At 73.6% G+C, this 56,505-nt stretch carries 53 protein-coding genes and 1 rRNA gene (1 of these 54 only partly in view); 19 read left to right on the top strand and 35 right to left on the bottom strand.

Features of this window, described 5'->3' with window-relative positions:
• The 4 genes from BMZ50_RS03045 to BMZ50_RS03030 all read right to left on the bottom strand — a co-directional run.
• A protein-coding gene (locus tag BMZ50_RS03045) for a vitamin B12-dependent ribonucleotide reductase (protein ID WP_091321161.1) crosses the window boundary here: on the bottom strand, positions 1–1,903 show its 5' portion. The gene continues 959 nt to the left of window position 1, outside the view; the window shows 1,903 of its 2,862 coding nt (coding positions 1–1,903); it begins with the start codon at positions 1,901–1,903; its stop codon lies beyond the left edge, outside the window.
• 104 nt (positions 1,904–2,007) lie between these two features.
• Entirely contained in the window at positions 2,008–2,562 is a 555-nt protein-coding gene (nrdR, locus tag BMZ50_RS03040) for a transcriptional regulator NrdR (RefSeq protein ID WP_091321159.1), read from the bottom strand.
• 421 nt (positions 2,563–2,983) lie between these two features.
• Positions 2,984–3,610 carry a hypothetical protein gene (locus tag BMZ50_RS03035; RefSeq protein ID WP_143087061.1) on the bottom strand — a complete coding sequence of 209 codons (627 nt, stop codon included), beginning with the start codon at positions 3,608–3,610 and terminating at the stop codon, positions 2,984–2,986.
• 150 nt (positions 3,611–3,760) lie between these two features.
• A complete protein-coding gene (locus tag BMZ50_RS03030; RefSeq protein ID WP_143087060.1) occupies positions 3,761–4,015 on the bottom strand; it encodes a LysM peptidoglycan-binding domain-containing protein in 255 nt (84 codons plus the stop codon).
• 593 nt (positions 4,016–4,608) lie between these two features.
• Here BMZ50_RS03030 and lexA point away from each other — a divergent pair.
• Positions 4,609–5,415, top strand: coding sequence for a transcriptional repressor LexA (gene lexA / locus BMZ50_RS03025; protein WP_091321151.1), 807 nt, complete (start codon positions 4,609–4,611; stop codon positions 5,413–5,415).
• A 32-nt stretch (positions 5,416–5,447) separates the two neighbouring features.
• On the opposite strand, the gene BMZ50_RS03020 is transcribed toward lexA, so the two are convergent.
• The 3 genes from BMZ50_RS03020 to hflX form a co-directional block, all read right to left on the bottom strand.
• A complete protein-coding gene (locus tag BMZ50_RS03020) occupies positions 5,448–6,497 on the bottom strand; it encodes a hypothetical protein (protein WP_245753316.1) in 1,050 nt (349 codons plus the stop codon).
• On the bottom strand, positions 6,469–7,221 hold the full coding sequence (locus tag BMZ50_RS03015) for a phosphatase PAP2 family protein (RefSeq protein WP_245753314.1): 753 nt from the start codon (positions 7,219–7,221) through the stop codon (positions 6,469–6,471). Before BMZ50_RS03015 ends, BMZ50_RS03020 begins: the two co-directional genes overlap by 29 nt.
• A gap of 62 nt (positions 7,222–7,283) precedes the next feature.
• Positions 7,284–8,747 carry a GTPase HflX gene (hflX, locus tag BMZ50_RS03010; RefSeq protein WP_091321149.1) on the bottom strand — a complete coding sequence of 488 codons (1,464 nt, stop codon included), beginning with the start codon at positions 8,745–8,747 and terminating at the stop codon, positions 7,284–7,286.
• Positions 8,748–8,897: 150 nt separating this feature from the next.
• Between hflX and BMZ50_RS03005 the strand changes: the two genes are divergently transcribed.
• On the top strand, positions 8,898–9,119 hold the full coding sequence (locus BMZ50_RS03005) for a hypothetical protein (protein WP_091321147.1): 222 nt from the start codon (positions 8,898–8,900) through the stop codon (positions 9,117–9,119).
• Between the two features lie 21 nt (positions 9,120–9,140).
• Here the strand turns inward: BMZ50_RS03005 and dapF are convergent, their stop codons facing one another.
• The 3 genes from dapF to BMZ50_RS02990 are packed head-to-tail and all read right to left on the bottom strand — an operon-like array spanning position 9,141 to position 11,649.
• A complete protein-coding gene (gene dapF, locus BMZ50_RS03000) occupies positions 9,141–10,013 on the bottom strand; it encodes a diaminopimelate epimerase (RefSeq protein WP_091321145.1) in 873 nt (290 codons plus the stop codon).
• Positions 10,010–10,933, bottom strand: a complete 924-nt coding sequence (miaA, locus tag BMZ50_RS02995) for a tRNA (adenosine(37)-N6)-dimethylallyltransferase MiaA (protein ID WP_218146070.1) — start codon at positions 10,931–10,933, stop codon at positions 10,010–10,012. Before miaA ends, dapF begins: the two co-directional genes overlap by 4 nt.
• Positions 10,930–11,649: a class III extradiol ring-cleavage dioxygenase family protein gene (locus tag BMZ50_RS02990; protein WP_091321141.1), complete on the bottom strand. Its 720-nt coding sequence runs from the start codon at positions 11,647–11,649 to the stop codon at positions 10,930–10,932. Before BMZ50_RS02990 ends, miaA begins: the two co-directional genes overlap by 4 nt.
• A gap of 40 nt (positions 11,650–11,689) precedes the next feature.
• Between BMZ50_RS02990 and BMZ50_RS02985 the strand changes: the two genes are divergently transcribed.
• Positions 11,690–13,132, top strand: coding sequence for a DUF349 domain-containing protein (locus tag BMZ50_RS02985; protein ID WP_091321873.1), 1,443 nt, complete (start codon positions 11,690–11,692; stop codon positions 13,130–13,132).
• Between the two features lie 61 nt (positions 13,133–13,193).
• Here BMZ50_RS02985 and miaB read toward each other — a convergent pair whose 3' ends face one another.
• Entirely contained in the window at positions 13,194–14,645 is a 1,452-nt protein-coding gene (miaB, locus tag BMZ50_RS02980) for a tRNA (N6-isopentenyl adenosine(37)-C2)-methylthiotransferase MiaB (RefSeq protein WP_091321139.1), read from the bottom strand.
• Positions 14,646–14,735: 90 nt separating this feature from the next.
• Here miaB and BMZ50_RS02975 point away from each other — a divergent pair, with 90 nt between their 5' ends.
• From BMZ50_RS02975 to ctaD, 6 genes are all read left to right on the top strand, one after another.
• Positions 14,736–15,491, top strand: a complete 756-nt coding sequence (locus BMZ50_RS02975; protein ID WP_091321137.1) for an amino acid ABC transporter ATP-binding protein — start codon at positions 14,736–14,738, stop codon at positions 15,489–15,491.
• Positions 15,492–15,513: 22 nt separating this feature from the next.
• Positions 15,514–16,404, top strand: a complete 891-nt coding sequence (locus BMZ50_RS02970) for a glutamate ABC transporter substrate-binding protein (RefSeq protein WP_091321134.1) — start codon at positions 15,514–15,516, stop codon at positions 16,402–16,404.
• A 72-nt stretch (positions 16,405–16,476) separates the two neighbouring features.
• Entirely contained in the window at positions 16,477–17,124 is a 648-nt protein-coding gene (locus BMZ50_RS02965) for an amino acid ABC transporter permease (RefSeq protein WP_091321132.1), read from the top strand.
• Entirely contained in the window at positions 17,121–18,032 is a 912-nt protein-coding gene (locus BMZ50_RS02960) for an amino acid ABC transporter permease (RefSeq protein WP_091321130.1), read from the top strand. The genes BMZ50_RS02965 and BMZ50_RS02960 overlap by 4 nt, the downstream gene beginning before the upstream one ends.
• A 54-nt stretch (positions 18,033–18,086) precedes the next feature.
• Positions 18,087–18,509: a hypothetical protein gene (locus BMZ50_RS02955; protein WP_091321129.1), complete on the top strand. Its 423-nt coding sequence runs from the start codon at positions 18,087–18,089 to the stop codon at positions 18,507–18,509.
• A 160-nt stretch (positions 18,510–18,669) separates the two neighbouring features.
• A complete protein-coding gene (gene ctaD, locus BMZ50_RS02950) occupies positions 18,670–20,424 on the top strand; it encodes an aa3-type cytochrome oxidase subunit I (protein ID WP_091321127.1) in 1,755 nt (584 codons plus the stop codon).
• A gap of 96 nt (positions 20,425–20,520) precedes the next feature.
• Here ctaD and BMZ50_RS02945 read toward each other — a convergent pair whose 3' ends face one another.
• The 3 genes from BMZ50_RS02945 to BMZ50_RS02935 all read right to left on the bottom strand — a co-directional run bounded on the left by BMZ50_RS02945 (position 20,521) and on the right by BMZ50_RS02935 (position 22,589).
• The gene (locus tag BMZ50_RS02945; protein ID WP_245753312.1) at positions 20,521–21,039 is read right to left on the bottom strand and encodes a regulatory protein RecX; all 519 of its coding nucleotides are present in this window, start codon (positions 21,037–21,039) and stop codon (positions 20,521–20,523) included.
• Between the two features lie 146 nt (positions 21,040–21,185).
• A complete protein-coding gene (gene recA, locus BMZ50_RS02940) occupies positions 21,186–22,220 on the bottom strand; it encodes a recombinase RecA (protein WP_091321123.1) in 1,035 nt (344 codons plus the stop codon).
• A 174-nt stretch (positions 22,221–22,394) separates the two neighbouring features.
• Positions 22,395–22,589 (bottom strand): DUF3046 domain-containing protein, encoded by a 195-nt coding sequence (locus tag BMZ50_RS02935; protein WP_091321871.1) that lies wholly within the window; start codon positions 22,587–22,589, stop codon positions 22,395–22,397.
• Positions 22,590–22,677: 88 nt separating this feature from the next.
• Here BMZ50_RS02935 and BMZ50_RS23565 point away from each other — a divergent pair, with 88 nt between their 5' ends.
• Positions 22,678–22,788, top strand: coding sequence for an LPXTG cell wall anchor domain-containing protein (locus BMZ50_RS23565; protein WP_143087059.1), 111 nt, complete (start codon positions 22,678–22,680; stop codon positions 22,786–22,788).
• Here BMZ50_RS23565 and BMZ50_RS02930 read toward each other — a convergent pair.
• Positions 22,773–24,059 carry an MFS transporter gene (locus tag BMZ50_RS02930; protein WP_091321121.1) on the bottom strand — a complete coding sequence of 429 codons (1,287 nt, stop codon included), beginning with the start codon at positions 24,057–24,059 and terminating at the stop codon, positions 22,773–22,775. The genes BMZ50_RS23565 and BMZ50_RS02930 overlap by 16 nt on opposite strands.
• Positions 24,060–24,077: 18 nt before the next feature.
• Positions 24,078–25,223 (bottom strand): acyl-CoA dehydrogenase family protein, encoded by a 1,146-nt coding sequence (locus BMZ50_RS02925; protein ID WP_091321870.1) that lies wholly within the window; start codon positions 25,221–25,223, stop codon positions 24,078–24,080.
• 129 nt (positions 25,224–25,352) lie between these two features.
• On the opposite strand from BMZ50_RS02925, the gene BMZ50_RS02920 reads away from it, so the two are divergent.
• Entirely contained in the window at positions 25,353–29,942 is a 4,590-nt protein-coding gene (locus tag BMZ50_RS02920; RefSeq protein WP_091321868.1) for an ATP-dependent helicase, read from the top strand.
• Positions 29,943–29,969: 27 nt separating this feature from the next.
• Here BMZ50_RS02920 and BMZ50_RS02915 read toward each other — a convergent pair whose 3' ends face one another.
• Positions 29,970–30,551, bottom strand: coding sequence for an antibiotic biosynthesis monooxygenase (locus BMZ50_RS02915; RefSeq protein WP_245753310.1), 582 nt, complete (start codon positions 30,549–30,551; stop codon positions 29,970–29,972).
• A gap of 101 nt (positions 30,552–30,652) precedes the next feature.
• Between BMZ50_RS02915 and BMZ50_RS02910 the strand changes: the two genes are divergently transcribed.
• Positions 30,653–31,507 (top strand): DNA-formamidopyrimidine glycosylase family protein, encoded by an 855-nt coding sequence (locus BMZ50_RS02910; protein WP_091321117.1) that lies wholly within the window; start codon positions 30,653–30,655, stop codon positions 31,505–31,507.
• 82 nt (positions 31,508–31,589) lie between these two features.
• Here the strand turns inward: BMZ50_RS02910 and BMZ50_RS02905 are convergent, their stop codons facing one another.
• A complete protein-coding gene (locus BMZ50_RS02905) occupies positions 31,590–32,426 on the bottom strand; it encodes a PspA/IM30 family protein (protein ID WP_091321116.1) in 837 nt (278 codons plus the stop codon).
• A gap of 167 nt (positions 32,427–32,593) precedes the next feature.
• On the opposite strand from BMZ50_RS02905, the gene BMZ50_RS02900 reads away from it, so the two are divergent.
• A complete protein-coding gene (locus tag BMZ50_RS02900) occupies positions 32,594–33,610 on the top strand; it encodes a carbohydrate kinase family protein (protein ID WP_091321114.1) in 1,017 nt (338 codons plus the stop codon).
• Positions 33,607–34,071, top strand: a complete 465-nt coding sequence (locus BMZ50_RS02895) for a GNAT family N-acetyltransferase (protein WP_091321112.1) — start codon at positions 33,607–33,609, stop codon at positions 34,069–34,071. Before BMZ50_RS02900 ends, BMZ50_RS02895 begins: the two co-directional genes overlap by 4 nt.
• On the opposite strand, the gene BMZ50_RS02890 is transcribed toward BMZ50_RS02895, so the two are convergent.
• The 15 genes from BMZ50_RS02890 to BMZ50_RS02820 form a co-directional block, all read right to left on the bottom strand.
• Entirely contained in the window at positions 34,068–35,717 is a 1,650-nt protein-coding gene (locus BMZ50_RS02890; RefSeq protein ID WP_091321110.1) for a glycoside hydrolase family 13 protein, read from the bottom strand. The genes BMZ50_RS02895 and BMZ50_RS02890 overlap by 4 nt on opposite strands.
• Before the next feature lie 69 nt (positions 35,718–35,786).
• Positions 35,787–37,037: an ABC transporter ATP-binding protein gene (locus BMZ50_RS02885; protein ID WP_091321108.1), complete on the bottom strand. Its 1,251-nt coding sequence runs from the start codon at positions 37,035–37,037 to the stop codon at positions 35,787–35,789.
• A 48-nt stretch (positions 37,038–37,085) separates the two neighbouring features.
• Positions 37,086–37,919 carry a carbohydrate ABC transporter permease gene (locus BMZ50_RS02880; protein WP_091321106.1) on the bottom strand — a complete coding sequence of 278 codons (834 nt, stop codon included), beginning with the start codon at positions 37,917–37,919 and terminating at the stop codon, positions 37,086–37,088.
• A gap of 3 nt (positions 37,920–37,922) precedes the next feature.
• On the bottom strand, positions 37,923–38,882 hold the full coding sequence (locus tag BMZ50_RS02875; RefSeq protein WP_091321104.1) for a carbohydrate ABC transporter permease: 960 nt from the start codon (positions 38,880–38,882) through the stop codon (positions 37,923–37,925).
• On the bottom strand, positions 38,879–40,222 hold the full coding sequence (locus tag BMZ50_RS02870) for an extracellular solute-binding protein (RefSeq protein WP_177212612.1): 1,344 nt from the start codon (positions 40,220–40,222) through the stop codon (positions 38,879–38,881). The genes BMZ50_RS02875 and BMZ50_RS02870 overlap by 4 nt, the downstream gene beginning before the upstream one ends.
• Before the next feature lie 156 nt (positions 40,223–40,378).
• Positions 40,379–41,611 (bottom strand): DUF4032 domain-containing protein, encoded by a 1,233-nt coding sequence (locus BMZ50_RS02865; protein WP_091321102.1) that lies wholly within the window; start codon positions 41,609–41,611, stop codon positions 40,379–40,381.
• Positions 41,612–41,734: 123 nt separating this feature from the next.
• Positions 41,735–42,310, bottom strand: a complete 576-nt coding sequence (locus tag BMZ50_RS02860) for a TetR/AcrR family transcriptional regulator (protein WP_245753309.1) — start codon at positions 42,308–42,310, stop codon at positions 41,735–41,737.
• Positions 42,311–42,381: 71 nt separating this feature from the next.
• Positions 42,382–42,774, bottom strand: a complete 393-nt coding sequence (locus BMZ50_RS02855) for a helix-turn-helix domain-containing protein (protein ID WP_091321098.1) — start codon at positions 42,772–42,774, stop codon at positions 42,382–42,384.
• Positions 42,775–42,976: 202 nt separating this feature from the next.
• Positions 42,977–43,642 (bottom strand): CDP-diacylglycerol--glycerol-3-phosphate 3-phosphatidyltransferase, encoded by a 666-nt coding sequence (gene pgsA, locus BMZ50_RS02850; protein ID WP_091321096.1) that lies wholly within the window; start codon positions 43,640–43,642, stop codon positions 42,977–42,979.
• Between the two features lie 5 nt (positions 43,643–43,647).
• Entirely contained in the window at positions 43,648–45,081 is a 1,434-nt protein-coding gene (gene rimO / locus BMZ50_RS02845) for a 30S ribosomal protein S12 methylthiotransferase RimO (RefSeq protein WP_091321093.1), read from the bottom strand.
• Between the two features lie 53 nt (positions 45,082–45,134).
• Entirely contained in the window at positions 45,135–47,651 is a 2,517-nt protein-coding gene (locus BMZ50_RS02840) for a DNA translocase FtsK (RefSeq protein ID WP_091321091.1), read from the bottom strand.
• Between the two features lie 151 nt (positions 47,652–47,802).
• Entirely contained in the window at positions 47,803–49,518 is a 1,716-nt protein-coding gene (locus BMZ50_RS02835) for a ribonuclease J (RefSeq protein ID WP_091321089.1), read from the bottom strand.
• Positions 49,515–50,411 (bottom strand): 4-hydroxy-tetrahydrodipicolinate synthase, encoded by an 897-nt coding sequence (gene dapA, locus BMZ50_RS02830; RefSeq protein ID WP_091321088.1) that lies wholly within the window; start codon positions 50,409–50,411, stop codon positions 49,515–49,517. Before dapA ends, BMZ50_RS02835 begins: the two co-directional genes overlap by 4 nt.
• 9 nt (positions 50,412–50,420) lie before the next feature.
• Positions 50,421–50,945, bottom strand: a complete 525-nt coding sequence (locus tag BMZ50_RS02825; RefSeq protein ID WP_091321086.1) for a dihydrofolate reductase — start codon at positions 50,943–50,945, stop codon at positions 50,421–50,423.
• The gene (locus BMZ50_RS02820; RefSeq protein ID WP_091321084.1) at positions 50,942–51,760 is read right to left on the bottom strand and encodes a thymidylate synthase; all 819 of its coding nucleotides are present in this window, start codon (positions 51,758–51,760) and stop codon (positions 50,942–50,944) included. The genes BMZ50_RS02825 and BMZ50_RS02820 overlap by 4 nt, the downstream gene beginning before the upstream one ends.
• 75 nt (positions 51,761–51,835) lie before the next feature.
• Between BMZ50_RS02820 and BMZ50_RS02815 the strand changes: the two genes are divergently transcribed.
• Genes BMZ50_RS02815 through BMZ50_RS02805 form a run of 3 tightly spaced genes read left to right on the top strand, consistent with a single transcriptional unit; the run spans position 51,836 to position 53,612 of the window.
• Positions 51,836–52,258 (top strand): YkvA family protein, encoded by a 423-nt coding sequence (locus BMZ50_RS02815; protein WP_091321082.1) that lies wholly within the window; start codon positions 51,836–51,838, stop codon positions 52,256–52,258.
• Between the two features lie 31 nt (positions 52,259–52,289).
• On the top strand, positions 52,290–52,763 hold the full coding sequence (locus BMZ50_RS02810) for a toxin-antitoxin system HicB family antitoxin (protein WP_218146069.1): 474 nt from the start codon (positions 52,290–52,292) through the stop codon (positions 52,761–52,763).
• Positions 52,764–52,784: 21 nt separating this feature from the next.
• Positions 52,785–53,612, top strand: a complete 828-nt coding sequence (locus BMZ50_RS02805) for a DUF4097 family beta strand repeat-containing protein (protein WP_091321080.1) — start codon at positions 52,785–52,787, stop codon at positions 53,610–53,612.
• Positions 53,613–53,625: 13 nt separating this feature from the next.
• On the opposite strand, the gene BMZ50_RS02800 is transcribed toward BMZ50_RS02805, so the two are convergent.
• The gene (locus BMZ50_RS02800; RefSeq protein ID WP_091321077.1) at positions 53,626–54,837 is read right to left on the bottom strand and encodes a winged helix-turn-helix domain-containing protein; all 1,212 of its coding nucleotides are present in this window, start codon (positions 54,835–54,837) and stop codon (positions 53,626–53,628) included.
• A gap of 58 nt (positions 54,838–54,895) precedes the next feature.
• Between BMZ50_RS02800 and BMZ50_RS02795 the strand changes: the two genes are divergently transcribed.
• On the top strand, positions 54,896–55,489 hold the full coding sequence (locus tag BMZ50_RS02795; RefSeq protein WP_091321075.1) for a GNAT family N-acetyltransferase: 594 nt from the start codon (positions 54,896–54,898) through the stop codon (positions 55,487–55,489).
• A complete protein-coding gene (locus BMZ50_RS02790) occupies positions 55,486–56,151 on the top strand; it encodes a DUF2461 domain-containing protein (protein ID WP_091321073.1) in 666 nt (221 codons plus the stop codon). The genes BMZ50_RS02795 and BMZ50_RS02790 overlap by 4 nt, the downstream gene beginning before the upstream one ends.
• Before the next feature lie 183 nt (positions 56,152–56,334).
• On the opposite strand, the gene rrf is transcribed toward BMZ50_RS02790, so the two are convergent.
• Positions 56,335–56,451, bottom strand: a 5S ribosomal RNA gene (gene rrf, locus BMZ50_RS02785).
• Positions 56,452–56,505 lie beyond the last annotated feature (54 nt).

Below are 56,505 nucleotides of genomic sequence, written 5' to 3'. Positions count from 1 at the left end.
AGTCGAAGACCTCGTAGTGCTCCGGGCGCAGGCTCGGGGCGTCGACGACGTGGCCCTGCTCGGCGATGTACTCGACGATCGCCTCGATCTGCTCCTCCTGGTAGCCCAGGCTCTTGAGCGCGCGCGGCACCGTCTGGTTGACGATCTGCATGGAGCCGCCGCCGACCAGCTTCTTGAACTTGACCAGCGAGAAGTCCGGCTCGATGCCGGTCGTGTCGCAGTCCATCATGAAGCCGATGGTGCCGGTGGGGGCCAGCACCGAGGCCTGCGCGTTGCGCCAGCCGTTGCCGGCGCCGATCTCCAGGCACTCCTGCCACTGCTGCGTGGCGGCCCTGAGCACGTCGGCGTCGTCGGCGCCGACCGGGCGGATGGCGTCGTTGGCCGCGGCGTGCTTGCGCATGACCCGGGCGTGGGCGTCGGCGTTGCGGGCGAAGCCGTCGTACGGGCCGACGATGCCGGCCAGCTCGGCCGAGCGGCGGTAGGCGGTGCCGGTCATGAGCGAGGTGATCGCCGCCGCCAGGGTCTGCCCGCCACGCGAGTCGTAGGCGTGGCCGGTGGCCATGAGCAGCGCGCCCAGGTTGGCGTAGCCGATGCCCAGCTGCCGGTAGGCGCGGGTGGTCACACCGATCGGCTCGGTCGGGAAGTCGGCGAAGCAGATCGAGATGTCCATCGCCGTGATGACCAGCTCGACGGCCTTCACGAAGTTCTTCGCGTCGAAGGTGCCGTCCTTCTTGAGGAACTTCATCAGGTTCAGCGATGCCAGGTTGCACGAGCTGTTGTCCAGGCTCATGTACTCCGAGCACGGGTTGGACGCGTTGATGCGGCCGGTCTCGGGGTTGGTGTGCCAGTCGTTGATCGTGTCGTCGTACTGGATGCCCGGGTCGGCACACTCCCAGGCGGCCCGGGTGACCTTGCGGAACAACGTCTTGGCGTCGACGGTCTCGATCACCGAGCCGTCGAGCCGGGCGCGCAGGCCGAACTCCGTGCCGTCCTCCACCGCGCGCATGAACTCGTCGGACACCCGGACCGAGTTGTTGGCGTTCTGGTACTGGACGCTGGTGATGTCCTTGCCGCCGAGGTCCATGTCGTAGCCGGCGTCGCGCAGGGCGCGGATCTTGTCCTCCTCGCGCGCCTTGGTCTCGATGAACTCCTCGATGTCGGGGTGGTCGATGTCGAGGACGACCATCTTGGCCGCGCGCCGGGTGGCTCCACCGGACTTGATGGTGCCGGCCGAGGCGTCGGCCCCGCGCATGAAGCTGACCGGGCCGGAGGCGGTGCCGCCGGAGGACAGCAGCTCCTTCGACGAGCGGATCCGGGAGAGGTTCAGGCCGGCGCCCGAGCCGCCCTTGAAGATCAGCCCCTCCTCCCGGTACCAGTTGAGGATCGAATCCATCTCGTCGTCGACGGCGAGGATGAAGCAGGCGCTGACCTGCTGCGGGGCGCTGGTGCCGACGTTGAACCACACGGGTGAGTTGAAGCTGAAGTACTGGTGCATCAGCATCCAGGTCAGCTCGTGCTCGAAGATCTCCGCGTCGCTCTCGGTGGCGAAGTAGCCGTGTTCGCGGCCGGCCTGGCCGTAGGTGAGCACGACCCGGTCGATCAGCTGGCGCAGGCTGCTCTCCCGCTGCGGGCTGCCGACGGCGCCGCGGAAGTACTTCGTGGTGACGATGTTGGTGGCGTTGATGCTCCACTCGGCGGGGAACTCCACGCCGCGCTGCTCGAAGTTGATCGAGCCGTCCCGCCAGTTGGTCATGACGACGTCACGACGCTCCCAGGTCACCTCGTCGTACGGGTGCACCCCGGCGGTCGTGAAGACGCGCTTGACCTTCAGGCCCTTCCCTCGGCTCGTCGCCTTGGTCGTGCGACGGGCCCGGCCTGCCAAGCGATCTTCGGTCTCGGTCATGACTGGGAGCTCTCCCTTTGTTGTGGGCTGCGGCGGCTGGGGAAGAGAGCCGCACTCTGTTCTAACGGGTGGTGCTGACAGTTCTGAGATGCCGGGCAGCGCCGTCATGGAGCGGAGTTGCCGTCGGGGGCGGCCTGGCCCCGCCCGCCGGTCCGCCGGCGGCCGACCGGCGGGTCCTCCTGCATGCCAGGGAGCGGCGGCGTCCCGGCGGCGATGTGCCGGGCCCGCAGCTCGGTGATCTCCTTCTCGAAGTCCTCGATGGAGGTGAAGGCGCGGTAGACGCTGGCGAAGCGGAGGTAGGCCACCTCGTCCAGTTCCCGCAGCGGCCGCAGGATGGTGAGCCCGACCTCGTGGCTGGGCACCTCGGCCGCGCCGGTGGCGCGGATGGCGTCCTCGACCTGCTGGGCGAGCAGCTGCAGCTGGTCCTCGTCGACCGGCCGCCCCTGGCAGGCCCGGCGGACACCCGCGATCACCTTCGTGCGGTTGAACGGCTCGCTGACGCCGCTGCGCTTGACGACGGCGAGCACCGCCTCCTCCACCGTGGTGAAGCGGCGACCGCAGGCCGGGCAGGACCGCCGGCGGCGGGTGGTCGCACCCTCGTCGGCCTCACGCGAGTCGATCACCCGGCTGTCGGCGTTGTGGCAGAAGGGGCAGCGCACGCCTTCTCCCCTCTTCTCACGGGCCCTTGTCCGGCCCGGCGCCCCACCTCCGGCGCTGCGGTCCCGGAGGACCGCGCAGACCGGATCGGGACGTTCCTGTGGACCCTCCTGGGGACATCCGGTGGACGCTCCGGGGAGAACCTGAGGACGGGCCTGTGGACGGGCTTACAACGGTGCAACTACTAGATATAGGGGGAGCCTAAGGCGCGCTCCACTAGATGTGCAAGCGCGGACACGCGCACAGTCGTCCGTCGCAACACGGCCGTGACCAGGCGCGCTCAACTCCCCCAGCCGTCACAGCGACACGCCGAGGCGGGGTCGCGCAGCCGGGGCGGCGGGGTGTAGTGCGCGCCGCGAACGGTGAGGGCCGACCCGTGCCCCGGCCCGGGCCGGGACCGCTCGCCCCCGGGCGCGTTCCGCCTCAGCGGCTGAGGGCGCCGTCCGGGCGCGGCGCGCGAGGCCGGGGGATGCCGTTCCCCAGCCGCAGCGGCCGGGTGAGGCAGTCGTCGTCCGCGCGGAGCGCGGGAGCCTCCGCCACCACCGCGGCCGGCGCCTCCTCGGCCGCACGGTGCCGCCCGACCATGCTGGGCGCCCGGTGCCGCCCCGGGGAGTCACCGGACCGGACGGCGGGCATCTCGGCGGTGACGTCGGCCGCGCGCCGCCGGCGACGGGCCGCATCCAGGGAGCTCGGCTGCGCGCCACCCGGGGACTCCGCGGCGGACAGCGCCGCCACCGCGCGCCGTTCGCGCGCAGCAGCCTGGCTCAGGGAGACAGGAGGCTCGGCCTGCATGGCACCCCACTCCACCCCAGCCGGCGACTCCGGGGCCACGGTCAGGCGCCGCTGAGGCAGTCGCAGGTCGACCAGATCGGTCCACGCCGTCCGCTCGACCCCGTCGGCGGTCACGCGCACCCAGGCCCGGCAGACGCCGCCACCTTCATGCCGCCACCCGAGCATGGACCCCAGCCGCCACACCCCGTCCACGTACACCTCGACGTCCTGGGGCCGCTGGGTGAAGACGGCCGCTCGGCTGCCCACGCTTTCTGACACGAGAACGACCGTATGTCGCCGAACTTCTACACAGCGTCAGCGACTCAGTACGCAGAGTTGACGAACCTGGCGCCACCGCCTTGGCGGTCTCTGACGCCACGCACCCCGCCCGGGAGGAGTGCGGGACGAGCGCCCCACGGCACGCACAGCTCAGGGCAGCAGGAGCGCCTGCCCGGGGACCACGGCGGCACCCTTGAGCTCGTTGAGCTCCTGGATCGCGTCGACGACAGCGCGGACGTCCTCCTCCTCGCCGGCGATCCGCGCGGCGATCGACCACACGGTGTCGCCCGGCTGCACCACCACGCTGCTCGCGCCGGCGAGGCGCAGGTCACCCCCGGCGCCGGTGACCAGCGGGCCGAGCCAGGAGCCGAGGGTGACGCCGGTCGCCACCACGAGGGTCGCCATCAGGCAGCGCCCCCGGCGGGTGAGCCGGACGCGCGCGGCCGCCGGGCGCGCCGGGCACGAGCAGCCACCGCGCACCGCACGGGCGGCGGGCGCTCCGGACGCCGGCCCCCGACCGGCCGGCCCGAGGGGAGCCCGGCGCCCCGCCGCGCCCGCCGGAGCGGGGGGACGGCGGGTCGCCCGCCCGGACGGCGTCGACCGGGACGGCGCGGGCCCGGCCGGGCGTGGCGCGGTGCCCGCGGGTGCGCCGCGACCCGACGCGAGGGACGGCCGCCACGGCGTCTGCACCGCTGCATCGAAGTCCAGCACAGCCTGTGACACGGTTCCCACGAGGTCTCCTCCCGACGGTCAGCCACCGACCGAACAGATGTTCGATCGAACGGATGTGCGATGTCTACCGCACGACACCGACAGGACGCGACACCACACGCTTCGAACACACGTTTGAAATCCGGGGGCCGGGGCGCTAGCGTCCGGGGCGGGCACCCCGCCCGCCGCGGCCGCACGGCCCGCGGGCACGGCCCCGGGCTCGGCGGCGCAGGCCGGGCACCGGAGCACGAGACGAGCTGTGGTGACACAGCCGGCGAGGAGGAGACGTGGCGGGCACCAGCGGGACGTCGGGCAACGGGGGGCGGGGCGAGGGCCGCGCGTCCCGTCGGGCGGCCTCGGGGCGCGAGCGCGGCACCACCGGAGCCGGGGCGGCCGGCGAGGGCGCGGTCCGCACGTTCCCCGACCGCGGCGAGGCCGGGGACGGGCTCACCCAGCGCCAGCGCCGGGTTCTGGAGGTCATCCGCGACTCCATCGAGCGGCGGGGCTACCCCCCGTCGGTCCGCGAGATCGGTGAGGCCGTGGGTCTCTCGTCGGCCTCCTCCGTGGCCCACCAGCTCACCGTGCTGCAGAAGAAGGGCTGGCTGCGGCGCGATCCCAACCGTCCCCGGGCCCTCGACGTGCGCACCCCCGGCGAGGTCCCCGGGGAGACGGCGGCACCGGCCGCCGTGCCCACCGTCGGCGGGGCCCAGGAGGTCTCGGCTCCCACGTACGTGCCGCTGGTCGGACGGATCGCCGCCGGTGGGCCGGTGCTGGCCGAGCAGGCCGTGGAGGACGTCTTCCCGCTGCCGCGCGAGCTGGTCGGCGAGGGGACGCTGTTCATGCTCAAGGTCGCCGGCGACTCGATGGTCGAGGCGGCGATCTGCGACGGCGACTGGGTCGTCGTCCGCCAGCAGCCGACCGCCGAGAACGGTGAGATCGTCGCGGCCATGCTGGACGGCGAGGCGACGGTGAAGACGTACAAGCGCCGCGACGGGCACGTCTGGCTGATGCCGCAGAACGCGGCGTACGAGCCGATCCCCGGCGACGAGGCGACCATCCTCGGCCGCGTCGTCACCGTCCTCCGCCGGGTCTGACCCGCTCCTCGGGGGACCGGCGCGGGAACCGGTCACCCGCGGCGGCGCAGCTTCCCTCCGAGCCAGACCAGGCCGGCGGCCAGGACGGCGGCCACCACGGCCGCCGTGACGGGCGAGGGGCCGCCGTCGCCGGCGGTGAGCAGGTCCGACAGCGACCCGCCCGGCGTCTCCTCGGCCGCGGCCGGAGCCACGGCCGCGGCCAGCGGGAGCGCGGTCACGTCGCTCGGGACGCCCTCCCCTGCCACGACGAGCCCGCTGCTGTCGGCGGAGAAGCTGATCGCCTCGCCCTGCGGGGCCGGCGGCAGCGCCACCCGCGACGGCTCGCCCGCCAGGGCCCCCGCGACATCGGATCCCGACAGCGGCCACACGTAGGCGTCGGTGTAGGTGCGCAGGGCCACGAAGCGACCGTCGGGTGACACCGCCCCACCGGTGACCATGAGCTGCCCGGCGCGGCCTACCGGCCCACCCGGGGTGCCGGTGAGGGTCAGGTCGACCCCGGCGACCTCGGTGAGGCCCACCGTGCCCGCGTCGACCAGCGCCGTCACCGGTCGGTAGACCTTGCTCGCGCCGAGCACCTCCTTGGAGACCAGATACGGGGTGCCGTCCGGGGCCAGCAGCAGCGCCTCGACGTCACGCGGGCCGTCGGGGTAGCTCAGCCGGTAGAGGCCGGTCGTGCCGTCGGGTCGCAGCGCGAGCAGCGCGACGGTCTCCCGGGTGCCCCCGTTGTCCCCCGTGTCGGCGAGCCAGACGGTGCCGTCCGCGGCGACGGCCAGGTCCTCGGGGTCGTACGGATCGACCGGTGCGGTGTGCACCGTCAGGACCCGACAGGTGGCGTCGAGCACGAAGACGGCCAGCTGATCGCCGCCGTCGTTGATCGCCAGCATCCGATCCCCGACGACGACCAGTCCGGAGAGCTCGGGAAGCCGCTCGTCGACGATCTGGCACTGCGTCACCGGCGCCGTGGGCTCCTCGGCCGATGCCGGCAGGGCGGCGCCGAGGACGAGCGCGGCGGCGAGGCCGGCCCCCGCCGTCAGACGCCGCCCCGCGACGCCGCTACGCGGGCGGTCGGCCTGCTCGGGCACCGAGCCAGCGTGACAGCACGAGGGCGTCCAGCGCGTGAACCACGCCCAGCAGCAGCACTCCGACCGCGGCGCCGACGACCGCGTCGGTCACCCAGTGGAAGTCCAGCGAGACCATGGCCACACCCGTCGCCACCGGTCCGGCGACGCTGAGGACCCAGAAGGCCCGCTGCACCTGGGGAGCGAGCCGGAACTCCACGGCCTGCCAGCGGGCCACCCCCCACATGAGGACCGCGTTGGCCACGTGCCCCGAGGGGTAGGAGGCGCCGTCGCGGTGGAAGAACGAGCCGGGGTAGGCGGGCGCGGTGCGGCCGGCGCCGTACTTGAAGCCGTACACGACGACGGTGAGCAGGGCGAGCGCCACCACCACCCGGACGAGCGGGAGGAGGCTGCGTCGCCGCCACGCCAGCCATCCCACCAGCACGGCCAGCACGATGAGGATGAACCCGCGGCCCCCCAGCTGGGTGACCGCCCACACCGGCCGGTAGGCCGCGGACTCCTTGAGCTCCCAGTCGCTGACGATCTCGGAGACCCGCAGGTCCATCCGTTCCAGGATGCCGCGGCCGAGCAGGTCCACGGTCACGCCGACGGTCACCAGGAGGGCGAGGATCAGCAGCCACCACTGCGGCCGGCCGGTCGTGACCACGCGCTCGTGCAGCGCGCCCCCGGCGCCCGGTTCCGGCCGCAGGCGCGAGCCGGGACGCCCCTGCACCGCGCCGCTGGTCACATACCTCACGGTACCGGGCCGTGACCGCTTCGTGACCTCGCCCGACCGGGGGCCCGCGCCGGTCACGCGACCGGCGCGGCGAACTCCTCCAGCGCGGCGGCCAGCGCGCCGTCCACCCGGGCGGTCAACCGCGTGCCGACGGCCTCGTGCTGCTCGCTGAGCACCTCCCCGTCGCGGTGCATCCGGGCCACCAGGTCGCCCCGGTCGTAGGGCACCAGCACGTCGACCTCGACGTCGGGGTGCGGCAGCCGGGCGGCGACGATCTCGCGGAGCCGCTCGATGCCCTCGCCGGTGCGCGCGGAGACCCACACCGCCCCGGGCAGGGCCCGGCGCAGGGTGAGCACGTCGTCCTCGGTCATCGCGTCGACCTTGTTCACGACGATCAGCTCGGGCACCGCCGCGGCATCGATCTCGCCGAGCACGACGCGGACCGCGTCGATCTGGCCCAGCGGGTCGGGGTCGGAGCCGTCGACGACGTGCAGCAGCAGGTCGGCGGCGGCCACCTCCTCCAGCGTCGAGCGGAAGGCGTCGACCAGCTGGTGCGGCAGGTGCCGCACGAAGCCGACCGTGTCGGTGAGCGTGTACTCGCGGCCGTCGGGCGACTGGGCCCGGCGCACCGTCGGGTCCAGGGTGGCGAACAGCGCGTTCTCCACCAGCACGCCGGCGCCGGTCAGCCGGTTGAGCAGGCTGGACTTGCCGGCGTTGGTGTAGCCGGCGATCGCCACGCTCGGCACGGCGTTGCGCCCGCGGCTGGAGCGCTGGGTCGCCCGGGCGGTCGCCATGCCGGCGATCTCCCGGCGCAACTTGCTGACCCGCGCGCGGATCCGCCGCCGGTCGGTCTCGATCTTCGTCTCACCGGGACCGCGGGTCCCGATGCCGCCACCGCCGGCGACCCGGCCACCGGCCTGGCGGGACAGCGACTCACCCCAGCCGCGCAGCCGCGGCAGCATGTACTGCATCTGGGCGAGCTCGACCTGCGCCTTGCCCTCCCGGCTGGACGCGTGCTGCGCGAAGATGTCGAGGATCAGCGCGGTCCGGTCGACCACCTTGACCTTGAGGATCTTCTCCAGCGCGTTGAGCTGGCCAGGGGTCAGCTCACCGTCGCAGATGACGGTGTCGGCGCCGACCGAGGCGACGATGTCGCGGATCTCGGTGGCCTTGCCCGAGCCGACGTACGTGCCGGCGTCCGGCTTGTCCCGGCGCTGGCTGACCGCTTCCAGGACCTGCGACCCGGCAGTCTCGGCCAGCGCGGCGAGCTCGGCCAGGGAACGGTCGGCGTCGGCCTGCGTGCCCTCGGTCCAGACACCGACGAGCACCACGCGCTCCAGGCGCAGCTGCCGGTACTCGACCTCGGTGACGTCGGCGAGCTCGGTGGAGAGGCCGGCGACCCGGCGCAGCGCCCCTCGCGCCTCGAGCGCGTAGGAACCGGTGGTGTCGTCCGGCTCGTCCCACTGCCCGGCGGGGGCAGGACGGGCGTCGGTGAAGCCCTGGTCGTCGGTGGGCGCGGACTCGGGAGCGGTCGTCATCGACTCCAGCGTGGCACGCCCCGGGATTCGAGTCATCTGAGTTGTCATCACCGGGTACAACACCGCGAGGGCCCCGGGCCATCCCGCACGCGTGACCGTTCCGCCACCGGGTAGGGGGCAGGGAGGCAGGTCGACCGGGAGGAGCACCCGATGAGCGAGACCGGCTCGAGCCCGACGGGGCGCGAGGGGGAGATCGACGACCCGGGCCGGGACCCCGCGGGCCTCGACCCACCGCGCAACCTCCTCGGCGGCCCCGACCAGGACACCGGTCGGGGCGCCCCCCGGGGCAGCGGGAACGTCGGGCCCGCGGACAAGCCCGAGGCGCCGACGGACGAGCCGGAGACCCGGGCGGACACGCCCGACAACCCCTGACCGGGACCAGCCCGGGGAGGGTCAGCTCCCGAGCCACTCCTGGCTGAGCTCGCCGACGCCCACGATCACCGCCGGTCCGCTGAGGACCGTCGTCCCCGGCTCGATCCGCACCGCCAGCCGGCCGCCGGGGACGTCGACGACGACGCGGCCGGTGCTCGCGCCGGCCGCCTCGAGCGCCGTCCAGGCGGCCGCGCAGGCGCCGGTGCCGCAGGACCGGGTCTCCCCCACGCCGCGCTCGGACACCCGCAGCCGGATGTGCGCGCCCGGCTCCACGACGTTCACGAACTCCACGTTGACGCCCTCCGGGAAGAGGCCCGCGTCGACCCCGGGGGCGCCGGTGAGGTCGAGGGTGTCGACGTCGACGTCGGTGAGGCAGGCCAGGTGCGGATTGCCCATCGAGACCGCGCGGCCGGCGAACGAGGCGCCGCCGAGCGCGGCCGCCCCGTGGCCGAACGGCCGGGCCGGACCCATGTCGACCCAGTAGCCGCCATCGGGCGTCACCCCCACCAGGCGGGGCCCGCCGCGGGTGCCGACGAGGACGCCGGCCGCGCAGGCCGAGCGGTCGAGCAGGCCCTCGGTGATCAGCCCGTGCAGGAACAGCCGGATCCCGTTGCCGCACATCTCCGCGTGGGAGCCATCCGCGTTGCGGTGGTCCATGAACCACTCGCAGCGGCCGAGGGACCCGCCGAGCACGGCGGGGGCGTCGGGCACGTGCACGCTGCGGACGACGCGCAGCACGCCGTCCCCACCGAGGCCCGACCGGCGCTCGCACAGCCGGCGCACCATCGCCGCGTCCAGCCGGTCCTCCGGCCACACCGTGCCGTCGGGGTCGGGGAGGACGACGAAGTCGTTCTCCGTGCCGTGCCCGATCAGGACCCGCGCCGTGCCGCTCACCGGCCGATCGTATGCGCGGCGATCACCGCGGCCGCCGCCTCGGCCAGGTCGGGCCGGCCGGCGTCGAGCCAGGTGGCCCCCCGGTCCCGCCGGAACCACGAGCGCTGCCGCCGGACGAACCGGCGGGTGGTGGTGACGGTCCGCTCCCGCGCCTCGTCGGCGGTCAGCGCACCGTCCAGCTGCGCCAGCACCTGGGCGTAGCCCAGGGCCCGGGCCGCGGTCGGCCCCTCGCGGAGGCCGTCGGCGGCCAGCGCCTCGACCTCGGCGACGAAGCCGGCGGCCCACATGCGGTCCACCCGCAGCGCGATCCGCTCGTCCAGCTCCGCCGGGTCCCGGTCCAGACCGACGACCACGGCGGGGTAGTGCGGCCGCGGCTCGGGCAGGCTGGCCCGGAACGGCCCCCCCGTGAGCTCCACGACCTCCAGGGCCCGCACGATCCGCCGTCCGTTGCTGGGCAGCACCGCCGCCGCGGCGGCCGGGTCGACCGCCGCGAGCCGCGCGTGCAGCGCGGCGGGGCCGACCTCGGCGAGCTCGGTCTCCAGCCGTGCCCGCAGGCCCGGGTCGGTGCCGGGGAAATCGAGCTCGTCGAGGACCGCCCGCACGTACAGACCCGAGCCGCCGACGAGCAGCGGCACCACCCCGGCGGCCCGCAGCCGGTCGATCTCGGCGCGGGCCAGGCGGCGGTACTCGGCCACGGAGGCGGCCTCGCGCACGTGCCAGAGGTCGAGCAGGTGGTGCGGCACACCGTCCCGCTCGGCGGCGTCGGGCTTGGCGGTGCCGATGTCCATGCCGCGGTAGAGCTGCATGGAGTCGGCGTTGACCACCTCGCCGCCGAGCCGCCGCGCCAGGGCGACCCCCAGGGCGGTCTTGCCGGTGGCGGTGGGCCCGACGAGGGCCACCACCGGGGGCGGTGCGGTCACCGGGCCAGCCAGTCCGCGACCAGGTAGCCGACCCCGAACGGCGCCTCGTCGGCGCGCAGCCGGGCGGTGATCTCCCGGCCGTCCAGGGCCGCGCCGACCGCCCGCCAGGTGGGCACGCCCGCGGCCAGCAGCCGCTCCCCCTCGACCGGGTCGAGCGCGGCCAGCGCGGCGGCGTCGCCGGCGGCGAGCGCGGCGGCGACCGCGGCGTCGAACGGTCCGGCCGCCTCGTCGAGGTAGCCCGGCGCCTTGACGGTGCGCCGCGCCGAGCCGTCCCCCATCGCCAGGACCCCCACCGCGCCGGACAGGCCGGCCAGTACCGCGCCGAGCTCGTCGGGCGCGACGCCCAGCCGCGCCCCGGCGTGCCCCGCCTCGTCCAGCAGCCAGGCGCCGACGGTCAGCGGCAGCGGGGTGCGCCGGCCGCCGGGCCGCACCGGCCCGGCGAAGGGCACCTCCAGGTCCACCCCGAAGCCCCGCAGGTCCCCCGCGTCGCCGGGACCGAACCGGCCGGAGGCTCCCGCACCCACCACGAGGACCACCTCGGGACCGCTGGCGAGCACGGCGTCGACCGCATCGGCGCAGGCCGCACGCAGTGCGGCGGTGTCGGCCGCGGCCCGACCGGCCACGGCCGGGAGCAGCAGCGGGGGGGACGGGCAGAAGGCCACGGACACGGTGGCGGGCACCGCCGCGACGCCGGAGCCGGCGGGGAGGGAGCTCACCGGCTCAGTCTCCTCGATGCGGCGTGGGACACTGCGGTGCGTGTCGAGCACGGAGAACGTCGGAAGCCCCTCGCAGCAGGCTCCCGCGGCGGACAGCGCAGGTTCCGAGGCGGTCACCCCCGAGGCCGGGACGGCGGCGGCGCCCACGCCGGGCGACGCCGCCCTCGCCGAGCCGACCGGGGGGACGACGGAGGCCGCCGCGCCCGCCAGGGAGACCCCGGAGACGGCGCCGCACGCCGCGAGCGCTCCCGCCGACCACGCCCCGCCGGCCTCCGATCCCGCCCGGTGGGGGCGCGTGGACGAGGAGGGCACGGTCTTCGTCCGCACCGCCGAGGGCGAGCGGGCCGTCGGCTCCTGGCAGGCGGGTGACCCGGCGGCCGGGCTGGCCCACTACGCCCGCCGGTACGACGACCTCGCCACCGAGGTCACGCTGCTGGAGGCGCGCCTGAAGGCGCACACCGGCAACCCGAGCGAGATCAAGGCCAAGGCGCAGGCGCTGGCCGAGTCCATCCCCGGCGCCACCGCCGTCGGCGACCTCGAGGGCCTGGCCGCCCGCGCCCGGGCCATGGTCGGGACCGCCGATTCCGCGGCCGCCGAGTCGCGGGCGGAGAAGGCGGCTGCCCGCGCGGCACAGATCGCCCGCAAGGAGGCGCTGGCGGCCGAGGCCGAGCAGATCGCCGCGGAGTCCACCTCGTGGAAGGCCGCCGGCGACCGGCTCAAGGCGATCGTCGAGGAGTGGAAGACGATCCGCGGCATCGACCGCAAGACCGACGAGGCGCTGTGGTCCCGGTTCGCCGCCGCGCGGGACGCCTTCGGTCGCCGGCGCGGGGCCCACTTCGCCGCCCTGGACGCGCAGCGCAGCGAGGCCCGCGCGGCCAAGCAGGAGCTGATCGCCGAGGCGCAGCAGCTGGCGACCTCCACCGAGTGGGGCCCGACCTCGGCCGCGATGCGCGACCTCATGGACCGCTGGAAGGCGGTGCCGCGCACCGGGCGGGACGGGGACGACGACCTCTGGAAGCAGTTCCGCGCCGCGCAGGACGTCTTCTTCACCGCCCGCGCCGAGTCGGACAAGGTGCGCAACGCCGAGCAGCTGGCCAACCAGCAGGCCAAGGAGGAGATCCTCGCCGAGGCGGAGGCGCTCGACCCGACCACCGACCTGCGCGGGGCGCAGAACGCGCTGCGCAAGCTGCAGGAGCGCTACGACGCGATCGGGCACGTGCCGCGGGGCGCCATGCGCGGGCTCGAGGACCGCATGCAGGCGGTCGAGCAGCGCGTCCGCGGGGCGGTCGACTCCTCCCGGGCACGGGTCGCGCCGGAGAACCCGATGGTCACCTCGATGCGCCAGGCGGTCACCAAGGCCGAGGAGCAGCTGGCCAAGGCCGAGGCGTCGGGAAACGCCGGGCGGATAGAGGAGGCGCGGGCCAACCTGGCGACCCGGCAGGAGTGGCTGGCCGAGGCGGAGAAGGCCGCGAGCCGGCGCTGAAGAAGGGCCCCGTCCTCCTCAACCCCCTCGCACGCTGGGGGGGAGCCTCCGGACGGGGCCCTCAGGCGGGGGCGCCGACGCGCGGCATGCCCAGCAGCACGCCGGGGGTGGTCGGCCGGGTGCCCGCCTCGCTCGCGTCGCCGGCCCGGGTCCGGCGGTGCGACAGCAGCGCGCCGTCGGCGACGAGGAAGTGCGGCTTGGCGTCGGTCACGACCGTCTCCACGACGTCCCCCGGTCGGACGCCGTCCGCCGCGGTGAAGTGCACGAGCCGGCCATCGCGGGCCCGGCCGGACAGCCGGCCGGTGGCGGCGTCCTTGCTCCCCTCCCCCGCGGCGACGAGCAGCTCGACGGTCCGGCCGATCTGCTTCTTGTTCTCGTCCCAGCTGATCTGCTCCTGCAGCGCGATCAGCCGTTCGTACCGCTCCTGGACGACGGCCTTCGGCAGCTGCCCGTCCATCTCCGCCGCCGGCGTCCCCGGCCGCTTGGAGTACTGGAAGGTGAAGGCGCTGGCGAAGCGGGCCCGGCGCACGACCTCGAGGGTCTGCTGGAAGTCTTCCTCGGTCTCACCGGGGAAGCCGACGATGATGTCCGTGGTGATCGCGGCGTCGGGCATCGCGGCCCGCACCCGGTCGATGATCCCGAGGTAGCGCTCCTGCCGGTAGCCGCGGCGCATCCGGCGGAGGACGTCGTCAGACCCCGACTGCAGCGGCATGTGCAGCTGGTGGCAGACCGCCGGCGTCTCGGCCATCGCGGCGATGACGTCGTCGGTGAACTCCCGCGGGTGCGGGCTGGTGAACCGCACCCGCTCCAGGCCCTCGATCCGGCCGGTCGCACGCAGCAGGCCAGCGAAGGCGCCGCGGTCGCGGAACTCGACGCCGTAGGCGTTCACGTTCTGACCCAGCAGGGTCACCTCGAGCACGCCCTGGTCGACCAGCGCCTGCACCTCGGCGAGGATCTCCCCGGGCCGGCGGTCCTTCTCCGTGCCGCGCAGCGACGGGACGATGCAGAACGTGCAGGTGTTGTTGCAGCCGACGCTGATCGACACCCAGCCGGAGTAGGCGGAGTCCCGCTTGGCCGGCAGCGTCGACGGGAAGACCTCCAGGGCTTCGGCGATCTCCACCTGCGCCTCGGCGTTGTGCCGCGCCCGCTCGAGCAGCGCGGGCAGCGAGCCGACGTTGTGCGTCCCGAAGACGACGTCGACCCACGGGGCCCGCTTGACGATCTCGCCGCGGTCCTTCTGCGCCAGGCAGCCACCGACGGCGATCTGCATGCCTGGGTGCGCGTCCTTGACCGGCCGCAGGTGGCCGAGGTTGCCGTAGAGCCGGTTGTCGGCGTTCTCCCGCACCGCGCAGGTGTTGAGCACGACGACGTCGGCGTCCGCGCCCTCCGGTGCGGCAACGTAGCCGGCCTGCTCGAGCAGACCGGAAAGCCGCTCGGAGTCGTGCACGTTCATCTGGCACCCGTACGTGCGCACCCGGTAGGTGCGCGGCGGGGCCTCCACCTGGCTGTCCATGTCACCTGCGAGAGTACGGCGCTCGCTTCGTTATGCCTTCGTGATGGCCGGGCACGCTCGCGGTTGCAGCCCGCCCGTAGGGTCGCCAGGGTGACCAGCCGTTCCAACGGAGACCCTCTCGTCCGCCTGTCCGGCGTCAACAAGTGGTTCGGCGAACTCCACGTCCTGCAGGACATCGACCTGTCCATCGACCGCGGCGAGGTCGTCGTCGTCATCGGCCCGTCCGGGTCGGGCAAGTCGACGCTGTGCCGCGCGATCAACCGGCTCGAGGCGATCGAGCAGGGTGAGATCACCATCGACGGCCAGCGCCTGCCGGAGGAGGGCAAGGAGCTCGCCCGCCTGCGCAGCGACGTCGGCATGGTGTTCCAGAGCTTCAACCTCTTCGCCCACAAGACGATCCTCGAGAACGTCACCCTCGGGCCGATCAAGGTCCGCAGGCAGTCGAAGGCCGACGCGGAGAAGCGGGCCCGCGAGCTGCTGGAGCGGGTCGGGGTCGCCGCCCAGGCCGACAAGTACCCGGCTCAGCTGTCCGGCGGCCAGCAGCAGCGCGTCGCGATCGCCCGGGCCCTGGCCATGGACCCGAAGGTCATGCTCTTCGACGAGCCGACCTCCGCCCTGGACCCGGAGATGATCAACGAGGTCCTCGACGTCATGACGTCGCTGGCCCGCGACGGCATGACGATGGTCGTCGTCACCCACGAGATGGGCTTCGCCCGCCGCGCGGCCAACCGCGTCGTGTTCATGGACGGCGGCCGGATCGTCGAGTCCGCGGACCCCGAGACCTTCTTCACCACCCCGCAGTCAGCCCGGGCCAAGGACTTCCTCTCGAAGATCCTCGAACACTGAGCCCGGCGAGAAAGGAACACACATGCGCATCACCCGGTACGCCGCCACCATGGCGGCCGTCGGCCTCGTGCTCGCCGGTTGCTCCAGCGACGCCGGCGAGCAGGCCGAGGAGGCCGCCGACAACACCGTCGAGGTGCAGGAGAACGTCGACTTCGAGGCGGGCACCACGATGGCCGAGCTGGCCGAGGCCGGCTCGATCACCATCGGGACCAAGTACGACCAGCCCGGGTTCGGCCTCCTCAACCCCGACGGCGTCCCGGAGGGCTTCGACGTCGAGGTCGGCAAGCTCATCGCCGCCGAGCTGGGCATCGCGCCCGAGGACATCACCTGGACCGAGACGGTGTCGGCCAACCGCGAGCCGTTCATCCAGAACGGCCAGGTCGACCTCGTCGTGGCGACCTACACGATCAACGACGCCCGCAAGCAGCTGGTCGACTTCGCCGGCCCGTACTACGTCGCCGGCCAGGACATCATGGTGGCCAAGGGGAACCCGGAGGGCATCACCGGCCCCCAGGACCTCGCCGGCAAGAACGTCTGCTCGGTCGAGGGCTCGACCCCGGCGCAGAACATCCGCGACCAGTACCCCGACGCCCAGCTGACGCTGTTCGACGTCTACTCCAAGTGCGCCGACGCCCTGACCAACGGCCAGGTCGACGCGGTCACCACGGACAACGTGATCCTCACCGGGCTGGTCGCCGGCAACCCCGACGGCTTCGAGCTGGTGGGCAAGCCGTTCACCGAGGAGCCCTACGGCATCGGCCTGGAGCTCGGTGACACCGAGTTCCGCAATTTCATCAACGACGTCCTCGAGGAGTCGTTCGAGAACGGCGACTGGGCCGCCGCCTGGGACCGCACCGCGGGTGCGATCACCGGCGAGGAGGCCCCCGAGCCGCCGCAGGTCGACCGCTACTGATCCCCTCCGGAGCGCCGCCGGGTGAGACCCCCGGCGGCGCTCCGCCTGCCCTGACCCCGAGAAGGAGGCGCGGTGCAGTTCTACGTCGACAACTTCGGGTTGTTCCGCGACGCGTTCCTGACAACCCTGAGCCTGTCCCTGCTGGGCGGGCTGCTGGCGCTGGTGCTGGGAACGCTGCTGGCCGCCTTCCGGGTCAGCCCGATCACGCCGCTGCGCGGTCTGGCGACCTTCTACGTCGAGACGTTCCGCAACACCCCGCTGACGGTGGTGTTCTTCTTCATCATCTTCGGGCTGCCGCAGATCGACTTCGTGATCGGCTTCTTCCCCGGCGCGGTGCTCGCCATCGGCCTGTACACCGCCGCATTCGTCTGCGAGGCGGTCCGCTCGGGCATCAACGCCGTCGCCTCCGGTCAGGCCGAGGCCGCCCGCGCCCTCGGTCTGACCTTCGGCCAGTCGCTGCGCGAGGTCGTACTCCCCCAGGCGTTCCGGACCGTCGTCCCCCCGCTGGGCAACGTCCTGCTCGCGATGGTGAAGAACACCTCGATCGCCGCCGGGTTCGCGGTGAGCGAGCTGAGCTCCCTGCTGCCCCGCCTGGTCAACGCCAACGCCGGTGAGCTGGTGCTGGTGCTCATCGGCGTGGTGGTCGGCTACATGCTGATCACGGTGCCGTCGGCGTTCGCACTCCACCGTGTCGAGCGACGGGTGGCGATCCTGCGATGAGCACTCCGGTCCTGTTCGACCTGCCCGGCCCCAAGGCGCGGGCCCGCATCCGCATCGGCACGATCGTCGGGGCGCTGCTGATCGCCGGCATCGTGGCCTTCGTCCTCATCCGGCTCAACGGCAACGGGCAGCTGGACCCGCAGCGGTGGGCCATCCTCACCGACCCCCGGAGCGGCGTGCCGCAGGCCCTCGGCGAGGCGCTGCTGCGCACGCTGCAGGTCGCCGCGGTCGGCATGGTGCTGGCGACCGCGCTTGGGCTGCTGCTGGCCGTCGGCCGGCTCTCCGACCACGCCTGGGTGCGCGCCCCGGCGAGCACGTTCATCGAGTTCTTCCGGGCCATCCCGCTGCTGGTGGTCATCTTCGCGCTGTACTTCGTGCTGCCGAAGTTCGGGCTCGAGATCAGCGCCTTCGCCGCGCTCACCGGCGGGCTGGTGCTCTACAACTCCGCCGTCCTGGCCGAGATCTTCCGCGCCGGGATCCTCTCGGTGGACCGGGGGCAGCGCGAGGCGGCCCTCGGCCTCGGCATGCGCAAGAGCCAGGTGATGACCCTGGTGCTGCTGCCGCAGGCCGTCCGGCGGATGCTGCCGGTGCTCGTGGCCCAGCTGGTCGTGCTGCTCAAGGACAGCTCGCTGGGCTTCATCATCAGCTACTTCGAGCTCCTCCGGCAGGCGCGCAGCCTGGTCGAGTTCTTCGTGCCGCGGTTCGGCAACGAGTACACGTTCCAGATCTACGTGGCCGCCGGCCTGATCTACATCATGATCAACGTGCTGCTCTCCCAGCTGGCGAAGTACATCGAGCGCCGCACCCGGCGGAACAAGAAGGCGGCGGCCGTGCACGAACTGCCGGGCGTGGAGGACGGACCGACGGGCACGCCCTCGCGCACCGGCCTGAGCACCACCACCACCTGACGATCCCGGCGCCCGACGGTCACGTCGGGCGCCGGGTACGCCGATGGAGAGGGCGTGGACACCGCTCTCCGACCCGCCGTGCCTCCGCTCCCGGCCGTGGTGCGGTTGCCCGATGCTCCGACCGACGCCGCTCAGGAGTTCGTGACCCGGATGCGCGCGGCCGCCCCGGACTTCGCCTCGGCTGCCGGCGCGGAGACCGCCGTCGTGCGCGAGGTGGTCCCGCCGGCCCGGCACCGGCGGTCCCGCTGCCGCGTGGTGCTGCGGTTCCGCGGCGGGGACGAGAGCGACCTGACCTTCCTCGGCCCGGTGAGCCGGCCCTCGGCCGCTCCCGAGCGCGCCTTCGACCTGCAGATCCAGACCTGGCTGGCCAACGGCCTGGGCACGGAGGGCGGCTGGCTGGTGCCGGACGACGAGGCCAGCGACGGCGTCGCCGTGGACGTCACCGCCTGGTCGGCGACCACCCGCTCGGCGGGCTGACCGGCCACCGCACGGCGCCCCGCTCCGGGCGGGTGCGGATCCGGCAGTCGGCAGCGTTCCGCTGCCCGCCCGGAAGGGTCACCATGGTGGTGCCGCTCAGCCAGTGAGCGACGCCGACTCGCGCCGGCTGTCGTCAGCATCCCGGGCCCAGGAGCACGGCATGACCGCACTCGCCCCGCAGCCGATCGTCAGCCGTCCCAGCGATCTGCCGCCGCCGGAGAAGGGGTCGTGGTTCACCGCGCGGCTCCGCACGACCGATCACAAGCAGATCGGGCTGATGTACCTGGTGGCGTCGTTCGCGTTCTTCTTCGCCGGCGGCGTGATGGCGCTGCTGATGCGGGCCGAGCTCGGTCAGCCGGGGCTGCAGTTCCTCTCCCCCGAGCAGTACAACCAGCTGTTCACCATGCACGGCACGGTGATGCTGCTGCTCTTCGCGACGCCGCTGTTCTTCGCCTTCGGCAACCTGGTCATGCCGCTGCAGATCGGCTCCCCGGACGTCGCCTTCCCGCGGCTGAACGCCCTGTCCTTCTGGCTGTTCCTGTTCGGCGGCACGATCGTGATGTCGAGCTTCGTGACCCCCGGCGGGCCGCCGGACTTCGGCTGGACCGCCTACACACCGCTGTCCACCATCCCCCACACACCCGGCGTGGGCGGCAACCTGTGGATCACCGGCCTCATCCTCAGCGGCCTGGGCACGATCCTGGGCGCGGTCAACTTCATGACGACGATCGTGTGCCTGCGGGCGCCGGGCATGACCATGTTCCGGCTGCCGATCTTCACCTGGAACACACTGGTCACCGGCTTCCTGGTGATCATCGCGTTCCCGATCCTCACCGCGGCGCTGTTCGCCCTGCTGATCGAGCGGAATCTGGGTGCGGTCGTCTACTCCCGTGAGATGGCCGGCCCGATGCTGTGGCAGCACCTCTTCTGGTTCTTCGGCCACCCCGAGGTGTACATCATCGCGCTGCCGTTCTTCGGGATCATCACCGAGGTCATCCCCGTGTTCAGCCGCAAGCCGCTGTTCGGCTACAAGGGGATGATCGCCGCGACGCTGGCCATCGGGTTCCTCTCGATCACCGTGTGGGCGCACCACATGTTCGCGACCGGCGCGGTGCTCCTGCCCTTCTTCGCCTTCCTCACCTACCTGATCGCGGTTCCGACCGGGCTGAAGTTCTTCAACTGGATCGGCACCATGTGGCGGGGGCAGCTGAGCTTCGAGACGCCGATGATGTTCGCGATCGGTTTCATGGTGACCTTCCTGCTGGGTGGGCTGACCGGTGTGCTGCTGGCCTCCCCACCGCTGGACTGGCACATCCACGACAGCTACTTCGTCGTGGCCCACTTCCACTACGTGGTCTTCGGCACGGTGGTGTTCGCCGCCTACGCAGGGGTCTACTTCTGGTTCCCGAAGATGTGCGGCCGGATGATGGACGAGCGGCTGGGCAAGCTGCACTTCTGGCTGACCTTCATCGGCTTCCACCTGACGTTCCTGGTGCAGCACTGGCTGGGCGACGAGGGGATGCCGCGGCGGTACGTCAACTACCTGCCCAGCGACGGGTTCACGACCCTGCACGTGATTTCTACGGTCGGCGCGTTCGTGCTCGGGGTCTCGGTGATCCCGTTCTTCTTCAACGCCGTCACGTCCTGGCGGCACGGGAAGCTCGCGCTGCGCGACGACCCGTGGGGCCACGGCAACTCGCTGGAGTGGGCGACCTCGTCCCCGCCGCCGCGCCACAACTTCGTGGAGATCCCCAAGATCCGCTCGGAGCGGCCGGCCTTCGAGGCCCACTACCCGCATCTCGTCGAGCGGCTCGACGCCGAAAAGCACGCCGGAGGGCGCCACGAGCCCTATGCCGACCGGCTCGTCGGCGGGAGCGGTCCGCGTCAGGGGAGCCGCGACCCCGACGTCACCTGACGGGCCTGCCGCCGGCGGTCGGTCGCCGTGACCCTCCCTGGCCCCGCGGCCGGCCGTGCGCCGCTGCGGCCGTGCGGCGCCGTGACACCGCGCGGGTCAGGGCAGCCAGGCGTCCAGCCCGGCGTCGCTGTGCTCGCCGGCCGTCTCGGCGGGGTCCTCGTCGGCGCGGTCGCGGTCGAGGGCCTCGCGGATCACCCAGGAGGCCATCCCGGCGCCGTAGCCCTTACGGGCCAGCATGCCGAGCAGCCGCCGCTCGGCGGTCGTCCGGTCGACCCGGCGGAGGCCGGGCAACCGCCGCTCGACGAGCCGCCGGGCGGCGTCCCACTCGTCCTGGTCGTCGACCAGGGCCACCGCTTCCTCGGCGACCTCGCCGTCGACGCCCTTGGCGCGGAGCTCCGCCTTGAGCGCCCGCCGGGCCAGACCCCTGCCGGCCTGGCGGGAGGTCACCCAGGCCCGGGCGAAGGCGGCGTCGTCGATGAGCCCGACCTCGTCGAACCGGTTGAGGACCCGTTCGGCAGCGTCGTCGGGAACACCGCGTTTCGCGAGCAGGTCGGCCAGCTGCTGCCGCGTCTTGGGGGCTCCGGTGAGTGCCCGCAGGCAAATGGACCGGGCCACCTGCTCCGGGTCGCCGGCATCATCCTCGGGCGCCCCCGGGGCGGCGTCCGGACCGTCCGGGTCAGGGGACGCTCCGGACCGCCGCCCGCGCCGACGGCCAGGAGCGGAGCGCTCCCGGGCGTCGGGCCAGCTGCTCACCGGGTCGCTCAGAAGTCGACCGGGTCAGCCGGCGCGGGAGCGTCGAGCTGCGGACCGATGCCCAGCTTCTCCTTGACCTTCTTCTCGATCTCGTCGGCGAGGTCGGGGTTGTCCCGCAGGAAGGCGCGGACGTTCTCCTTGCCCTGGCCGAGCTGATCGCCCTCGTACGTGTACCAGGCGCCGGACTTGCGGATGAAGCCCTGCTCGACGCCGGCGTCGATGAGACCGCCCTCGCGGCTGAAGCCCAAACCCCAGATCAGGTCGAGCTCGGCCTGCTTGAAGGGCGCGGCGACCTTGTTCTTGACGACCTTGACGCGGACCCGGCTGCCGACCGCATCGGTGCCCTGCTTGAGGGTCTCGATGCGACGGACGTCGAGCCGGACCGACGAGTAGAACTTCAGCGCCCGGCCACCGGTGGTGACCTCCGGGGAGCCGTAGACGACACCCACCTTCTCGCGCAGCTGGTTGATGAAGATCGCGGTGGTGCCGGAGTTGTTCAGCGCACCGGTGATCTTGCGCAGCGCCTGGCTCATCAGGCGGGCCTGCAGACCGACGTGGCTGTCACCCATCTCGCCCTCGATCTCGGCACGGGGCACGAGAGCGGCCACCGAGTCGATGACGATGACGTCCAGCGCGCCGGAGCGGATGAGCATGTCGGCGATCTCCAGCGCCTGCTCACCGGTGTCGGGCTGGCTGACCAGCAGCGCGTCGGTGTCGACGCCGATGGCCCGGGCGTACTCGGGGTCGAGGGCGTGCTCGGCGTCGATGAACGCCGCGATGCCGCCGGCGGCCTGGGCGTTGGCCACAGCGTGCAGGGCGACCGTCGTCTTGCCGGAGGCCTCGGGGCCGTACACCTCGACGACGCGGCCCCGGGGGAGGCCACCGATGCCGAGAGCGATGTCGAGGGCGATGGAGCCGGTCGGGATGACCTTGATCGCCACTTCGGGGCTGTCGCCCAGCCGCATGACCGAGCCCTTGCCGAACTGCTTGTCGATCTGGGCGAGGGCCATGTCGAGGGCCTTGTCGCGGTCGAGCGTTGCCATGGTGCTCACCTTCGGGGAGTCGCGTGGAGCGGGTCGGTGTCGACGCTAGGGCGGGGGTCTGACACTTCCGGGAGAAGCGGGGGACCTGTGGAAGAGCGCCCGACCTGTGGACTGCGCTCCCAATCTATCCCGAACGTGTGTTCGACTGCCAGGGTGACACGCCGCTCGCTCGACTCAGCGGTCCTTGCGCGGGACGTCGTACTCCTCGCAGATGGCCAGCCACACCCGCCGCACCGGCAGGCCGGCCTCGATCGCCTCGACCGCGGTCCGGCCGCCCAGGGCGGCGAAGACGTGGTCCCGGGCCATGCTCTCGGCGCGCATCGAGCCGAAGTGGTCGGTCAACCGGGACCAGAAATCCTGCAGGCGCACGGCCCCGACGCTACGCGGGCGGCCGGTGTGGCCGCGTCCGCGCCACACGGCTCTCGCCTGCGGGGAAGGCCGCTCCTAGGGTGGCGGCATGTTCCCCAGCACGGGCTCGGAGACGTGGGACCTGATCCTCGAGATCGGCATCGCCCTGGCCCTGCTGGTCTCGCTGGTGCTGCTGTACCGCAACTACCGGGGCCGCTGAGCCTCCTCCACCCGCACCACCGCGGCCGTCCGCGCCCAGACGAGGAGCAGCGGCAGGACCAGCGCCGCGGACACGGCCGCCACCAGGCCGTAGCCCCCGACCGCCAGCAGGGGCCCTCCGGCGACCCCGGCCAGCGCCGCACCGAGCCCCATCAGCAGATCGGTCCCGCCCTGGGCGCTGGGTCGCTGCTCCTCGTCGACGGCCTCGGTGACCAGTGTGGAGCCTGCGATGAGGCCGCAGGACCAGCCCAGGCCGAGCAGCAACAGCCCGGCGCCGAGCTGGAGAGCCGCCCCGGGCGGCGCGGTCCCGGCCAGCGCGGCCGCGGTCAGCAGGAGGACGGCGGCCACGACCACCGTCGTCCGGCGGCCGGCCCGGTCGGCGAGCTGCCCGACCAACGGGGAGAACAGGTACATCCCCGCGACGTGCACGCTGATCACCAGGCCGATGACGCGCAGCGTGGCGCCCTCGGAACCACCGGCGTGCCCCATGTGGACCGGTGTCATGACCATGACCCCGACCATGACGGCGTGGGAGACCACCACCGCGGTCAGCCCGAGCCGGCCGGCCGGGTCCGCCCACACGGCCCGCAGCGCTCCCGAGGTCACCCGGCGGGCCCGGGTCGCGGCGCCGGCGCCGCGCAGCCGCCGGGCCAGCAGCAGCGGATCGGGCCGCAGCAGCAGGAGGAAGCCGAGTGCGACGGCCCCGAAGACGACGACCGAGATCGCGAAGCCGCCGCTGAGGCGAGGAAGGCCGAGGACCTCGCCCACGGCCTCCCCCGGTCCGGCCAGGTTCGGCCCGAGCACCGAGCCGACGGTGGTCGCCCACACGACGAGCGCGAGGGAGCGGCCGCGGTGCTCGGGTGCGGCCAGGTCGGCCGCGGCGTAGCGGGCCTGCAGCCCGCAGGCGGTCGCCGCCCCGAAGGCGAAGAGCCCGGCCAGCAGCAGCGGCAGGGACGACAGCGCCGCGGCGACGATGGTCAGCAGCGAGCCCAGGACGGCGACGGCGTAACCGGCGGCCAGCCCCGCCCGCCGGCCCGCCCGGTCGCTGATCCGCGCCAGCGGGACGGCGAGGACCGCCGCGCCGAGCACCCCCGCCGTCTGGCCCAGGCCGGCCGCGGAGTCGGTCCCGGCGACGTCGCGGGCGAGCAGCCCGCCCACGGTGATGCCGACGGTGACCCCGAGCCCGCCGAGGGCCACTCCTCCGCCCAGCACGCCGAGGGTCCGGCGCTGCACGCGCGCCGGGTCGTGCGGGGCCTGGGTCCGCGTCGTCATCCGCCCTCTCCCTGCCGGCTACAGCCCCATCGAGCGGCCGATGATCTCCCGCATGATCTCGTTGGTGCCGCCGTAGATCGGCTGGATGCGGGCGTCCCGCCAGGCCTTGGAGACGAAGTACTCGTCCATGTAGCCGTAGCCGCCGTGCAGCTGCAGGCAGCGGTCGGCGACCTTGTTCTGCAGCTCCGTCGTCCAGTACTTGGCCATGGCCGCGTCGACCGGGGTCAGCTCGCCGCTGTCGAGCAGGCGCATGCACTGGTCGACGAAGGTCCGGGCGACGGTGACCTCGGTCTGCAGCTCGGCGAGCACGAACCGGGTGTTCTGGAAGCTGCTCACCGGCTTGCCGAACGCCGTGCGCCCGGTGACGTACTCGAGGGTGTGCGCCAGGACCGCCTCGGCGGAGGCCACCGCGCCCACGGCAATGGACAGCCGCTCCTGCGGGAGGTTCTCCATCAGGTGGTAGAAGCCGCGGTTCTCCGTGCCGAGCAGGTTCTCCGCGGGCACCCGCACGTCGTCGAAGAAGAGCTCGGCGGTGTCCTGCGCCTTCAGGCCGACCTTCTCGAGGTTCCGCCCGCGGGTGAACCCGCGCATGTCCCGCTCGACCACCAGCAGGCTCAGCCCCTTGGAGCCGGGGGCGTCGGGATCGGTGCGCGCCACCACGATGACCAGGTCGGCGTTGATGCCGTTGGTGATGAAGGTCTTCGAGCCGTTGAGCACCCACGCGTCACCGTCGCGGCGGGCCGTGGTCCGGATGCCCTGCAGGTCGCTGCCGGCCGCCGGCTCCGTCATCGCGATCGCGGTGATGATCTCGCCGCTGCAGAAGCCGGGCAGCCAGCGCTGCTTCTGCTCCTCGGTGCCCAGGTCCCGCAGGTAGGGCCCGGCGACGTCGTTGTGCAGCGCGAAGCCGACGCCGGTGGCGCCGATCCGCATCAGCTCCTCGTCGAGCACCGCCTGGTAGCGGAAGTCGCGGACCCCGCCCCCGCCGTACTGCTCGTCCATGTCGATGCCGAGCAGCCCCTGGGCGCCGGCCGAGGCCCACACGTCCCGCGGGACGATGCCGTCCTTCTCCCACTGCGCGTGGAACGGGACGATGGTCTTCTCCGCCCAGGCACGGACCATCTCGCGGAAGTCGTCGTGCTCGGCCTCGTACAGGGAGCGGCGCATGGCGGTCAGTGTGCCGGACGCCACCGCCGCTCCAGCGGCGACCGCGGCGCCGATCCCCTCGCGAGCGGCTGACCAGGTGCGTTCCTGCATCGCGGCGAACTGTCGTCCCACAGGGTGACACTGGTCCCCGTGTCCGCTCTCGACCGCTTCTCCGAGCCCACCCGGGCGTGGTTCAGCGGTGCCTTCGCCGAGCCCACCGCTGCCCAGGAAGGGGCCTGGCGCGCGATCAGCAGCGGCGGGCACGCGCTCGTGGTCGCCCCCACCGGTTCGGGCAAGACCCTGGCGGCGTTCCTCTGGTCGCTGGACCGGCTGGCCCACACCCCGGCCCCGGAGGACCCCACCAACCGCTGCCGCGTCCTCTACGTCTCCCCGCTCAAGGCGCTCGCCGTCGACGTCGAGCGCAACCTGCGGGCGCCGCTGGCCGGCATCGGCCAGGCCGCCGCACGACTCGGCCTGGCCCGCCCGGAGATCCAGGTGGCGATCCGCTCCGGCGACACCCCGGCCGACGAGCGTCGCGCCTTCACCCGCCGGCCCAGCGACATCCTGATCACCACGCCGGAGTCGCTGTTCCTGCTGCTCACGAGTTCGGCGAGGGAAGCCCTGCGCGGCGTCGAGACGGTGATCCTCGACGAGGTGCACGCGGTGGCCGACACCAAGCGCGGCGCCCACCTGGCGGTCTCCCTCGACCGCCTCGACGAGCTGCTCGAGCGGCCGGCCCAGCGGATCGGGCTGTCGGCGACGGTGCGCCCCATCGAGGAGGTGGCCACCTTCCTCGCGGGCGGCCGCCCGGTGGAGGTCGTGGCGCCCGGCTCGCCGAAGGAGTGGGACCTCTCGGTCGTCGTCCCCGTCGAGGACATGTCCACGCTCGGGGAGCCCACCGGTGAGCTGGCCGGCTCGGCCGCGGGCAACCAGCCCCGCACGTCGATCTGGCCGGCGGTCGAGGAACGGGTGCTCGACCTCGTCGAGGCGCACCGCAGCACCATCGTCTTCGCCAACTCCCGGCGACTCGCCGAGCGCCTGACCAGCCGGCTCAACGAGCTGGCCTTCGAGCGGGCCACCGGGGAGACGATCCCGCCGGGCACCAACGCCGCCGCCCTGATGGCCCAGGCCGGCTCCGGGGGCGGGGTCCCCGAGGGGGTGCAGCCGGTCGCCGCGGCCCACCACGGCTCGGTGTCCCGGGAGCAGCGGGCGATCGTGGAGGAGGCGCTGAAGTCCGGCCGGCTGCCGGCCGTCGTCGCCACGTCGAGCCTGGAGCTGGGCATCGACATGGGCGCGGTCGACCTGGTGATCCAGGTCGAGGCGCCGCCCACGGTCGCCTCGGGCCTGCAGCGGGTCGGGCGCGCCGGGCACCAGGTCGGCGCGGTCAGCCGGGGCGTGCTGTTCCCCAAGTACCGCGGCGACCTCGTGCAGTCCGCGCTGGTCGCCGAGCGGATGAAGGCCGGCGCGATCGAGTCGATCCGGTACCTGCGCAACCCCCTGGACGTGCTCGCCCAGCAGATCGTCGCGATCGTCGCCGAGCGCCCCCGGACGGTCGACGAGGTGGCGGCGCTCGTCCGGCGGTCGGCACCGTTCGCCGCGCTGCCCGACTCCGCGCTGCACGCGGTGCTGGACATGCTGGCCGGGCGCTACCCCTCCGACGCCTTCGCCGAGCTACGTCCCCGGTTGACCTGGGACCGCGTCACCGACACCCTGACCGCCCGCAGCGGCGCCCAGCGGCTGGCCGTCACCAGCGGCGGCACCATCCCCGACCGCGGCCTGTTCGGCGTCTTCCTCGTCGGCTCGGAGGGATCCGGCGGGCGCCGGGTCGGCGAGCTGGACGAGGAGATGGTCTACGAGTCGCGGGTCGGTGACGTCTTCCTGCTCGGTTCCTCCTCATGGCGCATCGAGGAGATCACCCACGACCGGGTGCTGGTCAGCCCCGCACCCGGTCAGCCGGGGAAGATGCCGTTCTGGCACGGCGACGCCCCCGGCCGCCCCCTGGAGCTGGGCCGGGCACTGGGCGCCTTCCTGCGGGAGGTCGGCTCGGCGACGCCCGAGGCCGGCCGCGACCGCGCCCGCGCGGCCGGGCTGGACGAGTGGGGGGCGGCGAACCTGCTGGCCTATTTGGGCGAGCAGAAGCAGGCCACCGGCCACCTGCCCGACGACCGCACCCTGCTGGTCGAGCGGTTCCGCGACGAGCTCGGCGACTGGCGGCTGGTCGTGCACTCCCCCTTCGGCGCGCAGGTCAACGCCCCGTGGGCGCTGGTGCTCGCCGCCCGGCTGCGTGAGCGCTACGGCGTCGACGTCGCCTCGATGCACTCCGACGACGGCATCGTGCTGCGGCTGCCCGACACCACCGGCGAGCCGCCGGAGGCCGACCTCGCCGTCCTCGACCCGGACGACGTCGAGCGGGAGGTGACCGCGGAGGTCGGCAACTCGGCGCTGTTCGCCAGCCGGTTCCGCGAGTGCGCCGCCCGGGCGCTGCTGCTGCCCCGCCGCGACCCGCGCAAGCGCACCCCGCTGTGGCAGCAGCGCCAGCGCGCCGCCCAGCTGCTCGCGGTGGCCAGCGACTTCGCCAGCTTCCCGATCACCCTCGAGGCGGCCCGCGAGGTGCTGCAGGACGTCTACGACGTGCCCGGCCTGGTCGAGCTGATGCGCGACGTGCGGGCCCGGCGGGTGCGGGTGGTGGACGTGCAGACCCAGTCGGCCTCGCCGTTCGCCCAGTCGCTGCTGTTCGGCTACGTCGGGCAGTTCCTCTACGAGGGCGACGCGCCGTTGGCCGAGCGGCGCGCGCAGGCCCTCGCCCTCGACACCAGCCTGCTCGCCGAACTGCTCGGCCGGTCCGAGCTGCGGGAGCTGCTCGACGCCGACGCCCTGGCCGAGATCGAGAACGAGCTGCAACGGCTGCCGGCCGACCGACACCCCCGGGACCTCGACGGCGCGGCCGACCTGCTCCGCATCGTCGGCGACCTCACCCCCGCCGAGGCCGCGGCCCGTGGGATCAGCCGCGACTGGCTCGAGGAGCTGGTCGCCGCCCGGCGCGCCCTGGTCGTGCGGATCGCCGGCGAGGAGCGATACGTCACGATCGAGGACGCCGGCCGGCTGCGGGATGCCCTCGGCACCGCGCTGCCCGTGGGCGTCCCCGAGGTCTTCACCGAGCCAGTGCCCGACCCCCTGGGTGATCTCGTCGGCCGCTACGCCCGCACCCACGGCCCCTTCCAGCCCGGCGAGGTGGCCCGGCGGCTGGGGCTGGGCGTCGCCGTGGTGACCGCGACGTTGCACCGGCTGACCGGTACCGGCCGGCTGGTCACCGGTGAGTTCCGCCCCGGCGGCGCAGGCCAGGAGTGGTGCGACGCCGACGTGCTGCGTTCCGTCCGGCGCCGCAGCCTGGCCCGGCTCCGCCAGGAGGTGGAGCCGGTGCCGGTCGACGCCCTCGCCCGGTTCACCCCCGCCTGGCAGTCGGTCGGCAGCCGGCTGCGCGGCGCCGACGGTGTCCTGGCCGTCGTCGAGCAGCTGGCCGGCACCCTCGTGCCGGCCAGCGCGCTGGAGTCGCTGGTGCTGCCGGCCCGGGTGCGGGACTACTCCCCCGCGATGCTCGACGAGCTCACCAGCGCCGGCGAGGTGCTGTGGGCCGGAGCCGGCGGCCTGCCCGGTGGCGACGGCTGGATCAGCCTCGTGCCCGCCGACGTGGCCCCGCTGCTGCTGCCCGAGCCGCTGGAGCTGCCCGAGGAGGGCGGCGTCGGGTTCGCAGTGCTCGAACGGCTGTCCGGCGGGCAGGCGATGTTCTTCCGTGGCCTGTCCGACCTCGTCGGGGCCACCGACGACGCCGCGCTGGCCGACGTGGTGTGGGACCTGGTCTGGGCCGGCGCGCTGACCAATGACACCCTGGCCCCGCTGCGCACCCGGCTGGCCGGTGGCGGCACGCACAAGCGCGCCGCCACGCCGCAGCCCCGGCTGGCCCGCTCCCGCTACGGGCGCCCCCGGCTGGGCCGCCCGGCGATGCCGTCCCGCACCGGTCCGCCGACGGTGGCCGGCCGCTGGTCGCGGGTGCCGGAGCGGGAGAGCAACCCGACCCGGCGGACCACCGCCCGGGCCGAGGCCCTGCTCGAGCGGCACGGCGTGCTCACCCGGGGTGCGGTCGCCGCCGAACAGGTGACCGGCGGTTTCTCCGCCGTCTACCCGGTGCTGCGGGCGTTCGAGGAGAACGGCCGGGCGCGCCGCGGCTACTTCGTGGAGACCTTGGGCGCCGCCCAGTTCGGCACCGCCGGGGCGGTCGACCGGTTGCGCAGTTTCGTCTCGCCCGAGCGCGTCCCCGGCGGGGCGGTGGTGCTCGCCGCCACCGACCCCGCGAACGTCTACGGCGCGGCGCTGCCGTGGCCGGAGCGGCCGGCCGCCGCGGAGACCGAGGGCCTGGACGTCGGGGAGGGTGCCGGCAGCGGGCGGCGGGCCGCCGGGCACCGGGCCGGACGCAAGGCCGGGGCGCTGGTCGTCCTGGTCGACGGCGCGCTGGTGCTCTACGTCGAGCGCGGCGGGAAGACGCTGCTGTCCTGGACCGAGGACGAGCACGTGCTCAAGGAGGCGACGACGGCGCTGTCCTCTGCAGCCGCCGCGGGGGCGTTGGGGCGCATGGTGGTGCAGAAGGCCGATGGCGCCTCGGTGCACGAGTCGACGCCGCTGTCGGCGGCCCTGCAGGCGGCCGGTTTCGCCGCCACCCCCCGGGGCCTCCGGCTGCGCGCCTGACCCGCGTCCGCCCGCGGCCCGGACCGGCTACCGGCCCGGGCGCAGCCAGCCGGAGAACAGCCGGGTCACCGTGGGCATGACCACGTAGCCGAGCAGCACGACGACGATGCAGGCCGACAGCAGCAGCCGCATCGGCCACGGCCAGCTGGTGACGTGCGGCATGACCAGCAGCTGCAGCGTCGAGGTGATGAGGAAGACCGCGGCGATGGTGAGCACCGCCGAGCGCCAGCGCGGACCGGGCGAGGCCGGGCGGGTGAAGAAGCTCTCCAGCCCGTCCACGCGGGCGTAGCGCTCCTCGTCGACCATCTCCGGCATGTGCCGCAGCGCCGCCTGGCGCTCAGCCGAGCGCTCCCAGCGGGCCAGCGACTCGCCGTCGCGGAAGCGGTAGACGAGGTGGTACTCGGAGCTGTGCGGCCCCGGTCGCAGCAGGGTGGCGCCGAGGTTGCCGGGGAAGGTGGCGGCGAGCGCGAGGATGTCGGCCGCCCACCGCTCGAAGGTCTGCCGCTGGTCCGGCCGCACCACCCGCGCCACCGTCACCGTCACCGGCTCCGCCGGGGGCACGGTGACCGACCCGGGACCGGCGAAACGGGAGCGCAAGCGCGTCGTCACATGCACGACATACCTTAGCGCTAAACAAGTAACTCTCTTCCCGCATGTCGGCGGTATCACAGTCCTGAGCAGCACCGGCGGCCCGGGAGGAGACTGGACACGTGCCCGAGGGAGACACCGTCTGGCTGGCCGCCCAGCGCATGAACACCGCACTCGCCGGGGCGACGCTGCGCCGCGGGGAGCTGCGCGTGCCCCGCCTGGCCACCACCGATCTGGCCGGCCGGACCGTCTCCGAGGTGCTCCCCCGGGGCAAGCACCTGCTCATCCGGTTCGCCGACGAGTGGACCCTGCGCACCCACTTCCGGATGGACGGCAGCTGGCACATCTACCGCCCCGGCGCCCCCTGGCGCGGCGGGCCTGCGTTCGACGTGCGGGCGGTCCTCGTCACCGCCGACTGGGCCTGCGTCGGTTACCGGCTGCACGATCTCGATCTGGTCCGGACCGATCAGGAGGACCAGCTCGTCGGCCACCTGGGCCCGGACGTCCTCGGCCCCGACTGGGACCTGGAGGAGGCGCTGCGCCGGCTGCGGTCGCACCCCGACGAGCAGATCGCCGTCGCCCTGCTCGACCAGCGCAACCTCGCCGGGATCGGCAACCTCTACAAGGTCGAGTCGCTGTTCCTGGGCGGCGTCCACCCGTGGACCCGGGTCGCCGACGTCCCGGACCTGGCGGGGCTCGTCACGCGTGCCCGGACGCTGATGCAGGCCAACCGCCACCACCCCGAGCAGAGCACCACCGGCGACCTGCGCCGCGGCCGGCAGCACTGGGTCTTCGGCCGGCAGGACCGCCCCTGCCTCCGGTGCGCAACCCCGATCCTGCTGGGCGACCAGGGGCCCGACCTGCAGGAGCGGGTCACCTGGTGGTGCCCGAACTGCCAGGCCGCCCGGTCGCCCATCGACCCGGCTGCGCGCACCGGCGAGCCCGGGCGACCGCAGCCGCTCGCCACCCGCTCCTAGCATCCGGACGCCCCCGCATCCGTGCAGAACGGGCCGGCCGCGACTGCGACCGGCCCGTCCGCGGGCGATGAGGAGGCGCGGATCAGCCGCCGGACTCGGGACGCTCCGCGGGCTGGGCGGCCGGCTGGGCGTCGGACGCCTGGGCCGGAGGAGCACCCTCCTCCAGGGCCGGGGGCGCCGGGGTGGAGGTGACCGCCGGCGGGTTCATCGAGGCCCGGATCTGGTCCAGCCGCGAGGCACCGGCGACGTCGAGGGTGGCCTTCTGCACCTCGAGCATCCGGCCCTCGACGGAGGTCTGCGCCAGCTCGGCCTGGCCCAGCGCGTTGGCGTAGCGGGCCTCGATCTTGTCCCGCACCTCGGAGAGGCTCGGGGTGTTGCCCGGCGCCGACAGCTCGTTGACCTGCTTGAGCGAAGAGGCCACGTGCTCCTGCATCTTGGCCTGCTCGAGCTGGCTCATCAGCTTGGTCCGCTCGGCCAGCGTGGTCTGCAGCCGCATGCGGCTCTGCTCGACCGCGCCCCGGGCCTGCTCGGCAGCCTGCAGCGCCTCGTCGTGGCTGCGCTTGAGGTCCTCCATGGCCTGCTCGGCAGCGACCAGCTGGGTCGCGAACGCCTGCGCGGCGTTCTCGTACTCGGCCGCCTTCGCCGCGTCCCCGCCGGACCGGGTCTGGTCGGCCAGCACGAGTGCCTGCCGGGCCGAGGCCTGCAGCTTCTCCACCTCCCCGAGCTGCCGGTTGAGCCGCATCTCCAGCTGCCGCTGGTTGCCGAGGACGGCGGCGGCCTGGTTGGCCAGCGCCTGGTGCCGCTGCTGCTCGGCCTCGATCGCCTGCGCGATCTGGATCTTCGGGTCGGCCTTCTCGTCGATCTTCGCGTTGGCCGACGCCGTCAGGTACTTCCACAGCTTCACGAACGGGTTGGGCATGGGTCCTCCTGCTCCGGCGCGGATCCTCCGCTGGGGGTCGATCCTGACCCGCGGGCCGCTGCAATCGTCGTCACCGCCCATCGTCCCAGGTGCCCCGCCCCGCCAGCCACTACGGCAGCGCCGGTCACCCCGGCAGCACCAGGGTGCGCCCCCGTTAGGGTCCCCCCGTGTCCAGCGGCCGCCCCGTCCTGAGCGTCCTCGGGGAGCTGATCATCGATCTGCTCCCCGATCCCGTCGCCGGCGCCGACCTCGACGGCGCAGCTGCGCGCTACGTCGCCCGGCCCGGCGGCAACGCCCTCAACGTCGCCGTGGCGGCCGGCCGGCTCGGGGTGCCCGTCCGGCTGCTCGCCCGGCTCGGCACCGGACCGATGGCCGCCGGCCTGCGCCGGCACGTCGAGCGCTCCGGGGTCGACCCCGCCGGACTGGTCGTCGCCGGTGAGCCGGTGAGCCTCGCGGTCGTCGGCCTCGGACCGGACGGCTCCCCCGACTACGGCTTCCACGTGCTCGGCGCGGCCGACTGGCAGTGGACCGACGACGAGCTCGCCGCCGTCCTCCCGGCCGGGACGGCGGTCCTGCACGTCGGCTCCATCTCCAGCTGGACGCCGCCGGGCTGCGAGGCCATCGCGCGCCTGGTGGAGCGGGTCGCCGCGAGCGGCCGCACCCTCGTCAGCGTCGACCCCAACATCCGCCCGATGCTCACCGGCGGCCCGGCGGGGACGGCGCTGGGCAACACCCCGGCCGACGTCCGGGCGCGGCTGGACCGGCTGCTGTCCCGGGCCGACATCGTCAAGGTCAGCGCCGAGGACCTCGCCTGGCTCGAACCCGAGGCCCTCGACGACCTCGACGCGGCCGCCCTCCGGTGGGCCGCGCGCGGCGCGGCACTGGTGCTGCTCACCGACGGCGGGTCGCCGCTGCGCGTGGCGCGGCCGGGCCGGCCGCTGCTGCACCGGAAGCCACCGCAGGTCGACGTCGTCGACACCGTGGGCGCCGGCGACTCCCTCGCCGCGGGGCTGTTCGCCGGGCTGCTGGGCGCCGGGGTCACCACCCGGGCGCAGCTGGAGGAGCTGCCCGACGACCGGCTGCTCCCGATCGTGGACGACGCCGCGTTGGTCGCCGCGCTGAACTGCACGCGCGCCGGGGCGGCCCCACCCACCCGGGAGGAGCTGGCGGCGGCCCGCCGATGAGCGACGACCTGACCCTGGTCGGCTTCGCCGAGCTGTCGGCGACCGTGGTCCGCGCCCGGCTGCTGGCCGCACACGACCGGTTCTGGGCCGTCGACACCCGAGCGCTGCACCACCCCGTCTGGTTCGACCAGTTCGGTGGCTTCGGGGTGCTGGCCCGCAGCGCCGGCGGCGAGGACGCCGGCTACCTGCTGGGCGTCGTCACCGCCGACCGGCTGGCCTACCTGCACCTGCTCGCCGTCCGCGACGACCGGCGGCGCACCGGCCTGGGCCGCCGGCTGGTCCGGTGGTTCGACGAGCTCGCGGCCGGCACCGGGGCGCGCGTGGTCCAGGCAGTGGCCCGGCCGGAGGACACCGCCGCGATCGCCTTCCACACCGCCCTCGGCGCGAGCGCGCACCTGGCGAAGGACCGCGCCGGCCCCGGTGAGGACCGGCTGGTCCTCACCCGGTCGCTGCGGCGCTAACCCGTCTCCAGCCAGGCGGCGGCGTCCGGCGGCAGGGCCTCGCCGGCGGCCTCGCTGGTCAGCACCGGGCGGCCCTGCCCGGCCAGCGGTACCGGCCGGCCGGAGAGGTTGACCACGCAGCGGAACGCCGTCCCGCGGTCGAAGGCCAGCACGTCCTCCCCCAGGTCCCGCCAGGTCAGCGGGCCGTCGGCGAGGCCCGGCAGACTCCGGCGCAGCCGCAGCGCCGTCCGGTACAGCGACAGCATCGACGCCGGATCGCCCTGCTGGGCCGCCACGGTGAGGGACTGCCAGCCCGGCGGCTGGGGCAGCCAGGGGGTGACGCCGTCGGCGGTGAACCCGAACGGCGGCCGGTCCCCGCTCCACGGCAGCGGCACCCGGCACCCGTCGCGGCCGCGCGCGGTGCGGCCGGAACGCACCCAGGTCGGATCCTGGAGGACCTCCTCGGGCAGGTCCTCCACCTCGGGAAGCCCCAGCTCCTCCCCCTGGTACAGGTAGGCCCCGCCGGGGAGCGCGAGGGTCAGCAGCGCCGCGGCCCGGGCCCGCCGCAGGCCGAGGGCGAGGTCCGTGGGCGACGAGGGGTCGAAGCCCATCGGGGCTGCGCCGGTGTCGGGCCGCCCGAACCGGGTGACGTGCCGTGTCTCGTCGTGGCTGGAGAGCACCCAGGTCGCCGGTGCCCCCACCGGCTCCAGCGCGGCGAGCGTCTCGTCGACGACCGCGCGCAGGCGCCCGGCGTCCCAGGGGACCTTCAGGTAGTCGAAGTTGAAGGCCGTGTGCATCTCGTCGGGACGCACGTAGCGGCTCAGCCGCTCGGGACCGTTGACCACCGCCTCGGCGACGAAGAGCCGGTCCCCCGCGTACCCGTCCCCGATGCGCCGCCAGCGCCGGAGGATCTCGTGCACCGCGTCGACGTCCCAGTGCGGGTTGCCCACCCACGACCGGGACTCGAACAGCGCGCCGGGCCCGTGGCCGGCGTCCGGCAGGCCCGCCACCTTGGCCATCGCGGGCGCGGCGTCCACCCGGACACCGTCGACCCCACGGTCGAACCAGAAGCGGAGGACGGCGTCGAACTCCTCCTGGACCGCGGGATCGCTCCAGTCCAGGTCGGGCTGCTCGGGGGCGAACAGGTGCAGGTACCACTGGCCCGGCCGCCTGTCGGGCTCGACGACCCGCGTCCAGGCGGGGCCGCCGAACGCGCTGATCCAGTCGTTCGGCGGTGCGCTCCCGCCGTCGCGGCCGTCGCGGAAGAAGTACCGGTCCCGTTCCGGCGCCCCGGGACCGGCGGCCACAGCGGCCCGGAACCAGGCGTGCTCGGCAGAGGTGTGGTTGGCGACCAGGTCGACGATCACCCGAAGCCCCAGGGTGTGGGCCTCGGCCAGGAGCGCGTCGACGCCGGCCAGGGTCCCCAGCCGGGGGTCGATCGCGCGGTGATCGGTGACGTCGTACCCGCCGTCGGCCAGCGGGGACGGGTACCACGGCGTGATCCAGACGGCGTCCACGCCGAGGTCGGCGAGGTAGGGCAGCCGGCTGCGCAACCCGTCGACGTCACCGAGCCCGTCGCCGTCGGAGTCGGCGAAACTGCGCAGGTAGACCTCGTAGACCACGGCCGTCCGCCACCACGGACCGCCGTCCTCCCCTGGCGACTGCATAGGACTCCACACGGGTGCGGCCCACCGGGTCGCGCACGGCGGCCCGTGAACGGTGGGGCGGCTCGGGTGTCAGGCGGCGCCGGCCCGGTGCCCCTGCGCCTCCTGCACCTGCTCGACGCGGTCCTCGGTGGCCATCTGGGTGAGCCGGGCACCGGCCTCCGCGTCGCGGGTCAGGTTCTCCCCGGACTGCGGGTCGAAGACGTGCACCTTGCGGCTGTCCAGCCAGAACTCCGCCTCCCGGCCCTCGCGGATCCGGCTGGTCGCGTCGATGGAGACGATGGCCTGGGTGCGCAGCTCCTCGGAGTCCAGCTCGCGGGACAGCTCCCGCAACTGGTTGGTGATCGCCTCCGGCGCCTCGTACGGGATGTAGGCGTACTGCGAGTCCCCCAGCCACTCGGTGACGTCCACCTGGGCGCGGAACACCGAGCCCAGCGGCCGCTTGGCCTCGTCGACCAGCGACGCGTCCTCGAAGTACTCCGGCCGGATCCCGACCAGCAGCAGGTCACGGCCACGGACGGCGGCCGCACGGCGCTCGTCGAGCTCCACCGCGCCGAACGGCGTCTGCAGCCGGTCGCCCTCGAGCGTGGCCGGCAGGAAGTTCATCGGCGGCGAACCGATGAAGCCCGCGACGAAGAGGTTCACCGGCTGCTCGTACAGCTCCCGCGGCGAGGCCACCTGCTGGATCGTGCCCTTCCGCAGCACGCAGACCCGGTCGCCCAGGGTCATGGCCTCGGTCTGATCGTGCGTGACGTAGACCGTGGTGATCCCCAGCCGGCGCTGCAGGCGCGAGATCTCGGTGCGCATCTGGCCGCGCAGCTTCGCGTCGAGGTTCGACAGCGGCTCGTCGAACAGGAACGCCTCCGCATGGCGCACGATCGCCCGGCCCATGGCCACCCGCTGGCGCTGGCCACCGGAGAGGTTGGCCGGTTTGCGCTCGAGGTGCTCCCGCAGCTCCAGGACGTCGGCCGCCTCGGCGACGCGGCGCTTGACCTCCTCGTCGGGCGTCTTGGCCAGCCGCAGGGGGAAGGCGATGTTCTCGAACACGGTCATGTGCGGGTAGAGCGCATAGTTCTGGAACACCATCGACAGGTTCCGGTCGCGCGGGGCGAGGTCGTTCACCCGCTTGCCGGCGATGACCATGTCGCCGCTGGTGATGTCCTCGAGGCCGACGATCATCCGCAGCAGCGTCGACTTCCCGCAGCCGGAGGGGCCCACCAGGATCATGAACTCGCCGTCGGCGATGTCCAGGGTGACGTCGTTCACGGCGGGGAACCCGTCGCCGTACTGCTTGACGATGTTCCGCATCTCGATGGAGGCCATCAGATCTCGTCCCCTCGGTGGGTCGGTGGGATGTGCAGCATCGTCGGCTCAGCCCTTGACCGCGCCGTTGGTCAGACCGGCGACGATGCGCCGCTGGAAGAGCAGGACGAGGACGACGACCGGGATGGTGACGATCACCGCGGCCGCGGCGATCGCGCCGGTGGGGTCCTCGAACTGCGACGCGCCGCTGAAGAGCCCGAGGGCCGCCGGTACCGGCCGTGCCGCATCGGTCGAGGTCAGGACGATCCCGTAGACGAAGTCGTTCCAGGCGATGAAGAACGCGATGATCGCGGTGGTGAAGACCCCGGGCGCGGCGAGCGGGACGATCACCTTCCGGAACGCCTGCCACGTCGTGGCGCCGTCGACCTGGGCGGCCTGCTCCATCTCCCACGGGATCTCGCGGAAGAACGCCGACATGGTCCAGATCGAGATGGGCAGGGTGAGCGACAGATACGGGAGGATCAGCCCCGGCCACGTGTCATACAGCCCGATCTGCCGCCACACGTTGAACAGCGGGGTGACGATCGAGATGACCGGGAAGATCGCCACGGCCAACGCGGTGGAGAGGATCAGCCGCTTCCCGCGGAAGTCCAGCCGGGCGATCGCGTAGGCGGCGAACATCGCCAGCAGGCACGAGATGGCGGTCGCGATGAGACAGATGCCGAAGGAGTTCCGGAGCGCCGGCAGGAAGAGATCGCTCGCACTGCCGGTGAGGATGGTGCTGTAGTTCTCCCAGGACACGTTCGTCGGGGCGAACTGGCCGTTGGCGATGTCCGACGGCGCCTTGAGGGAGATCGAGACGATCCAGGCGATCGGGAAGAGCGCGTAGACGACGATCACCGCGCCGCCGATCCACCACATGACCTTCTTGCGTGTGGACATCGACTACTCCCCCCGTGCCTGGGACAGATCGACCTTGAAGCCCTTGATGAAGCCGACGGCGATGATCACCACCGCGAGGAACAGCAGGACCGAGACCGCGGAGCCCAGACCGATCTCCAGGCGGGCGATGGTCTGCCGGTAGGCCAGGAAGGACACCGACTCGGTGCCGTTGGCGCCGTTCGTCATGATGAAGATGCTGTCGAAGACCCGGAAGGCATCCAGGGTGCGGAAGAGCAGGGCGACCATGATCGCCGCCTTCATGTTCGGGATCGTGACCCGCCACAACCGCTGCCACCAGGTGGCGCCGTCGACCTGCGCGGCCTCCTGCAGCACATCGGGCACCTGCGCCAGCCCGGCGAGCAGCAGCAGCGAGATGAACGGCGTCGTCTTCCAGATCTCGGCCAGGCAGATCACCAGCAACGACGTCCACTTGTCGCCGAACCAGTCGGTGTCCGCCGCGACGCCGGGAAGCCAGGCGAACCACGAGTTGACGAATCCGGTGTTGATGTCGAAGGCGAACTGCCAGGCGAAGGCCGACACCACCGTGATCACCGCGTACGGGATGAGGATGGCCGCCCGGACGACCGGCCGGATCGCGCTCAGCGCCTTGGCCATCACCAGCGCCAGCGCGAAGCCGAGGACCAGCTCGGCCGCGACGGTCACGACGGTGATGAACAGGGTCACCCCGATGGACTGCCACCACAGCGAGTCGGTGAGGATGACCCAGTAGTTGTTCAGCCCGTTGAACGAGCGGTTGTCGGGGTCGGTCAGCCGGTACGAGAAGAGCGACTCGTAGACCGCCTGCAGGATCGGGTACGCGGTGACCGCCAGCATCACCACGAACGCCGGACCGGCGAGCATCCACCCCAGCCGCCGTTCGGACCGCGATCGGTCGCTGACTCCCGCCGGCGGGGCGGAGACCGGCTTCTCCTTCTGCCCCGGGGGCAGCGTCGTGGTGCTCACAGCAGTTGCTCCCCTCGGAGGACGGCGGTGATCAGGTCGTTGGCCTCGGTGCCGGTCGTCTCCGGGTCGATGGCGGTCGCCGGGTGGTACTCGCGCTGGAGCGCCCCGGAGACCTCGCTGTAGTACACCGTCTGCGGCCGGGAGGCAGCCAGTTCCAGGGACTCCCGGATGACCGGGGCCTGCGGGAAGACCTCGAGCACCTCGGAGTCGTCGTACACCGACGCCTTGGCAGCCGGGTTCCCGTTCGTCGTGAAGTAGTACGCCTGGTTCTCCTCGGAGACGATGCACTCCGCGGCCTCGTACGCAGCGTCCACGTTCTGGCTGAAGGCCCCGATGCCGAGGTTGATGCCGCCGTAGGGCGGGGCGCTCGGCTGGTCCTCGACGACCCGCGGGTAGATCGCCCAGCCGTAGTCCTCGGGCACCGAGGCGTCGAGCGTTCCGGCCTCGACCGCGCTCAGGGCCCGTCCCCAGACGAACGGCCAGTTGACCATGAACCCGGCGTCCCCCTCCTCGAAGTCGGTGACGTTGGCGTCCTCACCGGCGGTGGTGAAGGCCGGCCCGCCGACGCCACTGACCATCCGCATCACCTCGGCGGCTTCCACCGCGGCGTCGGACTCCAGACCGAGCTGGATGTCCTCCGGGTCGTCGGCGGTCTCCTCGATGATCGAGCCGCCGGCGGACTCGATGAGGGCGTTGACCCAGACGGTCAGCGCCTCGGCCCGGATGCCCTGGGCGGCGATCTGGGTGTCCTGGTCCTCCGCGGCCTGCACCAGCTGCTCCCAGGTGACCGGCTGCTCCATGTCCAGGCCGGCCGCCTCTGCCACGGACTTCTTGAACCAGAGCAGCTGGGTGTTGGCCCAGAACGGGACGGCGACGAGCTCGCCGTCCCACGTCGACCCCTCCACGGCGCTCTGGACGACGTCCTCGGTCACCCGCTCGGCGACGTCGGCGGGCACCGGGGCGAGGAAGCCGGCCTGGGCGAACTCGGGGATGTAGGGCGGGTCCAGGCTCATGATGTCGATCGAGGTGTCCTCCGCGGCGAGCCGCCGGATGAGCTGCTGGCGCTGCTCGGAGGACTCGCGCGGCAGCTGGGCGGTCGTGATCGTGTAGGCCCCGCCCGCCGCCTCGGTGCACCGCCGCGCGATCTCGGCCTGACCACCCGAGTCGGGGTTGATGTACCAGGTCAACTGGTTGGCGTCGCCCGAGTCACCGCCGCATGCCGCGAGCGTGGACGCCAGCACCAGCGCCGCCGCGGAGGTGCCCAGGGCCCGGCGGGGCCGGACCGGCCTCCGGCGGCGTGACCGCGTGTCGACTGCTGGTTCCCTCTCCTCGTGCGCCACGAAGTTCGCCTCCGTTTCGGCGAGCAGCGACCGACGGCCACCGCGGTTTCCGTACCGTGGCCCAGGTCACGATGGCTGTCAACCGGAGCGAAATGCGCCCGTTACCAGGGCCGAGGACCCCGATCCGGCGCCCCCTGGCCGCGTGCTCGCGCGGGTTCAGTGGCGGGTCGCGATGACCGACGGAGTGGTCACCTCCTCCGGCGTCCGGGGCAGCACGGTCGCGAAGTAGGACTGCGCCGCCTCCTCCATCCCGACGTCGCGACCGGCGCGCTCGGACAGGAACCAACGGTGCTCGAGCATCTCGTGGAAGACCTCCGCCGGCGCCAGCCGGCCGGCGAGGTCCGGCGGGATCGCGTCGACGATCGGCTGGTACACCTCGGCCACCCAGCGGTGCCCGGCGACGGCCTCGGAGACCGTCCCGCCGGTCGTCTGCTCCAGGTAGGCCCGGTAGGCGCGGATGTCGTTGAGCAGCCGGCGCGCCTGGTTCTCCTGGACCTCCAGACCGGTCAGCCGGAACAGCTCCCGCCGGTTCTGCCCCGGCTCGGCGACGCGGGTCTCCACGCGCAGCCTCACCCCGCCCTCCGGGGTGGTGACCAGATCCACCTCGCCGACGTCGAAGCCGAGGTCGTTGAGCCGCCGCAGCCGGTCGGCCACCCGGAAGCGCTGCTCGTCCTGGCTGATGACCTCTTCCCGGGTGACCTCGTCCCACAGCGCCTCGTAGCGCGGGGCCAGGCTGTCGGCGATCTCGACGGGGTCGCAGTCCGGGGGCAGCAGCTCGCCGAACTGCAGGTCCAGCAGCTCCGCGCCCACCCGCTCCCGCGCCAGGTCGACGTCGTAGCGCCGCTGGCCGGGGCTGAGCCTGGGGTGGCGCTCCACCGTCTCGGCGTCGACCAGATAGGCCGCCAGGGTCCCGGCGTCGAGCCGGAAGAGGGTGTTGGACAGCGAGCAGTCCCCCCAGAACACACCTGCCAGGTGCAGCCGCACCAGCAGCACGACCATCGTGTCGAGCAGCCGGTCGGCCGAGTGATCCCCGTGCGGGCGGGAGAACAGATACCGGTAGGACATCGAGTACTCGAGGTAACGGGTGACCAGGACGGCGTCCTGCCCGCCGGGCCGGTCCACGCAGATCCCGAGCGCCGCGACCGCCGGCAGCCCCTCCTCCTCGAACTCGCCGAGCAGGGCGTACTCGTGCCGGGCTAGCGGTTCGGCGATCTCCTTCAGCGCGAAGACCTGCCCCTGCTCGGCGACGAAGCGCACGACGTGCCGGGAGATGCCCCGCTGGGGGACGTCCAGCAGCAGGCTGCGGTCCCACTCCTCGAGGGGCAGGTGCCAGGGCAGCGACAGCAGGCCCGCGCCGTCGGTGCCCGGGGGGCGGAAGATGTACCGCATCGCGAGCTCCGAGGGGTTGCCGGCAGCGGCCGTCGCCCGTGGCTGAGCGCCGGAACCGTCACGATCCCACGCCGGTGCGCCACCGCGCGCGGTCACGCACCGACGCGGGTTCGGCGACGCCGGTCACCCCAGCAGGGCGGCGAGCCGGGCGGCCGACGTCCGGCGGGTGCCGCTGTCCCCTGGCTGGAGGACCAGCGCGGCGAGCCAGCGGACCACCACCTCCGCCGCGACGCGGTCCGCGCGCAGCGCGGCGGCGATCCGGTCCCGCAGCTGCGCCCAGCAGGCGGGGTCCGCGGCGAGCAGGGCGACGAGCGTCTCCGGCTCCTCGACGGTCAGCCGGCGCAGCACCGGGTGGCCGGCGACCTCCTCAGCCAGCGCGTCCAGCGCGGCGGGCGGGGGCAGGCCGGCGGCGAGTGCGCCGAGCCGGTCCAGCTCGGCCGCGAGCAGCGCGCGGGCGACCTCGTCCTTGGTCCGGAAGTGGTTGTAGAGGGTCGCCTTGGCGACCCCGGCCGCCGCCGCGATCGACTGCATGGTGCTGCGGCGCACCCCCCGCTGGGCGAAGGCCCGGGCGGCGCCGGCCAGCAGCCCGGCCCGCGTCCGCCCCATGGCATTGCCGCTTCGGGTGTGCGCGCCGGGCACGTGGGCCGGTGGGGGCGGCACCCAGCCGGCATCCTGGGGGAGCGGGCCGACCGTCACCATGAGGCCCTGTCTGGCACCGCGGCCGGGGAGAGTCAAGGAGGCCGGCGGAGCGCGCCAGCCGTGTCGCGGCCTCAGGCGGCCAGCGAGACCGCCGAGCGCACGGTGGGGCGGGCAGCTCCGGACGCGCCGACGAGCGCCAGGGCCGGCTCGCCGGCCGGCTCCACCGGTGCGGGCTCGGCCGCGTCCGGCTCGGCCGCCGCCTGCTCTGCCGGGACCGGGCGGACGCCGCCGTCGGCGTGCCGCAGCTCCTGGCTCACCTCGGCCAGCAGGTCGGCGAGCTCCAGGTCGAGGGCGTCGCAGATGGACGCGAGCAGCTCGGAGGAGGCCTCCTTCTGCCCCCGCTCCACCTCGGAGAGGTAGCCGAGGCTGACCCGGGCGGCACCGGAGACGTCCCGCAGCGTCCGCCGCTGACGCAGCCGGTGGCCGCGCAGGGTGGTCCCGAGATGGGTGCGCAGCAGCGTCATGGCCGTCTCCTGTCCTGCTCGTGCGGGAAGCGGCGGCCTCCGGAGGGCCGTGCGCTCACGGTACGCGGAGCCACCGACGGGCACCGCGCCATCCCCGGCGCGTCCGCTCTGGGCGTAACGCCGCGGGCCGGGTGACTCTTCCGTGGCCCCGTCCCGGGCCCCGCCCTGAGCCTGCGAAGGGTGGGGAGGACGGTGTCCTCTTTCAGGCGGCGGCGTCGGTCCGCGGGCCCCCGGCCGGCCCCGCGGACCGGCGGGCGGCCGCGGCCCGCATCGCCCGCGCGCTCGTGCGGCGCAGGGTCAGTGCCCGGTAGACGTAGTCCAGCCCGGTGATCACCGTGAGCGCGAGGGCCACCCCCATGACCCACCAGCGCGCGCTGGCCAGGACGCCGGTCAGCGGGAGGATGTAGAGCCCGATGGCGAGCGCCTGGACGACGGTCTTGGCCTTCCCGCCGCGGCTGGCGGCGATCACCCCGTGCCGGATCACCCAGAACCGCAGCAGGGTGACCCCCACCTCGCGCACCAGGATGGCCAGCGTCACCCACCACGGGAGCAGGGACAGCACCGAGAGCCCGATCAGGGCCGTGCCGGTGAGCGCCTTGTCCGCGATGGGGTCGGCGAGCTTGCCGAACTCGGTGACCTGACCGCGCCGGCGCGCGATCATCCCGTCGTAGCGGTCGGTGATGATCGCCAGGCCGAAGAACAGCGTGGCCCAGTAGCGCCGCTGGTCGTCCATGCCGCCGTCGGCGAGCAGCAGGGCGGCGAAGAAGGGCACGACGGCCAGGCGCAGCACGGTGAGCGCGTTGGGCAGGTTGACCAGCCGCACCGACTGCGGCGGCGTCGCGGCCGGGTCCCGGGCAACCTCGCTCATACAGGTCACCGACCGGCCGGGCGGGCAGCCACCAGCGCGCTGGCCAGCAGATCGACTCCCTCGGTGCCGACGACCTCCGCGGCCAGCAGGTCGCCCGGTGCGGCGTCCGCGGGCACCCCGGTCACCGTCGTGGTGCCGTCGGCGTCCGGGTCCTGGTGCGCGGCATGGCCCAGCCAGGTGCCGGCGCCCTCCTCCGCGGCGAGGTCCTCGGTGAGCAGCACCTCGATCCGCTCGCCGATGCGGTCCTCCGCGCGCTGCGCGGTGAGCTCCTCGACCAGGTCGGTGATCCGCCGCACCCGGGCGTCGATCTCGGCCGGGTCGAGTTTGCCGGGCAGGCCCATCGCCTCGGTGCCCTCCTCGTCGGAGTAGCCGAAGACGCCCACGGCGTCCAGCCGGCCCTCGACGAGGAAGCGCTCCAGCTCGGCGACGTCCTCCTCGGTCTCCCCGGGAAAGCCGAGGATGACGTTGGTGCGGAAGCCGGCGGCCGGCGCGAGCGCGCGGGCCCGCTCGATGAGGGCGAGGAAGTCGTCGGTGCCGCCGAAGCGCCGCATCCGACGGAGCAGCCCCGGCGAGGAGTGCTGGAACGAGAGGTCGAAGTAGGGGGCGACCCCTTCGGTGCCCGCGATGATCTCCAGCAGCCCCGGTCGCAGCTCCGCCGGCTGCAGGTAGGCCACCCGCACGCGGGCGATGCCCTCCACGGCGGCCAGCTGCGGCAGCAGCCGCTCCAGCGAGCGAAGGTCGCCGAGGTCCTTGCCGTAGGAGGTGGAGTTCTCGCTGACCAGGACCAGCTCGGTGACGCCCTGGCTCGCCAGCCACTGCGCCTCCCCGAGCACCTCGGCCGGTGGGCGGGAGACGAACGACCCGCGGAAGGTCGGGATCGCGCAGAACGCGCACCGCCGGTCGCAGCCGGAGGCCAGCTTCAGTGCGGCGGAGGGGCCACTGGCCAGCCGGCGGCGCTGCAACCAGCCGTGCCCGGGGATGGCCGGGGCGTCCGGCGCGACAGCCGCGGCGGTGCGGGCCACCGGGCTGATCGGCAGGAGGGTGCGCCGGTCACGGGGGTCGTGCGGCACGAGCGGGCGGTCGGAGAGGACGTCGTCGAGTCGGTCACCGATCGCGGCGTAGTCGTCGAAGCCGAGGACCGTGGCCTCCGGCAGCGCGCCGGCGAGCTCGGAGCCGTACCGCTCGGCCATGCAGCCGACGGCGACGACCCGGGCCCCGGAGTCGGTCGCGGCGAGGATCGCGTCGACGGAGTCCTTCTTGGCCGACTCGATGAACCCGCAGGTGTTGACCAGGACGGCGTCGGCGTCCTCGGCGTCGTCCACGAGCTCGTACCCGCCGGCGGCCAGCCGGCCGGCCAGCTCCTCCGAGTCGACCTCGTTCCGGGCGCACCCGAGGGTCACCACCGCCACTTTCCGGGCAGGGTCGAGCGGAGCTGTCACCGGCCCATCCTAGTCGCCGAGATGCCGCATGCCGGGAGAACGGCGAGTGACTCTCAGCCCTCGCCGCCGCGAAGGGTGAACATGACCGACTCGAGCTCGTCGGGCTTGATCAGCACGTCGCGGGCCTTGGAGCCCTCCGACGGGCCGACGATGCCGCGGCTCTCCATGAGGTCCATGAGGCGCCCGGCCTTGGCGAAGCCCACCCGCAGCTTGCGCTGCAGCATCGACGTCGACCCGAACTGGCTGGTGACGACCAGCTCGACAGCCTGGATGAGGAGCTCCAGGTCCCCGCCGATGTCCTCGTCGATCTCCTTCTTCTCGCCCTCGGCGGCGCTGAAGACCTCTTCGCGGTACTCCGGCTCGGCCTGCCGCTTGGTGAACTCGACGACCGCCTCGATCTCCGAGTCGGAGACGTAGGCGCCCTGCACGCGCATCGGCTTGCCCGCGCCGATCGGCAGGAACAGCGCGTCGCCCATGCCGATGAGCTTCTCCGCCCCGGGCTGGTCGAGGATGACCCGGCTGTCGGTGAGGCTGGAGGTGGAGAAGGCCAGCCGCGAGGGCACGTTGGCCTTGATCAGGCCGGTGACGACGTCGACCGAGGGGCGCTGGGTGGCCAGCACCAGGTGGATGCCGGCGGCACGGGCCTTCTGGGTGATCCGGACGATCGACTCCTCGACGTCGCGGGGGGCGACCATCATGAGGTCGGCCAGCTCGTCGACGATGGCGAGGATGTACGGGTAGGGCCGGTACACCCGCTCGCTGCCCGGGGGCGCCACGATCTCGCCGCGCTCGACCTTGCGGTTGAAGTCGTCGATGTGCCGAACGCCGGTGGCCCGCATGTCCTGATAGCGCTGCTCCATCTCCTCGACCAGCCAGGCGAGCGCGGTGGCTGCCTTCTTCGGGTCGGTGATGATCGGCGTGATCAGGTGCGGGATGCCGTCGTACGGGGTCAGCTCGACCATCTTCGGGTCGATGAGGATCATCCGCAGCTGGTCGGGCGTGGCCCGCAGCAGCAGCGAGGTCAGCAGCGAGTTGACGCAGCTGGACTTACCGGCACCGGTGGCGCCGGCGACCAGCAGGTGCGGCATCTTCGCGAGGTTCGCGCAGACGAACCCGCCCTCGATGTCCTTGCCCAGGCCGACCAGCATCGGGTGCGGGTCCTGCTTGGCCACCTGCGAGCGCAGCACGTCGCCGAGGCTGACCATCTCGCGGTCGACGTTGGGCACCTCGACACCGACCGCGGACTTGCCCGGGATGGGGGCGAGGATCCGGATGTTGTCGTTGGCGACCGCGTAGGCCATGTTCTTGGTCAGCGCGGTGATCTTCTCGACCTTGACCGCCGGGCCCAGCTCGATCTCGTAGCGGGTGACCGTGGGGCCGCGGGTGAAGCTGGTGACGGCCGCGTCGATGTTGAACTGCTCGAGCACGCCGGTGATCGCCTCGATCGCCGTGTCGTTGGCCTTCGAGCCCTTCTTCGGCGGGTCGCCGGCGCGCAGCACGCCGACCGACGGCAGCGTGTACTGCCCCTCCACCGGCTCGATGCGCAGCTGCTCGGGCTCGGTGATCGGCTCGAGCTGCTCCGCCGGCGCGGTCCGGTCGACCACCGCCGGGCGACGGGCCGGGACCGGTGGAGGCGGCGGCTCGTGCCGCACCGCCTCCCGGGCGTCGTCGAGCGCGGCGTGATCGATGGCCGGGACGGTGTCGACCGGGCCGGTCTCGAGCAGGTCCTGCGACAGCGACGTGCGCCGCGACCGGCGGCTGACCGGCGCCGGCTCCTCCTCGTCCTCCCAGTCCTCGTCGTACTCGTCCGGCGCGTGGCCGAGCAGCCGGTCGGTGACCTCCCGCAGCCGCTCGGGGATCTGGTGCACGGGGGTCGCGGTGAGGACGAGCAGGCCGAAGAACGCCGTGAGCACGAGCAGCACGACGGCGACGACGCCGCCCACCCCGGCCACCAGCGGCGTGCCCGCGGCCCAGCCGACGAGCCCGCCGGAACCGGGCACCCCGTCGGCCGGGACGGCCGGGTTCCCGACGACGTGGGCGATGCCGAGCACCGCGGCGACGGTGCAGAGCCAGCCGATCGCCAGCCGGCCGCGGGCCTCCGGGCGGGGGCCGCGGCGGAGCAGCCGGAGCGCGGCGAAGAAGAGCAGCACGGGCAGGACCATGACGAGGGAGCCGATGACCCAGCGCACCGCGTCGGCGAGCGCGGCCCCGACCGGGCCGATGCCGTTGCTCCAGGCGGCGGCGCCCAGGACGACGGCCAGCCCGAGCACGGCCAGCCCGACGCCGTCGCGACGGTGCTCGGGCGCGAGCGGTTCGGCCTCCTCCGGCCGGGCCACCGACCGGGCCAGGCCGCCGGCGCCGCGAGCGAGCAGCGACCAGCCGCCGCTGACCACCCCCCACAGCCCGGGTCCGGTCTTCTTCGCGGCGGGCTTGCGGGCGGCGGGCTTGCGACCGCCGGCCGGGGCCCGCTTGGCGGGCGGGCGCTTCCGGGACGCGGTCGACCCGGAGCCGGAGCGGCCGCGCGCGGACGAGCGACCCGACGACCGGGTCGACGTCGTGCGAGCAGGCATGCGTCAGAAGGTAGTGGCCGGTGGCCGCTGCCCACGACAAGCGGAAGGACGTGTCCGCCACGTCCGCGTCGGGGTCGCGCCGGCCGTTCCCCCGCAGGAGCGGCCGCAACGGAGTGGATCCGTGCGGGTCACGCGCACGAATCCACTCCGGTCACACCTCGAGGACGGTGGGGATGATCATGGGGCGGCGGCGGTAGGTGTCCGACACCCACTTGCCGATCGTCCGGCGGATCACCTGGGACAGCCGGTGCGGATCGGTCTCGCCGTCTTCCAGCGTGCGCCGCAGGTTCTCCTCGACCAGTCGCAGCGCCTCGTCGAAGACCGCCGGGTCGTCGGCGAACCCGCGCGCGGAGAGGTGCACCGGGCGGACGATCGTCCCGGTGGAGGGCTCGACGACGACGGTGAGCGCGACGAACCCCTCGTCGCCGAGGATCCGCCGCTCCTGCAGCGACTCCTCCCCCACGTCGCCGACGTTGAGCCCGTCGACGTAGACATCGCCGACCGGCACGCTGCCCACGATCGCCGCCTTGCCGTCGAGGAGGTCCACGACGATGCCGTTCTCGGCCAGGATCACCCGCTCGCGGGCCATGCCGGTCTCCTCGGCGAGCGCGGCGTGGGCGCGCAGGTGCCGCCACTCGCCGTGCACCGGCATCAGGTACCGGGGCTTGGCCACGTTCAGCAGCGTGCGCAGCTCTCCGGCCGGCGCGTGCCCGGACACGTGCACCCGGGCGGTGTCCTTGTGCACCACGGTCGCACCGAGCCGGGCCAGGCCGTTGATGACCTTGTAGACGGCGGTCTCGTTGCCCGGCACCAACGACGACGCCAGGACGACGGTGTCCCCGGCCTCGATGGTGACCTGGTGGTGGTCGCCGCGCGCCATGCGCCCCAGCGCGGACAGCGGCTCCCCCTGCGAGCCGGTGCTGACCAGCACGACCTGCTCCGGCGGCATCGCCGTCGCCTCGTCGAGGGAGACCATCAGCCCCGGCGCGACCCGCAGCAGGCCGAGGTCGCGGGCCACGCCCATGTTGCGCACCATCGAGCGGCCCACGAAGGCGACCTTGCGCCGGTGGGTCTCCGCGCTGTCGAGCACCTGCTGGATGCGGTGCACGTGGCTGGCGAAGCTGGAGACGATCAGCCGCTGCGTCGCGCGGTCGAAGACGTCGTCGAGCACGTGACCGATGGCGCGCTCGGAGGTGACGAACCCCGGCACCTCAGCGTTCGTGGAGTCCGACAGCAGCAGGTCGATCCCCTCGGCGCCGAGCCGGGCGAACGCTCCCAGGTCGGTGAGGACGCCGTCGAGCGGCAGCTGGTCCATCTTGAAGTCGCCGGTGTGCACGAGGGTGCCGGCCGGCGTGTGCACCGCTACGGCCAGTGCGTCCGGGATCGAGTGGTTCACCGCGATGAACTCGCAGCGGAACGGCCCCGCGAGATGGTCGTCCCCGCCGGCCACCTCGACCGACGTCGGGTCGAGCCGGTGCTCCCGCAGCTTGGCCCGTACCAGGGCGAGGGTGAACCGGGAACCGACGAGGGGGATGTCCCCGCGCATCCGCAGCAGGTACGGGATGGCGCCGATGTGGTCCTCGTGCCCGTGGGTGAGGACGACGGCCGCGATGTCGTCCAGCCGGTGCTCGATGACGCCGAGGTCGGGGAGGATCAGGTCGATCCCGCGCTGGTCGGCCTCGGGAAAGAGGACGCCGCAGTCGATGACCAGCAGCTTCCCGTCGAACTCCAGGACCGCCATGTTCCGGCCGATCTCCCCGAGCCCGCCGAGGGCCATGACCCGCAGCCCGCCCTCGGGCAGGGGCGGCGGTGCCTTCCGGTCCAGGTGCGGTTGGGTGGCGCGGCTGCTGACCGGGACGTCGGTCACAACGAGATGCCTCCGGCGGCGAGGTCGGCGCGCAGCTGCACGACCTGCTCGGGGGTGGCGTCGACCAGCGGCGGCCGCACCGGTCCGGCCGGCAGCCCGAGCTCCCGCAGCGCCGCCTTGACCAGGATGACCCCCTGGGTGCGGAAGATGCCGGTGTAGACCGGCAGCAGGCTCTCGTTGACCGCCCGGGCCTTGACCAGGTCGCCGGACTCGACGGCGGCGACCAGCTCGGCCAGCCGCGGACCGACCAGGTGCCCGACGACGCTCACCACGCCGACCGCGCCGAGAGCCAGCAGCGGCAGGTTGAGCATGTCCTCACCGCTGTAGTAGACGAGGTCGGTGCGGGCGAGGGTCCAGGCGACCGCGCCGAGATCGCCCTTGGCATCCTTGACGGCCACGATCCGCGGGTGCTCGGCGGCCCGGACCAGCGTCTCCACCTCGATGGGGACGACGGTGCGCGGCGGGATGTCGTAGAGCATCACCGGCAGGTCGGTGCTGTCGGCCACCGCGGTGAAGTGGCGCAACAGCCCGGCCTGCGGCGGCTTGTTGTAGTACGGGGTCACGACCATCAGGCCGTGCGCGCCCAGGCGTTCGGCCTCGTGCGCCTTGTCGATGGTGTGCGCGGTGTCGTTGGTCCCCACACCCGCGACGACGGTGGCGCGGTCGCCGACCGCGTCGAGCACCACCTCCAGCAGGGCTCGCTGCTCGCCGTCACTCAGGGTCGGGGACTCCCCGGTCGTCCCGGCGACGACCAGGCCGTCGTGGCCGGCGCGGTCCACCAGGTGGGCGGCCAGCTCCTGGGCCCCGGCGAGGTCGAGCGAGCCGTCCTCGGTGAACGGGGTGACCATCGCGGTGAGGACGCGCCCGAAGGGCCGGGCGGGGTCGGCGGTCATACGGAGAATCTACCGACCCGCTCCCGGCACCGATCCGGGTTCGGCTCCCGGCCGCTCGTACTCCGACACCGCGTACCGCAGTCCGGTCGTGGACGTCGCCCAGCCCTCCCCCGGGGTCCGGGCCACCCGCCGCCACCCGGGGCCCAGGGCCGGCGCCCAGGTGTCCCCGGTGACCCGGGTGTCGACCTCGGTGACGACCACGCGGTCGGCGTGCGGCAGGAAGGCCGCGTACACGCTGCCGCCCCCGATGACCCACGCATCGGGATGGCCGGCCAGCACCTCGGTCACCGAGCCGGCGACGTGGGCCCCCTCGGCCGTCCAGGCCGGGTCGGTGGTCAGGACGACGTTCGTGCGGCCGGGCAGCGGGCGGAACCGGTCGGGCAGCGACTCCCAGGTGCGCCGCCCCATGACGACGGTGGCGCCCATGGTGCGGTCGCGGAACAGCCGGAGGTCCTCCGGCAGGTGCCAGGGCAGACCGCCGTCGAGGCCGATCACCCCTCCCTCTGCCTGGGCCCAGATCAGCCCGACGCTCACACCGCCACCGCGCCCCGGATGGCCGGGTGGTGCCGGTAGTCCTTCAGCGTGAAGTGCTCGTAGGTGTAGTCGAACAGCGAGGGCGCAGGGGCCAGCTCGAGCGTGGGGAAGGGCAGCGGCTCGCGCGAGAGCTGCTCCTCCACCTGGGCGACGTGGTTGCTGTAGACGTGGCAATCCCCGCCCACCCAGATGAACTCCCCGGGCGCCAGGCCGACCTGGTCGGCCACCATGCGGGTGAGCAGCGCGTAGCTGGCGATGTTGAACGGCACGCCGAGGAACATGTCGGCGCTGCGCTGGTAGAGCTGGCAGGAGAGCCGGCCGTCGGCCACGTAGAACTGGAACAGCGCGTGGCACGGGGCCAGGGCCATCTCCGGCAGGGCGGCGACGTTCCACGCCGAGACCAGCATGCGACGGGAGTCCGGGTCGGTCCGCAGGGTCTCGAGGACCGCGGAGATCTGGTCGATGTGCGTGCCTTCGGGTGTCGGCCAGGAGCGCCACTGGACGCCGTAGACGGGGCCGAGGTCGCCGTCGGGGGTGGCCCACTCGTCCCAGATGGTCACCTTGTGGTCCTGGAGCCACTGCACGTTGCGGTCGCCGCGGAGGAACCACAGCAGCTCGTAGGCGATCGACCGGAAGTGCACCTTCTTCGTCGTCACCAGGGGGAAGCGCTCGGACAGGTCGTAGCGCAGCCGCTCGCCGAAGAGGCTGACCGTGCCGGTCCCGGTGCGGTCCTGCTTGGGCGTGCCCTGCTCCAGGACCCGGCGGAGCAGGTCCTCGTACTGCGTGTCGACCCGGCCGTCGGTAGCGCTTCCCACGCGCCCGAGAGTACGGCCGCCCGTCGAGCCGGCCGTGTGCCCATCGCTCCTACCCCACCGGTCAGACTCGTCACCGTGGAGTGGTGGAGCACGCTGGCCGCGGTCGTCGGCGGGCTGCTGCTCCTGTGGGTGATCCTGCTCGCGCTGCTGTGGCGGGCCCGCCCATCGGAGCTGACCGTCCGGGAGGCGCTGCGGCTGCTGCCGGACCTGGTGCGCCTGATCCAGCGCCTCGCCGGCGACCGCACGCTCTCCCGCGGGGTGCGGCTGCGACTGTGGCTCCTGCTGGCCTACCTCCTGTCGCCGATCGACCTCGTGCCCGACGTCGTACCGGTGCTCGGCTACGCCGACGACGTCGTGGTGGTGGCGCTCGCGCTGCGCTCGGTGGTGCGAGCGGCGGGCGTGGCGGCGGTGCAGCGCGCGTGGCCTGGCGGGGCCGCCGGTCTCGCCGTCATCTGGCGCCTCGCCGGCCTCCCCGAGGCCGACGCCACCCCCTCTTGAGCCAACGCCAGGATGGCGCCATCATGACGCCATGGCGGCGCTGGACCTCTCCCCCCATGTCGAGGCGCTGCGCGCATCCCTGACGGCGGTCGCCGCGGCCGGCACCGAGCAGACCCGGGAGACCGCCATGCTGCTGGCCACCAGCATGGAGCCGGCGGTCCGCCTGGTGCTGCTGGACGTGCTCTCCGCCATGGCAGCGGGGGTGACCGCGGCCTGGGACGGCGGCGAGATCGACGTCCGCCTGCGCGGTGGCGAGCCGGAGGTGGTCGTCGTCCCCGCGGCGCCCACCCCACCGGTGGACGAGGCCGACGCTGACGCGGCGCTCGCCCGGATCAGTCTCCGGCTGCCGGAGCCGCTCAAGGCTCGCGCCGAGCAGGCCGCCGCGGCCGATGGCACGTCGCTCAACACCTGGCTGGTCCGGGCCGTGGGGGCCGCGCTCCGGGAGCCCGGCCACGGAGCCCCGCTCCGCGGCCCGCGGCGCTTCTCCGGCTTCGCCCGCAGCTGAACGAACCCCGTGGAGGCCGCCATGCCCGTCCGGAAGCGCTCCCGCGCGTCGGTCGACGTCCCCCCGGACATCGAGGTCCGCAACCCCGCCGGGTCGGTCACCGTCGAGGCGGTCGAGGGCGCCACGGAGCTGGAGGTCCGCGTCGAGGCGCTCGACGCCGCGGCCGCGCAGTCGCTCGACCGGGTGGAGATCGACCTGGCGGAGACCGGGCCCGACCAGCTCGGCCGGCCCGTCCGGTTGCGGGTCCGGGCGCCCGCGCGGCACCTGTTCGGCACGCCGCGCTTCGCCGTGTCGGTCAGGACGCCCGCGGGTGCGGCGGTGCACGCCGCGGTGGCCTCGGCCTCCGCCGAGCTGCGCGGCCGGTTCGGCCGGGTCGGCGTCACCTCGGCCAGCGGGGACGCCGAGGTCGAGCGGTGCGCGCAGCTGCAGCTGCGCTCCGCCAGCGGCGACGCCCGGATCGGCACGGTGGATGGTCCGGCGACGATCGGGACGGCGTCCGGGGATCTGCGGCTGACCTCGGCCGGCGGCCCGGTCGAGGTCCGGACGGCCTCCGGGGACGTCGAGATCGGCACGGCGGCGGGGAACGTCTCGGCCCGGACGGCCTCCGGTGAGGTCACCGTGGGCCAGGTCGCCGCCGGCAGCGTCCGGCTGACGACCGTCTCGGGCGATGTGACGGTGGGCGTGGCCCCGGGGCTCCGCGTCTGGCTCGACCTCGCCAGCGTCTCCGGCCGGATGGCGTCCGAGCTCGCCGACGACGACTCCTCCGGAGCGGGGCCGGCGGAGCTGACCGTGGCCGCCCGGACGGTCTCCGGGAACGTGCGCATCCGGCGGACCGCACCGGCCGGCTGACGCTACCGACGCATCAGCCCAGCGCGGCACCGAGGTCGGCCGCCAGGTCACCGCGGTCGGCGACGGCGACCGCGTCCAGCTCGAGCCAGCCGGCCATCAGCGCCAGCTCCTCGGCGAGCGCGGCGGCCACCTCCGCGCGGTGCACGCCGTCCTCGGCGAAGGCGGACTGCACCCGCAGCACGCCGGCCGGCCGGTCGGCCTTGAGGTCGACCCGCGCGACCAGCCGGTCACCGAGGAGGAGGGGCAGGACGTAGTAGCCGTGCACCCGCTTGGACGCCGGGGTGTAGATCTCCAGGCGGTAGCGGAAGCCGAAGATGCGCTCCACCCGCGGCCGCTCCCAGACCAGGGAGTCGAACGGGCTCAGCAGGGCGCGGGCCCGGATCCACCGGGGACGGCGGGCCTCCGGGTGCAGCCAGGCGGGCGCGCCCCAGCCGGCGACCTCGACCGGGAGCAGCTCCCCGGCGCCGGCCAGTTCGGCGATCGCCGCGCGGGCGACCGCGGGGCCGAGCCGGAAGTAGTCCCGCAGGTCGCGCTCGGTGGCGACCCCGAGGGCCCGGGCGGCCGTCCGGACCAGCTCCCGCACCGCGTCGGCCGGGTCGGGGGTGGGGGCGGACAGCACCGCCGGCGGCAGCACGCGCTCGGCGAGGTCGTACACCCGCTCGAACCCGGCGGTGCGGCCACGCGTGGTCAGGACCCCGGTGTAGAAGAGCCACTCCAGCGCCGTCTTGCCGGCGTGCCAGTTCCACATGGCCCCCGGGCGGTCCGGACGCGGCTCGGCCAGGTCGCTCGCCCTGAGCGGGCCGCCCTCCCGCACCCGGTCGAGGATCTCCGCGACGTAGCCCGGGCGCTCGCGCTGGATGCGCACCATGGACCCCCAGGCATGCTCCTCGGCTGCCGCCATCCGCCACCGCAGGTGCGGATGCAGCCACACGGGGAGGAACGACGCCTCGTGCGCCCAGTACTCGAAGAGCTCCCCCCGGCCGTCGGCCAGCTCGTCCAGGACGGCCCGGCGGTAGGGGCCCAGCCGGCTGAACGCGGGAAGGTAGTGCGCCCGGGAGAGCACGTTGACCGAGTCGATCTGCAGGACGCCCAGCCGGGCGGCCATCCGGCGCAGGTGCCGGCGGTCCACCCCGCCGGAGGGGCGGCTGTCGGCGAAGCCCTGGGCGGCCAGCGCGATCCGCCGGGCCAGGGCGGCCGGCAGCCGGTCGACGACGCGAGCAGTCACGGTCCGCGATCCTGCCTGCCGGGTCCGACTGCCGCCGCAGCCCCCTAGGCTCGGCAGCGTGGAGCCGACCGCACCGTTCCCCCGGAGATCGGGCACGGCCGAGGTCTCGGTCCGTCCCGCGCGCGCCGAGGACGCCGGGGAGGTCGCCCGCATCCAGGCCGTCACCTGGCGGACGGCCTACCGCACCCTCCTCCCCCCGGACGTCCTGGACGGCTGGGACGAGGAGGCGGCCGCCGACGCGTGGCGGACGGCGGTGGTCTCGCCGCCGACTCCGGCGCACGGCGTGCTGGTGGCGCTGGAGCGTGACGCCCCGGTGGGCTTCGCTGCCTACGGGCCGGCGGGACCGGATGCCGGCGCCGCGCCGCGGCCCGGCGGGGCGGCCACGGAGATCGCCACCCTGCTGGTCGACCCCCGATGGGGACGGCGAGGCCACGGCAGCCGCCTGCTCGCCGCCGTCGTCGACCTGGCACGGGCCGCCCACGTGACACGGCTGCAGGCGTGGCTGCCGGAGGAGGACACCGCGTCGGCACGCTTCTTCGGGTCCGCGGGCTGGGCGCCGGAGGGCTGGGTGCGCACGCTCGACACCGGCGCCGTCCCGTTGCGGGAGACTCGCTGGTACACGCTGATCGAGGAGGCGGACGACAACCCATGACCTTCGCAGGCTTCCCCGACGAGGGGCTCGTCTTCTACGAGGGCCTGGAGGCGGACAACAGCAAGACGTACTGGACCCGCCACCGGCCCGACTACGAGGCCCACGTCCGGGCACCCCTGCAGGCCCTGGTCGACGAGCTGGCCGACGAGTTCGGCGCCGCCAAGATCTTCCGCCCGTACCGCGACGTCCGGTTCAGCCACGACAAGACGCCCTACAAGACCCATCAGGGGGCGGTCGTGAACCCCGACGGGCGGGGAGCGGGTGGGTGGTACGTCCAGCTCTCCGCCGACGGCCTCATGGTGTCCGGTGGCTCCTGGCGGCTGGAGTCCGACCAGGTGGCCCGCTACCGCCGCGCGGTCGCCGACGAAGTGCAGGGCGGGCGCCTGCAGAAGGAGGTGGACCGGCTGTCCGCCGCCGGTTGGGACACCGAGGGCGAGCGACTCACCCGCGTGCCGGTCGGCTTCCCCGCGGACGCCGAGCGCGCCGACCTGCTCCGTCACAAGTCGCTGCACGCGACCCGGCGCTGGATCCCGGCCGACTGGCTGCATGACCGCCGCGCGCTGGACGAGGTGCGGAACGCCTGGCGGGACGTGACCGCCCTCAACGCCTGGCTCGCCGACAACGTCGGGGCCACCACCAAGGAACCGCGCTCCCGCCGCTGACCCCGCCGGGCTTTCTGCGCGGAGGCCTGTCTGCCGGCCCGTCCCGGGTACGGGACCGGGTTGCCGGGCGGACCTCCGGGGCCGAGAGCCCGGGCGCGCGGTTGCGCGGGGCGACGGGCTGGGCGGGATGCGGACAAACGCCACGGGCCCCAGCCGGATGGCTGGGGCCCGTGGGGAATGGTTGTCCGGCGGCGTCCTACTCTCCCACCCCGTCTCCGGGGCAGTACCATCGGCGCTGAGAGGCTTAGCTTCCGGGTTCGGAATGAGACCGGGCGTTTCCCTCTCGCCATGGCCGCCGTAACGCTGTGAACATGTCGAACCGGAGACCGGTTCGTGCGTTCAGAACCGCACAGT

This window comes from Geodermatophilus ruber, assembly GCF_900114385.1.
In the GTDB taxonomy this organism is placed as follows: domain Bacteria; phylum Actinomycetota; class Actinomycetes; order Mycobacteriales; family Geodermatophilaceae; genus Geodermatophilus; species Geodermatophilus ruber.
Note: the sequence above shows the minus strand (reverse complement) of the source record. Positions and strands in the feature narration are given on the sequence as shown.

Bases quoted from the DNA above. Each gene is read 5' to 3' on its own strand.
- BMZ50_RS03030 (WP_143087060.1), bottom strand. From the start codon at position 4,015: ATGGCGACCCTCGTGGTGGCGACCGGCGTCACCCTCGGCTCCTGGCTC.
- hflX (WP_091321149.1), bottom strand. From the start codon at position 8,747: ATGACGACCGCTCCCGAGTCCGCGCCCACCGACGACCAGGGCTTCACC.
- BMZ50_RS03005 (WP_091321147.1), top strand. From the start codon at position 8,898: ATGAGCGAGACCGGCTCGAGCCCGACGGGGCGCGAGGGGGAGATCGAC.
- miaB (WP_091321139.1), bottom strand. From the start codon at position 14,645: ATGGACAGCCAGGTGGAGGCCCCGCCGCGCACCTACCGGGTGCGCACG.
- BMZ50_RS02970 (WP_091321134.1), top strand. From the start codon at position 15,514: ATGCGCATCACCCGGTACGCCGCCACCATGGCGGCCGTCGGCCTCGTG.
- BMZ50_RS02960 (WP_091321130.1), top strand. From the start codon at position 17,121: ATGAGCACTCCGGTCCTGTTCGACCTGCCCGGCCCCAAGGCGCGGGCC.
- ctaD (WP_091321127.1), top strand. From the start codon at position 18,670: ATGACCGCACTCGCCCCGCAGCCGATCGTCAGCCGTCCCAGCGATCTG.
- recA (WP_091321123.1), bottom strand. From the start codon at position 22,220: ATGGCAACGCTCGACCGCGACAAGGCCCTCGACATGGCCCTCGCCCAG.
- BMZ50_RS23565 (WP_143087059.1), top strand. From the start codon at position 22,678: ATGTTCCCCAGCACGGGCTCGGAGACGTGGGACCTGATCCTCGAGATC.
- BMZ50_RS02930 (WP_091321121.1), bottom strand. From the start codon at position 24,059: ATGACGACGCGGACCCAGGCCCCGCACGACCCGGCGCGCGTGCAGCGC.
- BMZ50_RS02925 (WP_091321870.1), bottom strand. From the start codon at position 25,223: ATGCGCCGCTCCCTGTACGAGGCCGAGCACGACGACTTCCGCGAGATG.
- BMZ50_RS02905 (WP_091321116.1), bottom strand. From the start codon at position 32,426: ATGCCCAACCCGTTCGTGAAGCTGTGGAAGTACCTGACGGCGTCGGCC.
- BMZ50_RS02895 (WP_091321112.1), top strand. From the start codon at position 33,607: ATGAGCGACGACCTGACCCTGGTCGGCTTCGCCGAGCTGTCGGCGACC.
- BMZ50_RS02890 (WP_091321110.1), bottom strand. From the start codon at position 35,717: ATGCAGTCGCCAGGGGAGGACGGCGGTCCGTGGTGGCGGACGGCCGTG.
- BMZ50_RS02885 (WP_091321108.1), bottom strand. From the start codon at position 37,037: ATGGCCTCCATCGAGATGCGGAACATCGTCAAGCAGTACGGCGACGGG.
- BMZ50_RS02880 (WP_091321106.1), bottom strand. From the start codon at position 37,919: ATGTCCACACGCAAGAAGGTCATGTGGTGGATCGGCGGCGCGGTGATC.
- BMZ50_RS02865 (WP_091321102.1), bottom strand. From the start codon at position 41,611: ATGCGGTACATCTTCCGCCCCCCGGGCACCGACGGCGCGGGCCTGCTG.
- BMZ50_RS02860 (WP_245753309.1), bottom strand. From the start codon at position 42,310: ATGGTGACGGTCGGCCCGCTCCCCCAGGATGCCGGCTGGGTGCCGCCC.
- BMZ50_RS02855 (WP_091321098.1), bottom strand. From the start codon at position 42,774: ATGACGCTGCTGCGCACCCATCTCGGGACCACCCTGCGCGGCCACCGG.
- pgsA (WP_091321096.1), bottom strand. From the start codon at position 43,642: ATGAGCGAGGTTGCCCGGGACCCGGCCGCGACGCCGCCGCAGTCGGTG.
- BMZ50_RS02840 (WP_091321091.1), bottom strand. From the start codon at position 47,651: ATGCCTGCTCGCACGACGTCGACCCGGTCGTCGGGTCGCTCGTCCGCG.
- dapA (WP_091321088.1), bottom strand. From the start codon at position 50,411: ATGACCGCCGACCCCGCCCGGCCCTTCGGGCGCGTCCTCACCGCGATG.
- BMZ50_RS02810 (WP_218146069.1), top strand. From the start codon at position 52,290: ATGGCGGCGCTGGACCTCTCCCCCCATGTCGAGGCGCTGCGCGCATCC.
- BMZ50_RS02805 (WP_091321080.1), top strand. From the start codon at position 52,785: ATGCCCGTCCGGAAGCGCTCCCGCGCGTCGGTCGACGTCCCCCCGGAC.
- BMZ50_RS02790 (WP_091321073.1), top strand. From the start codon at position 55,486: ATGACCTTCGCAGGCTTCCCCGACGAGGGGCTCGTCTTCTACGAGGGC.